The organism is Agrobacterium sp. CNPSo 2736 (assembly GCF_004005385.1).
GTDB classification, from domain to species: domain Bacteria; phylum Pseudomonadota; class Alphaproteobacteria; order Rhizobiales; family Rhizobiaceae; genus Agrobacterium; species Agrobacterium leguminum.
The window spans coordinates 56,921-113,919 of the sequence record NZ_RZTX01000005.1 but is presented as its reverse complement, the minus strand read 5'-3'; the positions used below and the strand labels follow the sequence as shown (position 1 = coordinate 113,919).

Sequence of the window (56,999 nt, the reverse complement as noted above, 5' to 3'; positions counted from 1 at the left end):
ATCTTTCTCGCCATCCTCGCCGCCTCGTTGAATTTCGCCAATGCGGCCAATTCGGGCAAGTTCTTCGAGCGTCTGCCCTACTTTTTCGACTTCATGAAAACCTTCGTGCCCGATAGTCCGCTGGAAATCTTCCGCGCGATGTTCGACCTGCCGTCACCCTACGCGGATGGCTCGCTGAAATACAATTATGTCGCGGACCGCGTTTACATCACCGACGGTTTCTACATACCGCACTTCATCTATCAGCTGATCATCACGCTCAATATTGCGCTGGTCTCGACAATCATCGGCACGGGTTTTGCCTTCGTGCTCTGCTTCTTCGCCTCCACCAACCTTGTCGGCGCCGGCCTCGTGCGCTGGGTGGTGCGCCGGGTGATGGAAGTGCTGCGCGCTTTTCCGGAAATCGTCGTCGCCGGGTTGCTCACCGCCATTCTATCCATCGGTCCGATAGCGGCGATCATCGCGATTTCGGTCCACACGATCGGCGCTCTGGGCAAGCTTTTCTTCGAAGTAGTGGAAAATGCCGACATGAAGCCGGATGAAGGCCTGCGCGCCGCCGGCGCCAACTGGCTGGAGCGGGTGCGTTTCGCCATCGTGCCGCAGGTTCTGCCCAATTTCGTGTCCTATGCGCTGCTGCGCGCCGAAATCAACGTACGCGCCTCCACCATCATCGGTGCCGTGGGCGGCGGCGGCATCGGCGAGGTCTTCCGGCTTTCGATTGGTAACGATCATGCGTCGAAGACCTATGCCATCATCATCCTTCTGCTGATCACCATCATCGCCGTCGACCAGTTTTCCAGCTGGCTGCGCCGCAGGCTGATCGGCCATCAATCCTTCGAATTCGGACGGGGAGCGGCCTGATGTCGTCCAGCTTCATTCTCAACACCGCCGACCGCGAGAGGTTGACGGCCGCGCATCCGCAAGTGTTCAATCGCAGTTTCATGCAACGATATGGTCTGCTGGCCGGCATCCTCATCGTCTTCGCCTATCTCGTCGGCTGCTTTTTCTTCTTCAATGTCGGGCCGGCTTTCATGCAGGGCCGGTGGGATCGTGCCTCGAGCTATATTCAGGACTGGTATTCCTGGCGCGCCCAGCCGCGCCTGCGTTTCGAAGACGGCAAGGTTGAGCCGCAATGGTCCAGCCGCGGGCAATATCCGGTCGATGCAAAGATCGACTGGCTGCAGCCCCTGCCGGATGGCGGCTACAGTGTCGTTTATGCGGGCATGGAAAACCGCCTCGACGTGACCCCGACCCGGGTGGATGTCTATGTCGACGGCAAGAATTATCCCGTCATCATTAATGGAGAACAGGCCCGGGCATCCAACGATGTGCCGCAGGAAATCCAGCAGGACGGCAACAAGGTTCTCGTGCATTTTGGTTTTGCCGGACAGGCGGAAATCCGCACCAGCCAGGTCTATGTACAGCGCCGTTTCCTTGGATGGGCGAATTTCCTGTTCGACACCAAATCGGAATTCTGGGGCAAGGGCTTTGGCGAACTCGCCGCTCTCGCGCTGTGGGGAGAAAGGCTCGATCCCGAGCGCTCCAATATCGGCCATATGGTGGATGATTTCCTCGACAACAGCGTTTGGCAACATGCCGATATTCTTTCCAAGCTGATGCAGACGCTGGTCATGGCCTTTGTAGGCACGCTGTTCGGCACGCTCGTCGCCCTGCCGCTCGCCTTCATCGCCGCGCGCAACATCACCGCCAACAGGGCCGCAAATTGGGGCATGAAGCGGCTGTTCGACTTCCTGCGTTCCATCGACATGCTGATCTGGGCGCTGTTCTTCACCCGCAGCTTCGGCCCCGGACCGATCCCCGGCATTGCCGCGATCTTCTTCACCGATACCGGTGCGCTCGGCAAGGTCTATGCCGAGGCGCTGGAAAATGTCGACGACAAGCAGCGCGAGGGTGTCAAATCGGTCGGCGCTTCCCCGATTGCGGTCAACCGCTTCGGTGTGCTGCCGCAGGTCCTGCCGGTCTTCATTTCGCAGTCGCTCTATTTCTGGGAAAGCAATACCCGCTCCGCTACGATCATCGGCGCGGTGGGCGCGGGCGGCATCGGTCTGAAACTGCTGGAAGCGATGGGTACCAATGCCGACTGGGACAAGGTCGCCTATATGGTCCTGCTTATCCTCTTCGTTGTTTTCCTGTTCGACCACATCTCCAATTCGCTGCGTTCACGCCTGATCGGCAAAACACAACACTAGCTCTGAAGGGATGGAATGACGAACGTTGTAACGACGTTCGCTATCTCTGCCGGATACTCGCGCAGTCCCAATTTATGCCGGCCGTATCCCGTCATCATCTCTGCCTGTGTCTTCAGCACATTCGGAAGTTTGCCGCATTTCCAATGCGCTTTTTTCCTTCGGCATCATCATTCTGTCACGGAAACCAATTACGTCGCACTCCTGACCTTGCGGGAAGCCGGCGAGTCACGCCAAATAGCTTCTCATCCCTGGTCTCCCATGACACTGAAGAGTGCTTGCCGTGCGCTATGCCATCTATTTTTCTCCGGCTAAAGATCACCCGCTAACTGAGGCAGCGTCACGCTGGCTGGGCCGCGACGCATTTTCCGGCACGCTGCATGACGACCACGACGACTATGCCGACATGACGGAGGAGCCACGCCGCTATGGTTTCCACGCGACCCTGAAGGCTCCTTTCGAGCTTGCCGAAAAATATAGCGAAGCGGAGCTGCTCACGGCCTTCGAAGATTTCGCGGCCAGCCAGTCCACCTTCGAAATTCCGCGCGTCGTCGTCGGTGCACTCGGGCCGTTTTTTGCACTGGTCCCGGACCGCACCTATCAACCGCTGCAGGATTTTGCCGCCGAGATCGTCGATCATTTCGACCGGTTTCGCGCCCCCCTGTCCGAGACCGATATTGCCCGTCGGCGGCCACAGATGCTGACGGAGAGCCAGCGGCAAAATCTGTCACTCTGGGGTTATCCGCATGTCATGGATGATTTCCGTTTTCACATGACGCTGACCGGCCGCATCGATGAAACCGAACAACCCGCCATGCACGAGGTGCTTTCGGCGCGGTTTTCCGAATTCACCGATCGACCTCTCAGCATTTCCGGCCTCGCCTTGTTCATTGAAGAAACGCGCGGCGCGCCCTTTACCGTTCATAGCTGGCACCCCCTTGGCCAGCAACCAAAGAAAGATGCGAACCCATGACCGAGCACGCCCTTTCCAATGCCCGTATCGTTCTGGAAGACGATATTATTCTGGGCTCCGTCCTGATCCGTGACGGCAAGATCGCCGATATCAGCGAAGGTGCTTCCAAAACCGGCGAAGACCTGGAAGGTGATTATTTGATCCCGGGTCTGGTGGAACTGCATACCGACCATCTTGAGCAGCATTATTCACCGCGCCCCGGCGTGATCTGGGACAAGATCGCCGCCATTCAGGCCCATGACGCGCAGGTGGCCGCCTCCGGCATCACTACCGTGTTCGACTGCCTGCGGCTCGGTTCGGATGAAGACGGCGGCTTCAAGAAGGGTGAAATGCGCGAAATGGCTGACGCCATCGAGGCCGCGGCGGATCAGAACCGCCTTCGTTCGGATCATCTGCTGCATCTGCGCTGTGAAGTCGCCTCCTCGGATGTGCTTGAAAATTTCGAAGACTTCGAAACCGATCCGCGCGTGCGGCTGATTTCGCTGATGGACCACTCCCCGGGGCAGCGCCAGTTCCAGTCGATGGATCAATATATCTTCTATTACCAGAAAAAGCGTGGGCTGAGCGACGAGGCTTTCGCCGAGTTCGTGCGGCGTCGGCAGGCGGCGTCGGCGGAATATTCCGCCAGGCACCGCGATTATCTGGCCGCCCGCTGCGCCGAACGCGGCATTACCGTCGCAAGCCATGACGACGCCACCGAAGCGCATGTCGGCGAGGCTATCGGCCACGGTGTGAAACTGGCGGAATTCCCCACCAGCGTCGAGGCTGCAAAAGCCTCGCACAGCGCCGGCATGAGCGTGCTGATGGGCGCGCCGAACATCGTTCGCGGCAAGTCCCATTCCGGCAACATCGCCGCCCGCGATCTTGCCGAGATCGGCGTGCTGGATGTTCTTTCTTCCGACTATGTGCCCTTCAGCCTGCTCTTCGCGCCATTCCTGCTCGCCGACCAGGTAGAAGCCATCAGCCTGCCGGAAGCGCTGCGCATGGTCACCGCCACGCCGGCGCGCACCGTCGGCCTTCTTGATCGCGGTCGTATCGCGACGGGATTGCGGGCCGATCTGGTCCGGGTTCACCGCGAAGATGGTGTGCCGGTCGCCCGCTCCGTCTGGCGTCAGGGCAAGCGCGTGGCATGACCCACGATGGGCAGGATAGCCGGCGCGCGGCATCGCCCGGCACGATGATCGTGATTGTCGGCCCGAGCGGGGCCGGCAAGGACACGCTGATGGACTATGCCGCAGCGCGACTGTGCGGACGGCCGGGCTTTCACTTCACCCGCCGCGTCATTACCCGCAGCGGCGATGCGGGGGGTGAAAACCACGATGCCGTTTCGATGCACGAGTTCAACCGGCTGGAAGATGAGGGCGCCTTCGCGGTGTCCTGGCAGGCGCATGGACTGAAATACGGCATCCCTGCCGCTGTCTATCATCATCTCAATGCGGGAGACGTGGTCATCGCCAACGGTTCGCGTTCCGCCCTGCCGCATTTCGGCACCGCCTTTTCCCGTCTTAAGGTCTTGAACATCGTTGCGCGGCCGGAGGTTTTGGCAATGCGCCTGGAGCAGCGTGGGCGAGAGAGCCGGGACGATATTCTTCGGCGGCTGGAACGCAGTTCGCTGACGGTCGCTGGAAATTTCGACGTCACGACCGTCGATAATAGCGGCGCTATCGAAGATGCCGGCCAAGCCATCATGCAGGTGCTGGAGCAAAGCGCAGATACCGACCGCACTTAAAATCCCGGAGCCGGGCTGCTCGACAAACGCTCTTTCAAGGCTTACCATCAGGCGACAATTTCCAAACATGGTACGCCAAGGCGAGGGATGCCCGAGAAGAGGGTCAGCGACGAGATAAGTGTGGTGGCCGGTCTGGCTGCCGGCGTCAGCAATTATGCCCGGTCACGGGGCATCGATATCGCGCCGATCTGCAAGGCTCTGGACATTGATCCGGCCACATTCAGCAGCCTGACGGAACGCATCAGCCTCGATAGATTTTCCCGTCTGCTCGAAACCTGCGCACTGATTTCCGGCGACGACGCCTTCGGTTTGCAATGCGCCTCTACCTTTCCAGCGGGTGCATCCGGCGCGTTCGGATATGGGCTGATCAGCGCACCGACGGTACGGGCGTTCCTGCGTTTTCTTCAGGACCATGTTTATTACGCGACCAATAACAGCAATTTCACCATGGTAACGGATGCCACGCAGGTAACCCTGTCATGGTCCTTCGCGCCGGTTATCGCCAAACGCGATCAATATGTGGATTTGTCGCTCGCCGTCCTGGTACAGCGTCTCCGTGATATTCTCGGAGATCGCATCAACCAGATCGAGATCGGTCTGGAGCGGCCGAAACCGAATAATATTCAGCTATTTAAAGAAAGAATGACCAGGCGCGTCAGTTTTTCCCAGCCCATCCATACCATGCGTCTTCCGGTATCGCTTCTCGATGTGGTTAATCCGAATGCGGATGAGCGGCTGTTCGAGCTGATGAACCTGCAGTGCCGCATGTTGCGACCGGAAACATCGGCGGACGCGACCCATTTCATTGACCAGGTGAAGCGGTACATGCAGATGCGGCTTTCGGATGCCGAGCTTTCGCTCGGCGAGATCGCTCCCTATTTCAACCTGTCGGAGCGGAGTTTTCAACGGCGGCTCGCAGAGCTCGGCACCAATCTCAACGAGATAAAGGATGCCATTCGCAAAAATGCCGGTTTCAAACTCCTCGTGGAAAGCGATCTTCCGGTATCAGACATCAGTTACAGGCTTGGCTATTCGACACCCGGTGCGTTTTCGCGTTCCGTTTCCCGCTGGTTCGGGGCAACACCGACCGACATTCGCAAGAAACACGCGCATCATTCCGCCGGATGATACATGTTGAAGGCATCAATATTTCGGAATGACGCATTAAATTTGAGAAATATGTCGGCGCTCATCGCAATATGTGCCGAAACATAACAATAAAACGAAAAACTTGGCGCGAGATGTTATTCTATCGGTGAGGCACATCGCCTATTAGAGCGCCGCATATCCTTCGGGTGTGACGAAAACATTCCAGAGCTTTGAAGCTGCATTTCGCGCCAGACCGATTGTGGTCTCTGGCGATATTGGTGTCGCAGTTCGTCTCAATGCCCAGAATAGAGCGTCCGGGTCGGGATGGGCTTGCTGCGAAAGCGGCCCTTTATTGCATAATTACTGATGCCCGATGAAACCTATTGGCGAAATTAGCGTTTCTGTTCGCGTATAGACAGAGCGGTAAACGAGCTGGTTTCGGGGAATGAATCATTGACTGATCGCGCCCCGGGAAGGCCAATCTCTTTTAAGGCTGAAAGAAAATGTCTTCAAATATGCCGCATGAACATCGCCAGACGCGTGAAATCATCCTTTCGGAGCGTGAGCGGCACTATTTGGGGCTGGTCGCGCGGGGCAAGCATCCGTCCCACATCGCCTTGATAACCGGCGCGGACGAAGCGGACGTGAAGGACACTCTTGAAAGGGTGCGCCACAGGCTGGGTGCGGCCAATCTGCTGAATGCCGTCAGCATCGCCTTGCTGCGCGGCCTGATCGAGCAGCACGCATAATCGCCCACCTGATCATCCAAGCTTACGCGAAACGTCCCCTCCCGTAAGCTGAAAACCGAATGAGCGGCTTTCTGCGTCAAAATCCTTCCATATCAATGGAGGGATGGCGGACCAAAGCGGGCTGGACATGATGTCCGGCCCTATCGACGCAAATGCAAAGCATGCCATTTACGGTTTGCCCGGCGGGTCATAGTCGACCCGCCGGGTTTTAATTGTCGCATCAGAGCGATTTAATTTCGGCCAGAATATCGCTTTCGATCACGATGCCGCTTACCAGCGCCTGCTTGCGAATCCCCTGGCTGCGGCGGCCGGGCAGACGCACATTTTCCTGCTTTTCTATCTCGCCGGCTATGAGCCCCAGCCGCTCGGTAAAGGCCGCGCCGCCTGACGATACCGGGTCTATGGCGATGATCGTGTGGCCGAGAGATGGTGGTGCTCCCTTGTCGTCGAGAAGGGAAGATGCCTCGAATGCGAAGTTTCCGCCGGTAATCGCAGCGGCCATGATCTCCACCATCAATGCCAGCGCAGCGCCCTTGGCCTCGCCTGCGGGCACCATGGTTCCCTCTATGGCCTCTTTGGGATCGGTCGTCGGCCGGCCGTTTCGGTCGAGCGCCCAGTCGCCGGGAATGGTTTCACCCTTCTGGCGGGCCGCCATGATCTTTCCGCGCGCGACCTTGGAGAGTGCGAGATCGATGACCAGCGGATCGGCGCCGCTGACGGGGGTAGCGAAGGCGATTGGATTGGTTCCATAAAGCGGTTTGCTGCCGCCCCAGGGGGCCATGGATGCCGGGGCGTTGGCAAACATGAGCGCGACAAAACCCATTTCGGCGAGGCGCTCGACGGTTAGCGCCATGACACCCGCATGATGGGAGCGATGGATCGCAGCAAGCGCAATGCCCTGCTGCCGGACCATGTCCGGCAATTCCTCAAGGGCGCAATCGATCGCCGGATAGGCATAGCCGTGATTGGCGTCGACCGAGAGCACGCCCGGCCTCACGCGTGTCGCCACCGGACGCGCCTTGCCATCGACCTTTCCAACCCGCGCCTGCCGGACGTAAACGGGGATGCGGCGAAAACCGTGACCACCTTGGCCGGCCGCCTCGGAGGCGACGAGCGCCTTTGCCACCGAACGGGCGTTTTGCGGCAGAACGCCGTTGCGCTCAAAGATAGAGGATACGAGATCCTCCGCCTCTGCGATTGAGAATTTCATGATTTTCGTGATTCCTGTTGGCTTGCATGCGATGGGACGGACTGGTCCTACTTTGCGGTATACGGTCGCTGCAAATCAACATGGAAAATAAATCGGGCATCCCATCCTCTCCAGAGTGGGGATGCCCTTATGCGGTCGGGCTGCTTCACCCTACTTGAAAAGAATCGGCAGTGTAAAACTCGTATTTGCGCCTGGCGGCGGCGGCGAGACGGACGCTCTTTGTATGACGGCCAGAAGCTTCTGATCCATCGCCGAGTCACCGGTGGATGAAATAATCCTCGCACCGCCGACGGAACCACCGCTGTCTATCTTGAATGAAACCGTAATGGTCATTCCCGATTTTCCAGCCGAACGCACAAGTCGCCGCTGCATCGCCGAGCGCACTTTCGCACCCCAATCGGCATTTGACATGGACGAGGACGAGAAGGAGCCGGCATTGCTGCGCGATGCCGCCGTCCGGTCGGACTGCTGGGCTTCGGCCTTCGCCGTTTCGCGCAGTTCCGATGCCTGCTGCGGTTTGGGACGCTGGCGCTCGACCTTCTTCTTCTCTTCCGGCTCTTTCTTTTCCACCTTCTTTTCGACGGGCGGCGGAGGAGGACGCATGACGGGCAGAGGGACCTCGACATTTTCGAGTTCCGCCATCATCTGCTCCTGAACGGGATCGACCGGCTCCACGGGTTCGGGAATTTCCTGCGGTTCGACGATCTCCTCGACCGGCGGTTCGGGCGGCTGCACCGGCTCTGGCGGCGGCGGCGGCGTTTCCGCAACCGGTTCCGGTGGCGGCGGCTCTTCCGGGGCGGCTTCCTCCACCGGTTCGCTGCTGTCGCTCTTCACCTCTTCGGCGTCTTCGACATCCTGCGCCGGGGTCGTTTCTTCGGTCTTGACGGCTTCCGGTATTGCCGCCATTTCGATCATGATAGCGGCAGGCGGCGGCCCGCCGGCATCCAGCTCCTCGGGCTCCTGCATGAGATAATAGGCAAAACCGGCGTGAACGCCCAGCATGAGCAGCGCCGCGGCGGACCACAGCGTCACTTCCCCGATACGGGAATGCCGGGCCTGCGGGTAGCCGTTTTCAGTCATGGCGCGGTTCCCGGCGCTGCGGGTTGGCCAGCGGCAGCGGGCTGCGATGCGGCAGCCGCGTTTTCCAGCCCGACAAGGGCGATCTTCAGATAACCGGCATCTCTCAGCAGGTTCATGATTTCCATGAAGTGGCCGTAATCGACCGCCTTGTCGGCCCGCAGGAAGATGCGCGTATCCTTCTTGCCGCCCGTCTGCCGGTCGATGGCGGCCGCCAATGCTTCGCGGGCAACCGCATCATTACCGAGATTGAGCGAGAGATCGTCCTTGACCGTCAGATAAAGCGGCTCCTCCGGGCGTTCCGCCGGCTTTGCGGTGGATGCGGGCAGATCGACATTCACGTCGACGGTGGCGAGCGGTGCCGCCACCATGAAGATGATGAGCAGAACCAGCATCACGTCGATGAAGGGCGTAACATTGATCTCGTGGTTTTCGGAGAGATCGTCTCCGCTATTTTCGCGAATACCGCCAGCCATGGCCGATCACCGTCCAACCAGCGATACTGCGGGCTTACTGGTGCTGCCCGGCGGAATACGGCGGAAATCGAGATCGCGGCTGACGAGGCGTTCCACACCGGCTGCGGCATCCGCCAGCAGATGGCGGTAACCGGTGATGGAGCGGGCGAAGACGTTGTAGATCACCACGGCCGGAATGGCGGCGACAAGGCCGATGGCGGTGGCGAGCAGCGCTTCGGCAATGCCCGGCGCGACGACGGCAAGGTTGGTCGTCTGCGATTCCGAAATGCTGATGAAGGAGTTCATGATGCCCCAGACGGTGCCGAACAGACCCACGAAGGGAGCGGTGGAACCGATGGTCGCAAGAACACCGGTCCCGCGCGACATGCGGCGACCCGCATGGGTTTCGATACGCGACAGCGCCGAAGAGACACGCTCCTTGATACCGCCGCCATCCGTGTGTTCGACCACCGCATCGGAAAGCTGCATTTCGTGGGTTGCCATGCGCAGCATCAGTGCTGCCGGCCCGCCCTTCTTTTCGACGGCCTCGGTGGCCTCGGTCAGGGTTTTTGCCCTGCGAATGACCTTGAGCGTCGAGCCGGCGCGCACCCGCGCACCTGCAAGCTCGATAGACTTCGCGACCCAGACCGTCCACGTGACCAGAGATGCGAAGGCAAGGCCGATCATGACACCCTTTACGACCCAGTCGGCCGCCATGAACATGCCCCAGGGAGAAAGGTTGTGCGGGATATCCGCACGATGTTCAGCACTCGCGGGTTCGGTGCTGACAGGCTCTATCGGGGTCGCGGCTTCATTCGGCGCGGTCGTCTGGCCCGTCTGTGCGGGTTGCTCGGCCTGCGTCGGCTGCGGCGCCAGACCTTCGACGCCCGGTGCGGTATTCGTCGCGGGCTGAGCGGGTGCAGGCTGGACCGGTGCGGGCTGAGTTGACTGAGGCTGCGAGGGTGCGGTGGCGGCCGGTTGTTCCGGTACAGTCGCGGAAGGCTGGACGGGCGTGGCCGCCGGAGCGCTCGGCGTCGCAGGAGCGACCGGCTGAACCGCTTCCGTTTGCGGTGCGGGCTGTATCTGGGTTTCCGATGCCGTCTGAGCGAAAACCGCGCCGGCACTCAGGCCAGCACTCAAGCCGGCCAGCAAGGTGACAGTCATGGCAAGGGAGAGATGCCTTGTCGTGTTTGCCTTGTTGAAGGATGCGGAAGAAGTTGAGGTCTCAGCTGACATAATTTTTATCCCGGATTTCCGTCGATGAACTCATCCGCAGATTGACCGGTTCCTGAAAACCGGGGTCATGAACGGATACCGTCGTGAAAGCTTGACGTTCCGATAATAAACCTGAGTTCTTTTGACAACTATTATATTGTCAAAAGACGACCCGTAAACTCTTCTTTACAAAAAATTGACCGATCAAAGGCCTTCAGCTGCTCTGCGAGGGCGAAAACTGCGCAACGAGGGCATGACGGTCACCGGGATAGGTGACACGGACACGGGTGATATAATCCGCCCCATGCCAGGTCCGCCGATCGATGACCAGACAGGCAGCACCGGAAGCAATACCGAGCGCCGCCGCATTTTTACGGTCGGCGGAAACGGCGCTGATGCGATGTTCGGCAGCGCTCCAGGGCACCATTTTCAGCAGCCATGTCCCCGGCCCGATCTGTGAAAAATCCGCGGCCTCCGCCTCCGGAACGGCGGTGACATTGATGATGCGCTCTTCAAGGCAAAAGGGAACGCCGCCGGCGAAGTGCGTGCAGGTGAGTTCCAGCACCGGGGCGTCGGCGGCAAGCGCCATGGCCGCACCGTCTTCTTCCCCCGCAGGGCGCAGCCTTCGTTTGTCGAGACGGTAACCATAGACCAGACCCAGCGCCTGCACTTCCCGCTCGATATCGTGGATTTCCAGAACGGCGGATTGCGCATGGGGCTGGCGAACGAAGGTGCCGAGACGGCGGCGTCTTTCGATAAGTCCGCGCTGCACCAGTTCGCTGAGAGCCTTGTTCACCGTCATGCGCGAACAGGCATATTGCCGGGTCATCTCGTGTTCGAAGGGAATACGATAACCCGGCGGCCATTCGCCCGACATGATGTGGCGCTCGACATCATTGCGGATGCGCTCGTGCAGCGATTTTTCCTGAAGATCGGCGCCTGTGCTCCTCATCCCGATACTTTTATCCTCCCCTTTGCCGGATCAACTATCCATGGGCAGCGGCAGCAATCGCCTCGCTGCGGATTTCCTCCGTAAGCTTGGCGCGCAGTTCGGAAAATTCCGGGCTGGCCTTGACGGTATAGTGACGCGGATGCGGCAGGTCGACCGGCGTGATCGACTTGATGCGACCCGGCCTTGCCGACATGGTCACCACACGCGACGCCATGAAGACCGCCTCTTCGATGTCATGGGTGACGAAAATAACGGTCTTCTGCTCGCGCTCCCAGATACCGAGCAGCAGTTCCTGCATCAACCCGCGCGTCTGGTTATCGAGAGCGCCGAAAGGTTCGTCGAGCAGCAGGATTTTCGGGCCGTTCGCCAGGGCGCGGGCAATGGCCGTTCTCTGCTGCATGCCGCCGGACAATTGTTTCGGCCAATGGTTCTCGAAACCGCGCAGGCCGACCTTGTCGATATAGCTGTCGACGATCTCCCATTTTTCCTTCTCGGCCACCCCGCGTTCGCGCAGGCCGAAGGCGACGTTTTCGCGGATCGTCAGCCAGGGAAACAGGGTATAGGACTGGAACACCATGCCGCGATCCGCCCCCGGGCCCGTTACCGCCTTGCCGGATAACAGCACCTCGCCCGTCGTCGGACGGTCGAGACCGGCGATGATGCGCAGCAAGGTCGATTTTCCGCATCCCGACGGGCCGAGGATGGTGACGAAATCATTGCGGGGAATTTCCAGATCTGTGCGCTGGAGGGCCAGTGTCGGTTGCCCGCCCTGTACGCCAGGAAAGGTGCGGCTGACGCCCTTGATAACGAGTTCGCTCATCAGGCAAGCCTCCAGGCGAAAAGCTTCCGGTTCAGCGACTTGAACGCGAAGTCCGAAATAAGACCGATAATGCCGATGACGATGATGCCGAAGATGATCTGCCCGGTCGCCATCAGCGCCTGGCTGTTGATGATCATATAGCCGATGCCCGAGGAGGCGCCGATCAGTTCCGCGACGATGACATAGGTCCAGGCCCAACCGAGAACGAGACGGAGGATTTCCGCAATATCGGGCGCATTGGCGGGAATGAGAACCCGGCGCACGACGCCCCGGTCCTTCGCACCAAGCGTATAGGCGGCCTCCACCAGATCCCGTCTTGTGCCGGCGACAGCCACGGCCACCATCAGGATGATCTGGAACACCGCGCCGATGAAGATAACCAGCAGCTTCTGCATCTCGCCGATTCCGGCCCACAGAATGAGGAGCGGCACGAAGGCGGAAGCCGGCAGATAGCGCGCGAAGGAGACGAAGGGCTCCAGCAGCGCCTCAATGGGCTTATAGGCCCCCATGGCGATGCCGACCGGCACGGCAACGAGCGATGCCAGTACGAAACCGCCGACCACGCGCCAGATCGTCATGCCGATATCGCTGGCAAAACCCTGATCGGTCAGCAGATAGATGCCGTCCTTCAGCATGGTGATGGGGTCGGCCAGAAAGGTCGGCGATACGAAACCGCCCAGCGTGGCAATGCCCCAGGCAGAAAAAAACAGCACGAAGAACAGGATGCCGAGAGCAATTCTCGTGCTGTTCCTTATGGGTTGAAGAGGTTGCATCTGTCGCCTGTCCGGAAAACCGGCGCGGCACCTTCGCCGCGCCATCAGAACGCCGTGCGCGTTTCGTGACGCACAATCGACGCACTCACCTGTTTTGGCTGCAATATTCCCTGCAGGGAATGCGGCCGCCTTTTCTGTTACTTGATGAAGGACGTATCCGCGAGGGTCGAAAGATCGGGTTTCGACTTTATCACGCCGATTTCCAGCAGCAGGTCCGCCGATTTTTCCGAGAATGTCTTGAACTCACCCTCGAAAAACTTCTGGTTGGCGGCCTTGTCCTGCCATTCGAGGAACTTTGCCGAAGCGGCAAAGGCCTCCCCGGTCTGCTTCACATCCGCCCCCATCGTCGCATAGGACTTTTCGGGATCGGCCTTGATGAGCTCGAGGGCCTGGAAATAGCTGTCCGCCAGGGCTTTCGCCGCCTGCGGATTGGCCTTCAGGAAATCCGGGGTGCAACCGAACGTATCCATGACGGCGGGATAATCCAGCGTCGTGGCGAGGATCTTGCCCTTGTCGGGGGCGGCGCGGACAGTGGACAGATAGGGCTCATAGGTCATGGCCGCATCATTTTGACCGGCAACGAATGCCTGAGCAGCCGGTCCCGGCTCGAGGTTGACGACCTTGACGTCTTTAAGAGTCAGGCCGTTTTCCTTGAGAATCCAGGCAAGGAAGAAATAAGGAGAGGTGCCCGGCGCGGAAGCGGCAACCGTCTTGCCTTTCAGGTCCGCGACCTTGGCGACATCACTGCGCACCGCAATGCCATCGGCACCATGCGACTTGTCCATCTGGAAAATCTGGGTGGATTTCACGCCATTGGCATTCCACGCGATCCATGTTTCGACCGTGGTGGCGGCGCACTGGATGTCACCGGAAGCAAGGGCCAGATGGCGGCTCGCCTGCGGTATTTTCTTGATATCGACCTTCAGGCCGTTCTTTTCGAAAATGCCAGCCTGTTTGGCGAGCGTCAGCGGCGCAAAACCGGTCCAGCCGGACATGCCAATCGTCACCGACGTCTCGGCATAGGCGGAAGCGGATGAAAAGAGCGCGGCGACTGTGGCGAGAACCCATGTTTTCTTCATGATCTGAACCCCTTTTGATTTATTTTTGTGCGATGTTGTTTATCGCTTTATTTGAGGCATGGTAGGCAGGGAATTTATATTTGTCTAGACAAAATAGAAGCTTCCAAAGGCCTCCAGAAAGATTGCAAATACACCGCCCGGCATTCTAGACATAGGATAACACGGCCCCGCGCACAGGCCCGTCGTTTTTCCATATCGAGCTTTTCCATGACCAGACAAAGACGCCGCAGTATCATCAGGGCAAGGCGAACCGGAACCGGAATTGCGCTGGTTGCCGCCATTTCCTTCATCGCGGGCATGACGGATGCGGTGGGCCTGCATATTTCAGGCGACTTCGTGTCCTTCATGACCGGCAACACCACGCGCGCCGCAGTCTCGATGGAGGCTGGCCTCTATTCCCACGCCGCGAAACTGCTTTTCGCAATCGTTGCTTTCGTGGCGGGCAATGCAGGCGGCATCGTGGTGGCGCATAAGTTCGACCGGCGCATCTTCGCCGTTCTGATGGCGGTGGGATTGCTGGTAACTATTGCCGCGCTGCTCGGCGGCGAGACTTCCGCTCTTGCGCAATTTTATCTCGTCGTTTTCGCCATGGGCATGGTCAACGCCGCCGTTGAGCACATAGAGGGACTGCCAATCGGGCTTACCTATGTGACCGGCGCGCTTTCCCGCTTCGGCCGCGGCATCGGTCGTTTTCTTCTCGGCGAACGAAGCCTCGACTGGGGCATTCAGATCGTGCCCTGGCTGGGCATGATATGCGGCGCGATCTGCGGCGCCGTTCTCGCCGCCACGCTGCAATCGAATGCCCTCTGGGTGGTTGCGGCCACGGTTTTCGCCGTCGCCATCGCCACCTTCATCATTCCGCGCTCGCTTCGCCAGCGCTATAATCAAAGGGTCAAAATCCGGCGGATTACGCCCTGAAAATCGTCGCCGTCACTTTCGCGAGATGGTGACGAATTTCGTGCCGCGCACCCGCACCGTCATCAGGCAGGGTTCCTTGTCGGTACGCTCGCAATAACGCGGATGCATCTTCAGCACGAAGACCATGTTGCCGAAGCGCTTGATGAAATCATAGTCGTAAATCCGGGCTGTCGCGATCATCAGATAACCGCCCTCTTTCACCTGAACATAGAAATTATAGGGGCATCCCTCGTCGTCGCAGCTGCGGCCCTTTTCGCCATCACAATCGAGAACACCGTGATTGACGACGGCGTCCATCAGCCCGTCATTGTTGATATCCAGCCGCGTGACGAAATCGTCGCCGAAGGCCGCCACCTTGCACTCATTGCGGAAATGGTCCTTCTCGTAGATCTCGGGGTCGTTCACCAGCTGCTGCTGCGCCGAGAGCGCCACCGGAAACATCAAGAGAACCAGCGCCTGAAGAGCGGCAACGAGAGCGATTCGCACGGCATTTTCCTTTGCATCCGTTTCGGTTATGGATGTTGCGATCATCCGGGCGGCCAGCCTAGAGTTTAGTGCTTGCGCGACACTGACGTGTTCGCAGCCCGTGTTTCCGGGGGGAACCTTTTCATGACGCTTCTGGGTTTTCTCGATTATGCCGGGGTCGCCATCTTTGCCGCAACCGGGGCGCTCGCCGCCTCGCGCAAGCAGCTCGACCTGATCGGCTTCCTGTTTTTCGCCGCCGCAACCGGCATTGGCGGCGGCACGGTGCGCGATCTGGTGCTTGGCAGGACGCCGGTATTCTGGGTGGTGAACCCGACCTATATCCTCGTCTGCGTCTCCGTCGCGGTGCTGCTGTTCTTTACCGCGCATCTGTTCGAATCCCGTTACCGCGTACTGATCTGGCTCGATGCACTCGGCCTCTCCGCTTATTGCGTCATGGGAGCAGCCAAGGGGCTTGCCGCAAGCGGCTCCGCAACCGTCGCCATCGTCACCGGCGTTTTGACGGCTACATTCGGTGGCGTGCTGCGCGATATTCTCGCCGGCGAACCTTCCGTGCTGCTGCGACCGGAAATCTACATCACCTGCGCGCTTTTGGGCTCCTCTACCTTCATTGTCGTCTATTTCCTCGGCGCACCGCTTTATGCCGCATCAGCCGCAGGCGTCCTGACGGCCTTCGCCGTCCGATCCGGTGCTCTGGTCTTCGGCTGGACTTTTCCGCCCTACAAGGCAAAGCCCGGCAGACGGCCCGAAGATGTCATGAAGTGACATAAAGAAATGACCGCCGAAAACAGAAATGGCGCCCGTGGGCGCCATTTTCATGTCTGTTGTCGGACTGAAGCCTCATCCGCGCTTGCGGCGAAGGCGGATGACCACGTCCACATGGGCGATTTCCATGCCCTCGGGCGCTTCCGGCAAATTGTCGATCTGGAGGTTGTTGACGGGAATATCCAGAACCTCGTTCTCGCCCTCCACGAAGAAGTGGTGGTGGTCCGAGACGTTGGTGTCGAAATAGGTGCGGGCGCCTTCCACGGCGAGAACGCGGATGAGGCCGGCTTCGGTGAACTGGTGCAGCGTATTGTAGACCGTGGCGAGAGAAACGGGCACGCCAGCGGTGACCGCCTCATCGTGCAGTTCCTCGACCGTCAGATGGCGATCGCCCTTTGCGAAAAGCAGATCGCCCAAAGCCACACGCTGTCGCGTGGGGCGCAGCCCCGAGCGCCGCAACCTCGTCCCGATATCCAATGTGGCGTCAAATGCCATGCAATCCCATTCCAAACAGAGGTATGAAACTTACCAATTGCATTAGCATATATCTTTTGCGGCGAGTGCTTTCAATAGTTTCGGCGTGGCTTAGGCGTGGCAAATGGCGGCAAACCGGCCATTCCTGCAAATTTCCTCTGGTTCCAGCCGTACGGTTCCTGTATGCGGACGGCATATTGAGGTAATGACTTCTGGGAAGAAGGTTCGAAGACAAAGAATGGGGGCGGAGCGGCTTCTGCCCTTGCAGCGCTTCATTTTGAACCTAACTTGCTCTAGTGAAGTCGATCAACACCAGTAACTGGGGAAGTGAAAGCGGTATGGCAACGAGGCAATCAAGTTACAATTACGAGGAGATCCTGTCCTGCGGTCGCGGCGAATTGTTCGGCCCGGGAAATGCACAGCTCCCATTGCCCCCCATGCTCATGGTTCACCGCATCACCGAAATTTCCGAAACCGGCGGCGCCTTCGACAAGGGTTTCATCCGCGCCGAATACGATGTCAGCCCCGACGACTGGTATTTCCCCTGCCACTTCCAGGGCAACCCGATCATGCCGGGGTGCCTCGGCCTTGACGGCATGTGGCAGCTGACGGGGTTCTTCCTCGGCTGGCTGGGCGAAGAAGGTCGCGGCATGGCGCTTTCCACCGGCGAAGTGAAGTTCAAGGGCATGGTGCGCCCTCACACGAAGCTCCTTCAATATGGTATTGATTTCAAGCGCGTGATGCGCGGCCGTCTGGTGCTCGGAACCGCCGACGGCTGGCTGAAAGCGGACGGCGAAACCATTTATCAGGCGACGGACCTGCGCGTAGGCCTGTCGAAGGAAAAGGCTGCCTGAGGCAGACGGAATAGTCCTGACAAACGCCGGGCGACTTCGGTCGTCCAGCCGAAATCTTAAGAAAAGGTCCCTTTCATGAGACGAGTTGTTGTCACCGGCCTCGGTATTGTTTCTTCCATCGGCGGTGATGCCGCTGAAGTCACCGCATCGCTGCGCAATGCCAAATCCGGCATTTCATTTTCGCCGGATTTTGCCGAACACGGTTTCAAATGCCAGGTCTGGGGCAAGCCGTCTCTCGACCCGACCGATCTGGTCGACCGCCGCGCCATGCGCTTCCTGTCGCAGGGCGGCGCGTGGAACCATGTCGCCATGAAACAGGCAATCGCCGATTCCGGTCTCGAAGAGAGCGACATCAGCGGCAATGAGCGCACCGGCATCATCATGGGTTCGGGCGGTCCTTCCACCCGCACCATCGTCGAGGCAGCCGATATTACGCTGAAGAACAACAGCCCGAAGCGCATCGGCCCCTTTGCCGTGCCGAAGGCCATGTCCTCCACCGCCTCCGCGACGCTTGCCACCTGGTTCAAGATCCATGGCGTCAACTATTCCATCTCGTCGGCCTGCTCCACCTCGGCGCATTGTATCGGCAACGCCGCCGAAATGATCCAGTGGGGCAAGCAGGACGTGATGTTCGCGGGCGGCCATGAGGATCTCGACTGGTCCATGTCCAACCTCTTCGACGCCATGGGCGCCATGTCGTCCAAATATAACGAGACGCCGAGCGTCGCCTCGCGCGCCTATGACGTCAACCGCGACGGTTTCGTGATTGCCGGTGGTGCGGGCGTGCTGGTTCTCGAAGAGCTGGAACATGCCAAGGCGCGCGGCGCCAAGATTTACGCCGAGATCGTCGGTTACGGCGCGACCTCCGACGGTTACGACATGGTGGCGCCTTCAGGCGAAGGCGCGATCCGCTGCATGCGGCAGGCGCTTTCCACCGTGAAGGGCGATATCGACTACATCAATACCCACGGCACCTCGACGCCGGTTGGCGACAGCAAGGAAATCGGCGCGATCCGGGAAGTCTTCGGCGACAAGATCCCGCATATCCAGTCGACCAAGTCGCTCACCGGCCATTCTCTGGGTGCGGCCGGCGTGCAGGAATCGATCTACGGCCTGTTGATGATGCAGGAACGCTTCATCGGCGAAAGCGCGCATATTTCCGAGCTCGATCCCGAATTTGCGGGCGTTCCGATCGTTCGCAGCCGCATCGACAACGCCAGGATCGACACCATCCTTTCCAACTCCTTCGGCTTCGGCGGCACCAACGCCACGCTCGTCTTCCAGCGTCATAACGGATAATTGCCCATGAACGGCATCATGCAGGGTAAACGCGGCCTCATCATGGGCGTCGCAAACAATCATTCCATCGCCTGGGGTATCTCCAAGGCGCTTGCGGCACAGGGCGCGGAACTGGCCTTCACCTATCAGGGTGAAGCGCTCGGCAAGCGTGTGAAACCGCTCGCCGCCGAACTCGGATCCGATTTCATCGTACCATGCGATGTCGAGGATATCGCCTCGGTCGACGCCCTGTTCGCTACGATCCGCGAAAAATGGGGCTCGCTGGATTTCATCGTCCACGCCATCGGCTTTTCCGACAAGAACGAGCTGAAAGGTCTCTACGCGGATACGACGCGCGAGAATTTCAGCCGCACCATGGTCATTTCCTGTTTCTCCTTCACGGAAATCGCCAAGCGCGCCGCCGAACTGATGACCAATGGCGGCTCCATGCTGACGCTGACCTATAATGGTTCGCAGCGCGTCATTCCGAACTACAACGTCATGGGCGTCGCCAAGGCGGCTCTTGAAGCGTCCGTCCGCTATCTCGCGGCCGACTACGGCCCGCGCGATATTCGCGTCAACGCCATCTCGGCCGGTCCGGTCCGCACGCTGGCGGGCGCCGGCATCTCGGATGCGCGGGCGATCTACGCATGGAACCAGAAAAACGCACCGCTTCGGCGGACCGCGGACATCGACGATATCGGCGGATCCGCGCTTTACCTGCTGTCCAATCTGTCGCGCGGCGTGACCGGCGAATGCCATTATGTGGACTGCGGTTATAACATCACCTCCACGCCCACGCTGGAGGTCCTCGCCAGGGCCGATGCTGATTAAGCCTCCGCCTCATCCGCTTTCAAGAAAGCCCGGCCCTGAGCCGGGCTTTTTTATTTTGGCACGTACCAAATTCGGAAATCACTAAAGTATAATTTATCGAAGTAATAGAATCTAAACATCGGGGTGGTTATGGTCCGCAACAAATTCAACGGTTGCGCTTGCCGCATATTCTTAGAGATAGACACCACCTCATGCGACTGGCCAGACTGAAGCCATTGCTGGAAAAATTCGGAGTCTCGCGCGACGGGACAGCAGCTATCGAATTCGCGATACTCGCGATCCCCTATTTCCTCGTGGTCTTTGCGATCATCGAGACCTTCATCGCCCTGATGGCGGAACAGGTCGTCGCCAATGCCACCGAGAACATGGCGCGGCGTCTGCGCACCGGCCAGATCAGCAGCTCGATTTCGAAAGAGGATTTCCGCAAGAGCTTCTGCAATGAAGTTTCGGTGATGATCACCTGCTCAGCGGATGAAATCCAAAAAGAACAGAAGCTCTATATCGACCTTCGTTCCTTTACCGCCTTCAAGGATATTCCGACCACGATTCCGCTGAAGGCCTATGGCGAATATTACGATCTCGATACGGCTCAATTCGGCTTCAAACCGGGCGGGCCGGAAACCATCAACATGTTGCGCGTCTATTATCGCTGGCGTGTGGTTGCCGATATCATCCGGCCATACCTGACCAAAATACGTCCGGCCGATGGATCGATGCCCTCACATTTCCTCATCGTCGCGACAAATGCGTTCATGAACGAGAAATACATCACAGGCGGGGGCTCATGATGGCAGGGCTGGTGTCCGTTGCGGCAAATGGCAAACGACGCCTGATGGCGCTCGTTTCACGCTTTGCCAAAGATCGCCGTGGCGTGGGCGCGGTGGAGTTCGCGATCCTCTTTCCGATATTGCTTGCGCTTTATCTGACCTCTTTCGAATTGACGATCGGATACAACACCTACAAGCGGGCAAGCACCGCCGCAGCCTCCATCAATGATCTTATATCGAAAACAGGTTCCGTCGATAAAACCTATCTCGCCGGCATGCAGGATGTCGCAGCCGCCGTGTTTGCGCCCTACAGCACCAAGGGTCTGCAGCTGAAGATCAGCGGCATCAAGATCGATGCGCAAAAACAGGCGAAAATCACCTGGTCCTGGGATGAGAAAAATCTGAGACCTTATGCGGTGGGGGCACCGGTCGCCGTTCCGACGCGCCTGCTCGTGGAAAACAGCTTTCTCATCCACGTCGAACTTTCCATCCCGCATGAATTGCTGATGTTCATGCCCGACATTGCCTCGTCCGGGGTGAAGTCGATCACGATCGGCCGGGAGTATTTCTTCAAGCAACGCGACGCCGAGACCGCCTGCACCAATTGCTGAACAATCGGTACAACGGCGGCGGTCCCTTTATCGGTTGCGTTTAATAGACGTCACGCAGATAACGTTTTTCTCGCTTCAGCCGGTTCACGTACTCGCTCGCCGCTTCGGCGGAGATGCCGGCCTCATCGCTGACGATACCGTGCAGGGCATCATCGACATCCTTCGCCATGCGGGTCGCGTCGCCGCAGACGTAGAAATATCCGCCCTCTTCAAGCCATTGATAGAGCGCCTTGCCGTTCTGTCGCATGCGGGTCTGGACATAGATCTTCTCCGCCTGATCCCGCGAGAAAGCGAGGTCGAGGCGAGTCAACACGCCGTCGCGGCTCATGTCGCCAAGCTCGTTTTCATAGATGAAATCCGACTGCCGGTGCTGGTCGCCGAAAAACAGCCAGTTTTTGCCCTTTGCGCCTCGGGCTTGCCGTTCCTGCAAAAATGCCCGGAAGGGCGCGATGCCAGTGCCCGGTCCCACCATGATAACAGGCGCATCATTGTCCTGCGGCACACGAAACGCCTTGTTCGGCGAGACGAAAATTCCGGCATTCTGCCCTGCCTTCACCCGGTCGGCGAGATAGGTGGAGCATACGCCGCCACGCTCACGGCCCTCGGCGCGATAACGCACGCTGGCGATGGTCAGATGCACGCTGTTTTTCGCGACCAGCGGGCTGGAGGAAATGGAATAGGCGCGATGTTGCAGCGGCTTCAGGAATGTCACGAATTCAGCAATATCGAATAGCGGCTTTCCGCCGAGATTGATGAGGTCGAGAATATCCTTGCTCCAGAGAAAGGCGGCCAGCTGCTCCCTGTCTCCGTTTGCGAGAATGTGGCTGAGTTCGTCATGCCCCGCCCGCTTGCCAATTTCGGCGACGAGTTCGCGCGAAGGCGTCGATATCTCGAACATGTTGTGAAGCACATCGCCGACCGGCCGGTCCAGCCCGACGATTTGGCTGTCCGCAGCCGCTCCGAAGTGTTCCAGCAGCGCGCCGACCAGTTTCGGATCGTTCAGGGGCACGACGCCAAGAGCGTCACCCGCCTCATAGTCCAGGCTACTTTCGCCGAGATCGAATTCATAGTGACGAATTTCCTTGGACGAGCCTGGACCGGAAAGGCGACGATTGACGCTTACCTCAGCCGAATAGGGATTTTTGCGGCTCCAGCCCTGCTTTGCCCGCACGGGCGGCTCGGCAATGTCGGACATGGTGACAGATGCCGCGCTGCCGCCATCGACAGCAAGCGCGAGCGGCAGGGCCTCGCCGATCCATGCGGCGGCGGCGTCCTCAAAGTCGATATCGCAGTCGATACGCGTCTTCATGCGCTTGCCGCCGAGTTGTTCGAACCGCGTATCGATAAGCTTGCCCGCCTGGCAGAAACCGTCATAACCGGTATCGCCGAGCGCGAGCACGGCAAAATTCGTCTCGTCGAGACGCGGCGCGCTGTCCGCGGCGAGCGCTTCCCAGAAAAGCTGGGCATTATCAGGCATTTCACCTTCGCCATAGGTCGAGGTGACGACGATGACCCGCTTCATGGCGCCGAGACTGTCCATCGAGACATCATCGAGTGCCGTCACCACCGGCTGCATGCCCTGCGCGCGGGTGGCGGCGGCAATATCCATCGCCAGCGCCTCGGCATTGCCGGTCTGGGTGCCGAAAAGAATATTCAGCAGACTGGCCGCCGCCCTGGGAGCAGCAGCGGCAACCGATGTCTCCAGGCCGATGGCGGCGCGGGAATGGAGCCCCGCCAGAAAACCGGAAAGCCATGCGCGCTGATCACCGTTGAAGGGCGCGTCTTCGGGAATATAAGGTATCTTCATCATGCTGCCCTGTGGCTGGATGCGGTGGCGAGGTCGGGAATGGCGCGGGCCGCGAAAAGCTCCTCGAAGCCCGGCAGGCGGCCGATCTTCTCGATGTTTTTCCGGTTCTGCTGGATGATCCAGCCATAGGTGCCGGGGCTGTCCACCGACCAGATGTTCCTGCGCGCCAGCGCCTGCTTGTAATCGTCGAGACGCTTGGCGGCGATCATCACCGCAAGCTGTTCATCGCCATGGTCTGAAAGCGCCTCGCGGGCATATTTCAGCAGCCGCTGCATCAGCGCATAGTCTTCCGTGAGGATGAGATTGCGCACGGCTTTTTCAATGGCCGGGTCGGAAGGACCTGACGCCATCGGTACCCGCTGCATGGCGATGGCCTGCGCCATGCTCAACACGGTATAATTGTTGAGCAGCGCATACATTTCCTCCGTATCCGTCTCGCCATAACCCGGCACCGTTCCGTTCAGGACGGCCTTGCGGTCACGATAAGCGAGCTTGAACTTGCGCAGCTGGTGGGCGGCAAGCGCGGATGCCAGTTCCTCCAGCAGTTCCTTGCGGGGCTTCGCCTTCAGAATCTCATCGCTATCCTGATAAAGCAGCAGGGCGCGTGGCATGCCGTAAACGAAGTTGTGCTGTTCACTTTCCCAGTTTTCCAGAAGCCATGCCGCCTTGGCCGAGCCGGTCTCCGCAACATGCCAGGTCAGAAGCTGGTGGATGGCCTGATTATGAATTGCGGCCTGTTCATCCTCACCCGTGATCGAACCGAGCAGGATGGAATCATGGCTGACTTTCTTCGGCAGATCGCCATAGGGGTCGTACTGATAAACGAAACCGCCGCTCATGCCGTTGCCGAAGCCCTTGCCGAAGCTGCCGAGGTTCAGCACCGCGCCGTTGGTCATATATTCGCACGCGAAATCCCCCACGCCTTCGACCACGGCGGTGGCGCCGGAGTTACGCACCGCGAAACGGTCACCCGCCTGCCCTTCCACGAAGGTGCGGCCGCCGGTGGCGCCGAACAGCGCGAAATTGCCGACCAGCACATTGCCGCCCGCCTCTTCCGAGCCGCCACCGGGAGAGCGCACAACGATGGTGCCGCCGCAGGCGCTTTTGCCGACACCGTCATTGCAGGTGCCGGTATGGATCATGACCATACCGTCATTGCAGAAAGCGCCGAAGGACTGCCCGGCGGAACCGGAGGTATCGATGCGCACCGAACCCGCCTCCAGGAATCGGCGGCCACGGCTGTCCCGCTTCACCGCCGGCAGCGCATCCGCCTCTTCATCGGAAAGTTCATGGTTCAGCATGCGTTCGATATCGACGGCGAGCTGGCCGCCGACGCTCTTGTTGCAATTGTTGAGGAAACGATTGCCGCCAAGCTCGATGTTTTCCCGCTTGCTGTCGATCAAAGCAGAGCGCACGAGTTCGATGAAGGCGTCGTCCAGCGCAAAATCCTTTTCCATATAGACGGGGCTATCGACCTTCACCTCTTCGACCACGGCAAGCATTGCCCGGAGGTCAAGCTGTCCGACGCTTGCCGGATGATCGAGGAGGTGAAGAAGATCGGAACGGCCGCGTGCTTCCCGCAGCGAGCGCAGCCCGAGTGCGGCCAGAATCTCGCGCGTTTCATGGGCGATGTTCATGAGATATTGCGCCAGCGCGCGGGGATCGCCGTTAAAGGCTTCCTGATTGGTGGTTAGCCCGGCAGGGCACTTGATGTTGCAGTTCTTGGCCATGACGCATTTCAGCATCATGAGCGCCGTCGTGCCGAATTCGAAACTGTCGCCGCCGAGCAGCGCGGATTTCACCACGTCGCTCGCCGTCTGGTGCGCGCCGGAGCAGCGCAGCAACACCTTGGCGCGCAGGCCGGTGGCGCAGAGCGCCTGATGCACTTCTGCGATACCGATTTCCGCCGCGCGGCCGGTATATTTGAGGCTGGTGACGGCCGCCGCCCCTGTGCCGCCGGTATTGCCGGCAACATTGATGACATCCGCCCCCGCCTTGGCGACGCCGACCGCGATCGTGCCGATGCCTTCCGACGAGACCAGCTTGACGATAACGCGCACGCGCGCCGCCTTGGCGTCATGGATGAGCTGGGCCAGATCCTCAATGGAATAGGTATCGTGATGCGGCGGCGGCGAGACGAGTTCGACGCCCGGCGTGCCTCCGCGTGCCGCCGCGATTTCCACCGTCACCTTGGGAGACGGCAACTGCCCGCCCTCTCCCGGCTTTGCACCCTGGCCGATCTTGATCTCGATTTCCTCCAGCATCGGATCGGCAAGATAACCGGCCCAGACGCCGAAGCGGCCGGAGGCGAACTGCTTGATGCGCGAGGCGCGGATGGTGCCATAACGGGAAATATGCTCGCCGCCTTCACCCGAATTCGACATGCCGCCGACCATGTTGGTGCCATGCGCCACCGCCTCATGGGCAGCGGCAACCAGTGCGCCATGGCTCATGGCACCCGATGCGAGGGTTTTGGTGATCTCGCTCGCCTTCTGCACGGCATCGAGCGCAATGCTTTCCGGTGCGGTGCGGATAAGCGAGAGATAGGCGGAGGCTTCGCCCTTCGCCTGAACCATGAGCGCGCCGCCTTCCAGCCAATGGCCGGGAATATCCGCGCCGAAACGGTCGAGCAGTGACTGGCCGAGTGCGGCAAGCCGGGCAAGCTCATGACCGTGCGGGCCGGTCAATTGCAGCCGGAAAGCGCCGTCTCTCGCCTCTTCGCAACGCAATCCGCGCACCATGAAGCTATTATTGCCCTGCCGGGAAAAACGGCCCATTTCCCGGCGGAATTCTTCCGCGGAACCGGCGAAGGTCACATCGGCGGGCAATTCCAGAACGTCGCGCAGAGCGGCGGGGCGGCGCGCCCTTTCCTCGGCCATCATGCGGGCGAAGGCGCGGTAACCGGGCGTTACCTCGAATTTGTCGATTGCGTCAGGCGTCAGCCGGTCGAAGCTGTTGTGATAATAGGCCGCATCGTTGAGACCGAAGGCATCCTCCAGCCGGTTAAGCGGCAGCAGGCGTAGCGCCTCCTCGTTTTCGGTTCCCTTGTCGAAACCGATCTTTTCCTCCGTCATATCCACGAAACCGCGTACCGCCGTCGTGCCATAGGAATGGCCGGCGCCTTCCGCACGCTCCTTGAAGAGACCGAGCAGCGGAATGTCGTTTTCGCCCTTCACAGACAGCGCCTTGCGGTGCCAGTCCGCCACGGCCTGCGCGATGACGGCGAAGTTGACGCCGCCGACCGGGGTCTTCACGTTGGGGAAATAGCGCTTCAGCACCGCATCGTCTGTATCGAGGAAATTCGGTTCGAAGAACTCGCCGCCGATGTAGCTTTCCGCCGTACACAGGCCGACCTTGCCCATGGTCTTCATCAGCGACTTTTCAGCCGCCTTGGCGAAACGCTTGAAGGCCTTGTCGGCATCGGCACCGAATTTCTCCTCGGCGCGAAACTGCACGCCGAGCGGATAGGCGGCCGAAGCGCCGAAGCCGAGGCTTGCTGCTATGTGATGCGAAGAGGAGAATTGCCCGCTTTCAACGATCAGCGACACGCGCAGCCGCAAACCTTCCTCGATCAGCCGCTGATTGATGGCGGAGACGACCATGATCATCGGCAAGGCCGCACGGTTTGCCGAGACGTGCCGGTCGGTGATGATGGCGATGCCGCCTTCCTCAGCCGCAAAAGCCACAACTTCATCGCAGAGACCATCGATTGCCTGCCGCAGCGCGGCTTCGTTGGCCTCCGCAACATCGAAGACCGGCGAATAAAGCATTTCGAAACGGCGAAGGGGAGTCTCCGACTGCTCGCGGATGCGCAACATATCGAGATGGGTCAGGATCGGAGAGCGCACGACGATCTGGCGGGCCTTCTTCGCGCCGCTGTTTGGCTTCGCACCGAGGGCGACACGCAACGTCATGCCGTCGGCCTCACGAATACTGTCGAGCGGCGGATTGGTGACCTGCGCGAAGCGCTGTGAGAAATACTTCGCAACCCCGCCTTCCTGGTCGGAAAGCGCGTTGATGGCATTGCCGTAGCCCATCGCCGAAATCTTTTCCGCGCCGGAGGCCAGCATGGGGTCCATCAGGAACTTGAAGCTTTCCTGATTATGCGAATAGGCGACGTAACGCTGGTGCCGTTCCAGATCGCCATTGTAACGCAGCGGCGAGCCCTGCTTTTCCGCCGGCACTTCCGGCAGATCCTCCAGCATGACACGGGCTTCGCGCAGCAGGGATGAATAATCGCGGCGTGAGGCGAGAAGCTCCAGCGCCTCGACGGTGGAAAAGGCGCGGCGTTCTGAATGGTCGTAATAAAGCATGCCGCCCGCCTCGATGCGGCCGCGACGGATGACGCTCTCCGCCGGAAAGGCGATCTGCCCGGCTTCCGACATGACGCAGAGATAATCTTCCGTCTCGACGGTGCGCAACGGGCGCAGGCCGAGGCGATCGAGCCGCGCGCCGATGATGGTGCCGTCGCCGAAAATCAGCGCGGCCGGGCCGTCATTCTTCTCTTCATAGAGCGAGAAATATTCCAGCATCGCCTTGACGTCGGATGACAGGGTATCGTCGTTTTCCCAAGCCGGCGGCATCATCGAGACCACGGCGGTGACGAGGTCGAGACCGTCTTCCATTACCCGCGCCTGCAGCGTCTGGTCCAGACGGCAGCTATCCGACTGGCCCTTCGGGCGGATGATGCTGGCATTCTTCGCCAGCGCCACGGCCGCTTCCGACAGCCGGTTTTTCTTGTCGGTATTGAGCTCGCCATTATGCGCCATCAGGCGGAAGGGCTGCGCCATGGAAGGGTGCGGATCGGTATTGGTGGAGAACCGCGTGTGGAAATACATCGTATGCACTTCATGGCGCGGATCGGTGAGGTCGCAGAAATAGGGCATGACCTCATGGGAGTTTAAACGCCCTTTCAGAACCTGCGTGCGGGCGCTGAGCGACAGCGGATAAAAGCCGGCGAGTTCCGGCACCGTATAGGCAAGCGCCTCGATGGCGAGCAGCGCCTTGTGGATGCGCCAGTCAAATTCGGCGAGGGTTGCGCATTCGGCCGGAGCCGAAAAGACCGATTGGCGGATCGGCAACTGGTAAGGGACGGCGGCGGGACGAATGGCCGCGTCATTCACCGGCACATCGCGCACGAGCAGGATTGCAAAGCCCTGCTCTTTGAGAGAGTCTGCGATGATACCGACCGCCTCGCCGTGGAAAGCCGGATTTTGCGGCAGGAAAAAATTGCCGACGCCGAACCGACCGGCCGGCAAGCCGTCCTCACCGGTCAATTCCCGAAAGAAGGAGAGCGACAAATCCAGCGACACGCCGGCACCGTCACCGACACCTTCCGCCGACATGCCGCCGCGATGCGGCACGGCACAGAGAGCCTCGTGGCCGCGCTTCAACACATCATGCGTCTGCACGCCGTCCTTGCGGGTGATGAAACCGACGCCACAGCTGCTTTTTTCAAAAGCCGCATCGTAAAGGCCGAATTTTTGTTCCGTCACGCTCAAGGCACTCTCCTCTCGTTGCGCATTTCGCGCGGCATCGCCCTCTTTCCCGAAACCCGGCGCGTCAGCCGGCACTCTGCGGGCGGAGCCGCAGGCGACCTGGCTGCTCCTCTTCATTTTGCTTATCGGCGTTTAATGGCGCGAACGGTCGTTTTGCGGCCGTCGAACGGCTTGGCGGCGATGGCCGCTTTTTCGCAAATAATGATCGTCGTCGTTCGCATCGCGTTCCCTGAAGGCCGGCTTTCCGGCGGTGAGACACACTGAATTACGTCAGTATTACTTACATAATATTTCATGATCTACCGAGTCAAGATTAAAATCGACCCAGCGCAATAAAAAAACAAAAACGCCGCGAAATCCGACAGGATTCCGCGGCGCGATGGCTGCAGGGATTTTTAAATTGCCCGGATCACTCCGAAGGCATGTCCAGCGTCCGGCTGAACCAGAGGGCAATCAGCGTGCAGAGCGCACCCGACATCAGGTAAATGCCGACCGCGAAAAGGCCGAATTTGGACGAAAATCCGAGCGCGACGAGCGGCGCGAAGCCAGCACCGATCAGCCAGGAAATATCCGAGGTGAGCGATGCGCCGGTATAGCGGTATTCGCGGCTGAAGCGGGAGGCGAGCGCACCGCCGGCCTGACCGAACGACAGACCCAGCAGCGAGAAGCCGATCAGCACGAACAGATAGCGGCCGATATCGCCCGAACTCAGGAGAACCGGCGCTACGAGGCTGAAGAGGCCGATCAACACCGCAGCGACAGCCAGAAGCTTCCGCCGGCCGATCCTGTCGGCCAGAATGCCTGAAACCACGATCATGCCGCCAGCGATGATGGCGCTCACGAATTGCACGAACAGGAAGTCCGAGACGCGCTGGCTGGTGTTGAGGGACACCCAGCTCAGCGGAAAGACCGTGACGAGATGGAAGAGAGCGAAGCTCGCAAGCGGCACGAAGGCACCGGTCACGACGACGGGAAACTGCGACCGCAGCATCTTGAACATGGGACGCGGTTCCAGCTCGTGCTGTTCGAGCATGGCCTGGAATTCCGGCGTCACGATCATGCGCAGGCGGGCGAAGAGCGCGAGAACATTCAGCGCCAGCGCCACGAAGAACGGGAAACGCCAGCCCCAGGCGAGGAATTCCGCATTGGAAAGCTGCGTCACGAAGACGATGAAAAAGGCGCTGGCGAGACCGAAGCCCATGGCCGCACCGATCTGCGGCATCATGGCGTACCAGCCGCGCTGTTTCTGCGGTGCATTCATGGCGAGCAGCGAAACCAGACCGTCCCATGCGCCGCCAAGCCCAAGGCCCTGGCCGATGCGGAATACCGCCAGAAGACAGGGGGCAAGCATGCCCGCTTCCGCATAGGACGGAAGAAAGCTGATCGCCATTGTGGAACCACAGAGGGTGAAGAGGGCGGCCATCAGCTTCACGGCGCGCCCGAATTTGCGGTCGATCTGGAGGAAGATCAGCGAGCCGATCGGCCTTGCGATAAAGGCCAGCGAGAAAACCGCGAAAGAATAAAGCGTCGCCGTCAGCGGATCGACGAAAGAAAAGAAGACGTGGGGGAAAACGAGCGCGGAGGCGATGGCATAGATGAAAAAGTCAAAGAATTCCGTCATTCTCGCAAGAATGACCGCAATCGTGATGCGATCCGGATCGACCTTGACGGGACCGGCCCCATTTCCGTTCGCCTCCGGCGCCTGCCCAAAGGATGGAGCAGCATTCGTATAACTCATAATATCCCTCCTGCGTCATGGACGAACCATTCCTGTAACGCGCCGGCTCCTCTTCCGTTGCGTTACGATGCGGCGGATTGTCACACGCACCCTACGTAACGTCAATTGAAGTTTGACAATAAAGGGTTGCCCAGTCGGTCGACCATGCGATAATGCACGCGCTCCGCCTTCAAACGCAGCTCCGCCCGGCACATGGTGCATCGCGAAGGTTTCGCTGCACCGCGACAATATACCTCATTTGAAAAATGATGTTCGGCAATTAATCGCGGCATAATCCAAACTGTACAAGTTCAGAGAACGTGCGCATGATCAAAAAAATCCCATCCGCCCTTCTGGCTATTCCGGTACTGCTGCTGCTCAGCGGCTGTAACCTCGTGGTCATGAATCCCTCGGGCGACGTCGCCATCCAGCAGCGCGATCTCATCATCACGTCCACGGTTCTGATGCTGCTGATCATCGTTCCGGTCATCGTCCTCACGCTTTTCTTCGCATGGAAATATCGTGAATCGGCCAAAGCGGAGGATTACGATCCCGAGTGGCACCACTCCACGCGCCTTGAAATGGTGATCTGGTCGGCTCCGGTCGCCATCATCCTGATGCTCGGCACGGTGACCTGGATTTCCACCCACCGTCTCGACCCCTATCGCCCGCTGGAGCGTATCGACGAGAGCCGCCAAGTCACCGCCGATATCAAGCCGCTCACGGTCGAAGTGGTGGCCATGGACTGGAAGTGGCTGTTCTTCTATCCCGAACTCGGCATTGGCAGCGTCAATGAATTCGCCGCTCCGGTCGATGTGCCGATCAATTTCAAGATCACCGGCACAACGGCGATGAATTCCTTCTTCGTTCCCGCGCTCGCCGGCCAGATTTACGCCATGGGCGGCATGCAGACCAAGCTGCACGCCGTCATCAACAAGGAAGGCGTTTATGACGGCTTCTCGGCCAACTTCTCCGGCCCCGGCTTCTCCCACATGCGCTTCAAGTTCCATGGCCTCAGCCAGCAGGGCTTCGACCAGTGGGTGGCGAAGGCGAAGGAAGGCGGCAAGGGTTTTGGCCGCCAGGAATATCTGGAATTCGCCAAGCCCTCCGAGCGCGAACCGGTACAATATTTCGCCTCGATCGATCCCGAACTCTACAGCGCCATCCTCAACCGCTGCGTCGAGCCCAACAAGCTCTGCATGCGTGACATGATGCATATCGACGCCAATGGCGGCGGCGGCAAGGAAGGCATCGATATCGCCAAGGCGCTGAATTCCGTCGTCTGCACGCCGCTTGCGCCCTTTGGCGTCGCCAGCGGTCCCCAATCCACTCCGGCTGCGCTCGAAGGACAGACTTTCGAGCCTGCGGCGCTGCCGGAAACGAAACAAGTCGCTGGCTGACGGATACGTCCCGGCATTATGCGGCGCGGCCAATGGCTGCGCCGATCTTATGTCTTAGAATCGCAAGAGGCTAAAAATGATCGTCAATTCCGATCAAACGTCGTTCCTGTTCGGGAAGCTGACATGGGAGTCCATCCCGCTTCACGAGCCAATCCTTGTCGCGACCTTCGCGGCGGTGGCTCTGGGCGGTATCGCCGTCGTCGGCGCCCTCACCTATTTCCGCCTCTGGGGCTATCTCTGGAATGAATGGTTCACGAGCATCGATCACAAGAAGATCGGTATCATGTACATCATCCTGGCGCTGGTCATGCTTTTGCGCGGTTTCGCCGACGCCATCATGATGCGCGTCCAGCAGGCGATCGCGTCGGGCGGATCGGAAGGTTACCTCCCTCCGCACCATTACGACCAGATCTTCACGGCCCACGGCGTCATCATGATCTTCTTCATGGCCATGCCGATGATCACGGGTCTGATGAACTTCGTCGTGCCGCTGCAGATCGGCGCCCGCGACGTTTCGTTCCCCTTCCTCAACAACTTCTCCTTCTGGATGACCACGGCCGGCGCCGTCATCACCATGATCTCGCTGTTCGTGGGTGAATATGCGCAGACCGGCTGGCTCGCCTATCCGCCGCTTTCCGGCATCGACGGCAGCCCGGGCGTCGGGGTGGATTATTATATCTGGGGTCTGCAGATCGCCGGCGTGGGAACGACACTCTCAGGCATCAACCTGATCGTGACCATCATCAAGATGCGCGCGCCTGGCATGACCATGATGCGCCTGCCGATCTTCGTCTGGACATCGCTGTGTTCGAACATCCTGATCGTGGCTTCGTTCCCGATCCTGACCGGCACGCTCGCGCTTCTCACCCTCGACCGTTACGTTGGCACCAATTTCTTCACCAACGATCTCGGCGGCAACCCGATGATGTACGTCAACCTCATCTGGATCTGGGGCCATCCCGAAGTTTACATTCTGGTGCTGCCGGCATTCGGCGTCTTCTCGGAAATCGTTGCGACGTTCTCCCGCAAGCGTCTCTTCGGTTATGCCTCGATGGTTTATGCAACGGGTGTCATCACCATCCTTGCCTACATCGTTTGGCTGCACCACTTCTTCACCATGGGTTCCGGTGCAAGCGTGAATGCCTTCTTCGGCATCACCACGATGATTATCTCGATCCCGACGGGCGCGAAAATCTTCAACTGGCTCTTCACCATGTATAAGGGCCGCATCAATTTCGACGTTCCGATGCTGTGGACGATCGGTTTCATGATCACCTTCGTCATCGGCGGCATGACCGGCGTTCTTCTCGCCGTTCCGCCGGCGGATTTCGTGCTGCACAACTCGCTGTTCCTCATCGCCCACTTCCACAACACCATCATCGGTGGCGTCGTGTTCGGTGTGCTTGCGGGTATCGTCTACTGGTTCCCGAAGGCATTCGGTTACCGTCTCGATCCGTTCTGGGGCAAGCTGTCGTTCTGGTTCTGGTTCATCGGCTTTTATTTCGCCTTCATGCCGCTTTATATTCTCGGCCTGATGGGCATTACCCGCCGTATCAGCCAGTTCGAGGACAATTCCCTGCAGATCTGGTTCCTGATCGCCGCCTTCGGCGCCTTCCTGATCGCGCTCGGCATCGCCTCCTTCGTCATCCAGCTCATTGTCAGCTTCCTGAAGCGCGACCAGCTGCGTGACGTGACCGGCGACCCCTATAACGGCCGTACGCTGGAATGGTCGACGTCTTCGCCGCCGCCCGCCTACAACTTCGCCTTCACGCCCGTCATCCATGATGTCGACGCCTGGGCGGATATGAAGAAGCGCGGTTACAACCGTCCCAAGGAAGGCTTCATTCCGATCCATATGCCGAAGAACACCGGCGCCGGCGTGATCATCAGCGCCATCAGCGTGGTTCTCGGCTTCGCCCTGGTATGGCACATCTGGTGGCTTGCGGCTCTGTCGATGCTCGCCATCATCGCGGTCTCCATCGCCCATACCTTCAACTACAATCGCGATTATTACATTCCGGCTTCCGACGTTTCGACGGTCGAGGCGGAACGTACGAAGCTGCTCGCGGAACAGGCGTAACGAATATGGCTCATACACCTGCACAAAGCGTCGACGGCGCTGAACCGGTCTTCTACCTGAAGGAAGACCACCACTCGGAGAACGGCACCTCGCTGGGCTTCTGGCTCTACCTGATGAGCGACTGCCTCATCTTCGCGACCCTGTTTGCCACCTATGCCGTTGTCGGCCGCAACTATGCGGCCGGCCCTTCGGGTGCGGACCTGTTCGACCTGAAGCTGGTGGCAATCAATACCGGCTTCCTGCTTTTCTCTTCCATCACCTATGGCTTCGCCATGCTGGAAATGGAAAAGCAGAAGGTAAAGGCCACGCTGGTCTGGCTGGGTGTGACCGGCCTCTTCGGCCTCGCCTTCCTCGCCGTCGAACTCTACGAGTTCCATCACCTGATCGCGGAAGGCGCGGGGCCGCAGCGTTCGGCGTTCCTGTCGGCCTTCTTCGCGCTGGTCGGCACGCACGGTCTGCACGTCACCTTCGGCATCATCTGGCTCGTCACGCTGATGTTCCAGGTCGCCAAGCACGGCCTTATCGCGGCCAACAAGCGCCGCCTGATGTGCCTGTCGATGTTCTGGCACTTCCTTGACGTCATCTGGATCGGCGTCTTCTCCTTCGTTTATCTCATGGGAGTTCTTTGATGAGTTCCGAAGCACACGCACACCACGACGCGCATGGCGACGACCATCACCATGATGGCGCGAGCCACGGCACCTTCAAGAGCTACATGATCGGCTTCGTCCTGTCGGTTATCCTGACGGCGATCCCCTTCTGGCTGGTCATGGGCGACGTACTGGAAAACAAGACGCTGCTGGTCATCGCCATCATGGGTCTCGGCGTCATCCAGATCTTCGTGCACATGATCTACTTCCTGCACATGGACACCAAGTCCGAGGGCGGCTGGACCTTCATGGCGCTGATCTTCACCGTCGTGGTGCTCCTGATCACGCTCTCCGGCTCGCTCTGGGTCATGTACAACATGAACAAGAACATGATGCCGCTGCACATCGAGGATGTGAAAAACCTGCCCTGAGCAGCAGAGACCTACGGCCTGCCGGGTTTCCGGCGGGCCGCCTTCGCGCCAACACATAACCCCATGAATCGTGGTGCGATTTATGGGGTTATTTGCTGGAAGAAGCGCATGCGGGCGCTAGAGTTTTTTCGCTTTTCTTCGAATCGCGAAAACACCCTAACTCTTTGTTTTGGCGCATTCCGGACGGAAAACCGGGTTCCACTTTTCCTGGAAATGCTCTAGGAAACCCGCCAAAGCAGACCGGTTTCTGCCAGGCGCGCTTCGCAAGGACCGTGACATGAGCGAAACCACACCCCATAACCGGCGCATCCGCCCTGCGGCCATCGTCGTCCTGTTCCTGACCGTTGTTCTGACGGGTCTGCTGCTTGCGCTCGGTACATGGCAGGTCAAGCGCCTTTCCTGGAAGCTCGATCTTATCGAGCGGGTCGAAGCCCGCGCCCATGCCGATCCCGTCGACGCCCCTGCCGCCAAAGAATGGCCGGCGCTCGGCGATCCGGCGGAATACGAATATCGCCGTGTGAAACTGTCCGGCACCTTCCTCAATGACAGGGAGGTTCAGGTCTATACGGTCACGGATCTCGGCCCCGGCTACTGGGTGATGACGCCGCTCAAGCGCGATGACGGCTCCAGCATCATCGTCAATCGCGGCTTCGTGCCGTCCGACAGGCGCGACCCATCCTCCCGCCAGGAAAGCGAACCGGCCGGAAACGTCGAGATCGTCGGACTGATGCGCGCGCCCGAAACCGGCGGGCTTTTCCTGCGCACCAACGATCCGGCAAATGGCCGCTGGTATTCCCGCAACATTCCGCAAATCTCGCAGGCATCCGGCCTTTCCGATGTCGCGCCGTTTTATGTCGATGCCGATGCGACACCCAATCCGGGCGGCCTGCCGGTGGGCGGGAAAACCATGCTTACCTTCCCCAATAACCACCTGTCCTATGCCATAACGTGGTATATTCTGGCGGCCATGGTGGTTGCGGCCGGCTGGTACGTCCTGCGCAACCTCAACGCCCCCAAACCGAAACGGGACAAGGACTAAGCAGCCGGTTTTACCGGATGGTTCATAAAAGCACTTCCTTCTTCACGTTTTGCTGATCTATAACGACAGTTCGGCCTGACATTGCCCGTCGGCGCATTTTGTTTCGGTGAGTTATGGCAAGAGCATTTCTTCTCGTTCTGGATTCCTTCGGCGTCGGCGGCGCACCCGATGCGGAGCGCTATGGCGATCTTGGCGCAAACACGCTCGGCCATATCGCGGAATTCTGTGCAGCAGGCGCTGCCGACAAAGCGGGGCTTCGCTCCGGTCCGCTGAAACTGCCGAACATGTGTTCGCTCGGCCTGCTGGAGATCGCGCGGCAGGCAAGCGGCGACATTCCCGCCGGCATGGAACCGCCGGAGCGCATTTTCGGCCTGCACGGTTCCGCGAGCGAAATCTCCAAGGGCAAGGACACACCTTCCGGTCACTGGGAGATCGCCGGTACGCCTGTCACCTTCGACTGGGGATATTTCCCGACGGAAGGCGATGCCTTTTCGCCGGAACTGGTGGAAGCGATCTGCAGGCAAGCCGATATTCCGGGCATTCTCGGCAATCGCCATGCTTCCGGCACCGAGATCATCGCTGAACTCGGCGAAGAACATATCAGGACCGGTAAACCGATCTGCTACACCTCATCCGATTCCGTTTTTCAGATCGCCGCGCATGAAACGCATTTCGGTCTGGAGCGGCTCATCTCGCTCTGCGAGACGGTGCGCAAGCTGCTCGATCCGCTGAATATCGGCCGCGTCATCGCCCGCCCCTTCACCGGCGAAACGGTCGCGACCTTCGAACGCACCGGCAACCGCCGCGATTTCTCCGTTCTGCCGCCGGAGCCGACCCTGCTCGACAGACTTGTGGAGGCCGGCCGAAAAGTGCACGCCATCGGCAAGATCGGCGATATCTACGCTCATCAGGGTGTGACGCGCGTCATCAAGGCAAATGGCAACAGCGCCTTGATGGATGCGACGTTGCAGGCCATCGACGAGGCTGAAAACGGCGATCTCGTCTTCACCAATTTCGTCGATTTCGACATGCTTTATGGCCATCGCCGCGACGTTGCCGGTTACGCCGCCGCCCTTGAGGCCTTCGATGCGCGAATCCCCGAAATCCATCGCAAGATGGCGCCGGGTGACATCGCCCTTCTGACCGCCGATCACGGTTGCGACCCCACCTGGCGGGGCACGGACCATACACGGGAAAGGGTGCCGATCATGGCATTCGGGCCGGGTATTCGCTCGCGCGATGTCGGCATCCGTTCAAGCTACGCCGATATCGGCGAAAGCATCGCCCACCATCTTGGCATCGAGGCCGGTTCTCACGGCAGGAGCTTCATTTGACATCGCATTTGCTGAAAGCGGAAATTCACTGCCACATCGAAGGTGCGGCACCCCCTGCCCTCGTCGCGAAACAGGCCGAGAAATACGGCATCGACACCAGCGGTTTTCTGCGGGACGGCCAATATGTCTGGTCGGATTTCGCCGAATTCATCCGTTGTTACGATGCGGTGGCGCAGGTGTTCAAGACGGATGAGGATTATGCCGTCCTGACCGAAACCTATCTGACCGAACTTGCGCAAGCCAATACCATCTATAGCGAACTGATCATTTCGCCCGATCACGGCGACCGCATCGGGCTTGGCGCCGACGCCTATCTGGCTGGCATTGCCGAAGGCATCCGTATCGCAAGGGAAAAGACAGGGATCGAAACCCGCATCATCGTCACCGGTGAGCGCCACTTCGGCCCGGAACGGGTGATCGCCGCAGCCGAATATGCGGCACGCGCTCAACATCCGCTGGTAACGGGCTTCAACATGGCCGGCGAGGAGCGTATGGGCCGCGTCGCCGATTATGCGCGCGCCTTCGACATCGCCCGCGATGCCGGCCTTGGACTGACCATTCATGCCGGCGAGGTTTGCGGACCGGAAAGCGTTGCCGATGCGCTCGACCTCGTCAAACCGTCCCGCATTGGGCATGGCGTGCGCGCCATCGAAGATGCCGGTCTTATCGCCCGGCTAGCCGAGACGGGAACGGTTCTGGAGGTCTGCCCCGGTTCGAATATCGCGCTCAACGTCTATCCCGATTTTGCCAGCCACCCGCTGAAAGCTCTGAGCGATGCCGGAGTGCGTGTCTGCATCAGTTCCGACGACCCGCCATTCTTCTTTACCTCGCTTGCACGGGAATATGCGCTGGCTGCGGACGAGTTCGGCTTCAGCGATGCCGAGATCGACCGTATGACGCGGACCGCACTGGAATGCGCCTTCGTGGACGAGGCAACACGCGCACGACTGCTTGCGAAACTCGACGGCGCCTGACGCTGCGGTTCGCGGGGTAAAACCGCGAAGAAGGCTTGCGAAAAACGCACTTTCGGTGAATTACAAGGCATAAGATAAAAAGGAAGGCCAGTTTCATGGACGGCGTCACAGTCATCGAACATCCGCTGGTGCGGCACAAACTTACCATCATGCGCAAGAAGGAAACTTCCACGGCCGGCTTCCGCCGCCTGCTCAGGGAAATTTCGACGCTGCTCTGCTACGAAGTGACGCGCGACCTTGAAATGACGATGGAAACCATCGATACGCCGCTCGAAACCATCGAGGCCCCCGTGCTCGAAGGTAAGAAGCTGGTTTTCGCCTCCATCCTGCGCGCCGGCAACGGCCTCCTGGAAGGCATGCTCGAGCTCGTGCCTTCGGCGCGTGTTTCCCATATCGGCGTTTATCGCGATCATGACACGCTGGAAGCTGTCGAATATTACTTCAAGGCTCCGGAAAGCCTCGATGCGCGCCTTATCATCGTTGTCGATCCGATGCTGGCAACCGGCAATTCCTCCATCGCCGCCGTTGAGAAGCTGAAGGAGCGCGGTGCGAAGAACATCCGCTTCCTGTGTCTGCTGGCGGCGCCCGAAGGCATCAAGAACTTCCGTGAAGCGCATCCCGATGTGCATATCTACACCGCCGCCATCGACAGCCATCTGAACGAGAAGGGCTATATCGTTCCCGGTCTCGGCGATGCCGGCGACCGCATGTATGGCACCAAATAACGCCGTTCATCATCGCTTAACCGTTTGAGCCATTCGCCGCCCGATAAGCGGCGGATGGCTTTTTCTTTTAAGATTTCAGCATGTTTTGCGTCTATTCTCGGCAAGAATAACCCTGCCCTTTAAGGAGCAACGACTTGCTGGCGTGCGCGATTTTTCTGCTTGTTGGCCTTTCCCTCGGCGCAACGCAAATTCCGGCGCTGGTGGAAAAATTTCAGCCGCGCCCGGAAACAAGCATCGAGAAAACGGAAGCCAGACCCGAAGCAGCCAAACCGGAGGCCGTCTCCCTTGGCGGCGTCAATCTGAAAGCGGATGCCCGCGGCCACCTCAATGCCACCTTCCGCATCAATGGCAAATCCTTCGACGGCCTTGTCGATACCGGTGCTTCCATGGTCGCCATCAACGAGACGATTGCGCGCCGGCTCGGTTACGGCGTCAACAGCCTCGATTTTAAGTATGCGATTTCAACGGCCAATGGCCAGACCATGGCCGCCTATGTGAAACTCGACCGCGTGGAGATCGGCGCTATCCGGGTTCAGAATGTCGACGCCATGGTGCTGAAAGACAATGCGCTCGGCAACATGCTGATCGGCATGAGCTTCCTGAAGCAATTGTCGTCTTTCAAAGTATCGGGCGGCGAGATGCGGCTGGTCAGGTGATCCGCTCGAGAACGGGCATACCGATCTCCGGCGCGCTGTCAGCAATTCCATAACAGGCCGCTATCCTTTTCACGGCACGTTCCGCTTCGTCACTGGAAGCGGCGTGGACAATGGCGATTGGCTCGCCTTTTTCCACTTTCGTACCGAGCGGCAGGATATCCGAAATACCGACGGAAGGATCAATCGTGTCTAATGGCTTTCTTCTGCCGCCGCCGAGTTCGACGACAACCATGCCAAGATCGCGCGTGGCGCAGGAGGCGAGAAAACCGCTGCGCTCCGCCAGAACCGGAAGAGTGACCGGCGCGGATTGCAGATAATGGGACGGATGATCAACGAAATCCGATGGACCGCCGAGTGCCGAAACCATCCGTGCAAAGATTTCCAGCGCCCGGCCGGAGGAGAGCGCAGCCGACGCCAGCGCATGTCCCTCCTCCAGTGTGGCCGCCTTTTGCGCCTGCACCAGCATTTCCGCCGCAAAGGACAGGACCACCTTTTCAAGACGGGTACCAGCCTTGCGACCGGCCAGAAAATCCAGACAATTGACGATTTCGACCGCATTGCCGGCAGCATCGCCAAGCGGCTGGTTCATGTCGGTTATCAACGCCGTTGTCGGCAGGCCTGCACCATTCGCCACATCGACCAGCGCGCGGGCCAGATTGCGGGCATCCTCGACGCTCTGCATGAAAGCACCGTTGCCGACCTTCACATCCAGAACCAGCGTCTGCAACCCGGCCGCAAGCTTTTTCGACAGGATGGAGGCCGTGATCAGCGGTATGGAATCCACCGTCGCGGTCACATCGCGAATGGCATAGAGGCGTTTATCGGCGGGGGCGAGATCGCCCGTCGGGCCGATGATGGCGCAGCCGACCGTCTTTACCGTCCGGCGAAACAACGCCTCGTCCGGCATGACGTTGTAACCGGGGATCGCTTCCAGCTTGTCCAGCGTGCCGCCGGTATGGCCAAGGCCCCTGCCGGAAATCATCGGCACGGCGAGACCGCAGGCGGCAACAATGGGGGCGAGCATCAGGGAGACATTGTCGCCGACGCCGCCGGTGGAATGCTTGTCCGCCACAGGCCTACCGAGATCGCTCCAGGACAGGACCTCACCGCTGTCGCGCATCGCCAGCGTCAGCGCCACCATTTCATCCCGGTTCATGCCGCGAAAGAACACCGCCATGGCAAAGGCAGCCGCCTGCCCTTCCGAGATGCCGTCTTTCGAAAGCGCCTCTATGAAAGCGGCAATCTCCCGAGGCTCAAGTGTCAGGCCATCGCGTTTGCGGCGGATGATTTCCTGCGGGATCAAGCTCAATACCCGCTGGCGGCCTTGGCGGGCTCGCCGCCGGCCAGCACGTTCAGCACATCGTCGAGAACACCCGAAGCGCCGAAACGGAAGGTGGACGGCATGGCCCAGTTGGGCGCCATGATGGTTTCCGCAAGCCTGAGATAAAGCGTGGCGTCCTCCACCGTGCCGATACCGCCGGCGGGCTTGAAACCCACCTTCTGCCGGCTGTCGCGGATCGCCTGCAACATGATGTCGGCTGCTTCCAGCGTGGCGTTGACGGCAACCTTGCCGGTCGAGGTCTTGATGAAATCGGCCCCTTCGGCAATGGCAAGTTCGGATGCGCGACGGATCAGCGCCTTGTCCTTCAACTCGCCGGTTTCAAGAATGACCTTGAGAAGCACGGGTGCGACGCAGGCCTTGCGAACGGCCGCCACCATGGTGGACACCGCCGTTTCATCGCCGGCTATGAATTTGCGATAGGGAATGACGAGATCGATTTCGTCAGCGCCGTCGCGGATCGCCGCCTCGGTTTCGGCAACCACGGTCGCGATGTCGAGATCGCCCGAAGGAAAATTGACGACCGTGGCGATGCGGATAGCATGGTCTTTTCCGAAAGCGGCACGGGCCTGCGCCACGAAGCGCGGCCAGATGCAGATTGCGGCCGTATTGCCATATTCCGTATGCGCCCGCTGGCACAGAGCGGCGATCTGCTCGGGCGTGCAGTCTTCCTTGAGATTGGTCAGGTCCAGCAAGGACAGGGTGAGGGCAGCCGCTTCGCGCGGACGCTGGAGTTCCATGGTCACGCTCCTCCTGCGATCATTTCCTTCAGAATGGCGGCAAGCCTCTTGCCACCCACGGGAGCCATATCCTTGGTTTCTTCATGGCTCAGTTCCGCGCCGGTCATGCCGGCACCGTAATTGGTAATAACCGATGCGGCGGCAACGCGCATCCCGAAAAAGCGCGCAAGGATGACTTCCGGCACGGTGGACATGCCAACGGCATCCGCCCCCAGCAGCCGCGCCATGCGGATTTCCGCCGGCGTTTCGAAGCTCGGGCCGGAAAACCACATATAGACGCCGCCGAACAAAGGCACTGTGGCGCGGATGGCGGCGTTGCGCATGGCAAGCATCAGATCGGGATCGTAAGCGGTGGTCATGCCGACGAAGCGGCGGTCGCTTTCCTCGCCGATCAGCGGGTTCATGCCGGAATAGTTGATGTGATCGGTGATCTGCATGACCGAGCCGGGCGGCATATCCTGCCTGACCGAACCTGCCGAATTGGTGAGGATGAGCGACTGCACGCCGAGACCGGCCAGCGCCCCGATGATCGCGCGCATGGCGGACGGATCGCCCTTTTCGTAATAATGTACCCGGCCGGAGAGCATCATGACCGGCTCACCACCAAGATAGCCCGCCACCAGCTCACCCGCATGGCCGGAAACGCCGCTTGCGGGAAAACCGGGAAGTTCGGCATAGGGCACCCGGATCGGGTCGCTGACGTCTTCCACCAGCGAACCGAGACCCGAACCTAGGACGATGGCGACGCGCGGCATCAGACCGTTCAGGCGCTCCACCAGAATATCGATCAGCGTATCCGGCATCAGGGCAGCTCTGTCTTGAAGCTGAAGGGCAAAAGCTCTTCCATGGTCATGACCTTCTGCACGCCGGTTTCGTCGCAGAGATAGACTTTCGTCTCCGGCGTGGCGAATTCGGCGATCTTCTGCCGGCAGCCGCCGCAGGGTGGGCAAAGAGCAAGCTTTTCGGCGATAACGGCGATTTCGTTGATCTTCTTCGCCCCACCCATGATCATGGCGCTGATGGCGGAAGGTTCAGCGCACCAACCCTGCGGGAAGGAGAGGTTCTCGATATTGGCGCCCTTGTAAATCTTGCCGTCTTCGGCGCGGATCGCCGCACCGACCGGAAATTTCGAATAGGGCGCATGGGCAAAGGCCATGGCCTCCACCGCTGCCTCGAACAGGGCATGGGACATCGGGTCTCGGGACATGGATTTAACGCTCCTTCGCATAGGCAACGCCACCCGCCTTGGGGGGCTTCGCGACGCCGATGAAACCGGCAAGCAGGATGCAGGTCAGAATATAGGGCATGGCCTGGAAAATCTGCACCGGCACCTCGCCGATACCCGGCACGGATTTACCCTGCATGAAGTTGGCGAAGGCATCCAGAAAACCGAAGAGCAGGCAGGCGAACATGACCGGCACCGGCTTCCATTTCGCGAAAATCAGCGCCGCAAGCGCGATATAGCCCTTGCCGGCCGACATGTTGGCGATGAAGGCCGCCGACTGCGCAACGGCGAGATAGGCGCCCGAAAAACCGCAGAGGAAACCGGCGACGATGACGGCGCGGAAGCGCATCCATGTCACCGAAATGCCGGCCGTATCCACCGCACCCGGGTTTTCACCGACGGCGCGCAGACGCAGGCCGAAGCGGGTGCGATAAAGCACCCACCAGGACAGCGGCACCGCCAGAAAGGCAAGATAGGTGAGGATATTGTTGCCGGAAATGACATTGGCATAGAGCGGGCCGATGAAGGGCACCTCACGCATCGCATCCGCACCCGGCAGGATGATCGGCGCAAAACGGCCCTCTGCCGGCAATTGCGGCGTGCGGCCGCCCTGCCCGAACCAGGCCTGCCCCAGAACAACCGTCAGGCCGGCGGCGATGAAGTTCAGCGCCACCCCGGACACGATCTGGTTGCCACGGTTGGTGATGACGGCAAAACCATGGGTGAGTGAGAAGAGGATCGAGACAGCAATGCCCGCAAGCAGACCGGCCCATGGATTGGCCGTGATATAGGCCACACAGGCGGAGGCGAAGGCCGCCGCCAGCATCTTGCCTTCAAGCCCGATATCGAACACACCGGCGCGTTCGGAAAAAAGTCCGGCAAGTGCGGTAAAGAGAAGCGGGATGGTGAGGCGGACGGTCGAGCCGAGGATGCTGACCAGCATATCGAAGAAATCCATATCAGCTCACCCCTTTGCCAAACGCTGGTAGATGCGGACGACCGCCGGCCGGTACATATATTCCAGCGCACCGGCGAAGAGGATCACCAGACCCTGAATGACCACAATCATCTCGCGAGTGATGTTCGGCATCTCAAAGGAAAGATCCGCACCGCCCTGATAAAGAATGCCGAACAGCAATGCCGCGAAGATGATGCCGAGCGGATGGCTTCGCCCCATCAGCGACACGGCAATGCCGACGAAACCCGCACCGCCGACGAATTCCACCTGCAGGCGGGCGGAAGCGCCCATGACCGGGTTCAGCGCCATCATGCCCGCCAGACCGCCGGAAATGAGCATGGCGATGATGACCGTTCTCGCATAGGGAATGCCGGCATAGATGGCGGCCGACGGGCTGATGCCGAGCGTGCGCATCTCATAACCCAGCTTGGTGCGCCAGATGAGCACCCAGACGAGGAAACACATGACCAGCGCGATGATGAAGGAGACGTTGAACGGCGCCGGCCCGAGCTTGAGGCCGAACAGCGCCATCAACCAGTCGAGCTTCGGCAATTGCCCGCCCGGCAGAAAGGTGCGCGTTTCCGGCGCCATCTTGCCCGGCACGATCAGCACATTCACCAGCAGATAGACCATCAGCGCAGCCGCGATGAAGTTGAACATGATGGTGGTGATGACGACGTGACTGCCGCGTTTTGCCTGCAGCCATGCCGGAATGAAAGCCCAGGCCGCGCCGAACACCGCAGCGCCGATGACGGCGAAGGGCATCGTCACATACCACGGCACGTAGCGATCAAGCGCCAGCGCCACCAGCGCAGCACCCAGACCGCCAATATAGGCCTGACCTTCGGAGCCGATATTGAAGAGGCCGGCATGGAAGGCGACCGCGACGGAGAGGCCGGTGAAGATGAAGCTCGTCGTGTAGAACAGCGTGAAGCCTATGGCGTCGCCACGGCCGAGCGCACCTTCGATGAGTAGGCGGAGCGCCGCCAGCGGGCTTTCACCGATCGACCAGACAACGAGGCCGGAAATCAGAAAGGCGGTAACGACGTTCAACAACGGCAGCAGGCCGTAAGTGATCCAGTTTGGCAGGGGTACGGAAGCGGTGCTCATTCATGCCTCATGCGGCGATGCCGGCCATCATCAGGCCCAGCGTCTGTTCTTCGGCTTCCGCCGTTTTTTCTCCAACGACACGGCCGGCGAACATGACCATGATCCGGTCCGAAAGGGAACGGATTTCATCGAGTTCGACCGAAACCAGCAAAATCGCCTTTCCGGCATCGCGCATTTCGATGATGCGGCGATGGATGAATTCGATGGCGCCGATATCCACGCCGCGGGTCGGCTGGCCGATGATCAGCATCTTCGGGTCACGTTCGATTTCGCGCGCAACGACGATCTTCTGCTGATTGCCGCCGGAAAAATTGGCGGTCTTCAGCTGCGGGTTCGGCGGGCGGATATCGTATTTCTCGATCTTTTCGACCGCATCCCTGCGGATGGCCTCGGGGTTGAGGAAAGGTCCTTTGCCATATCGCTCATCATGGTGATAACCGAGGATGGAGTTTTCATATTCCTCGAATTTCAGCACCAGCCCCATGTGGTGGCGGTCTTCCGGAATATGCGCGAGGCCGAGCCTGCGCAGAATGGCCGGATCGGGGCGGTCCACCTTCTGGCCATCCACCCATATCTCGCCCGAATAGGGCTTGCGGATGCCAGCGATGGCTTCGAGCAGCTCCGACTGGCCATTGCCCGCAACTCCGGCAATGCCGACGATTTCACCGGCACGGACATCGAGCGAGACATCATCCACCATGGTGACGCCGCGACTGTCCTTGACGGTCAGATTGCGGATGGAGAGCAGAACATCGCCCGGTGTCGTCTCGCCCTTTTCCACCCTCAGCAGCACGCGGCGGCCAACCATCAGTTCGGCCAGTTCCTCGACGCTGGTTTCGGAGGTCCTGCGGGTCGCGACCATTTCACCGCGGCGCATGACGGAGACGGAATCCGTGATCGCCATGATTTCGCGCAGCTTGTGAGTGATGAGGATGACGGTCTTGCCCTGCTCGCGCAGGACACCGAGAATCTTGAAAAGGTGATCGGCCTCGGCCGGCGTCAGAACGCCGGTCGGCTCATCGAGGATCAGGATTTCGGCGCCACGATACATGGCTTTGAGGATTTCGACGCGCTGCTGCAGACCGACCGGCAGTTCCTCGATCACCGCATCGGGATCGACTTCCAGACCGTAATCGTCCTCGAGGCGCTGCAATTCCTTGCGGGCCGCCGCCCGGCCCTTGGCGAGCGATGCGCCGCCTTCCGCGCCGAGCATGACGTTTTCCAGCACGGTGAAATTTTCCACCAGCATGAAGTGCTGATGCACCATACCGATGCCGGCGTTGATGGCCGTCTGGCTGTCGCGGATCGCGACGGGCGTGCCATTCACCCGGATTTCACCGGCGTCCGCCTGGTAAAAGCCGTAGAGGATCGACATCAGGGTCGATTTCCCGGCACCGTTTTCCCCGATGATGCCGTGGATCGTGCCCCTGGCGACAGTCAGATTGATATTCTTGTTGGCGTGAACGGCACCGAATTTCTTGTCGATGCCCACCAGTTCGATTGCAGGGTCCATACTCAAACCGAAACCTCTCCGAAGGCTGGATATGAAAAGGGCGCAAGATGAAAAACATCATGCGCCCCCGTTACATATCATATCATTTCGGGCAGGAATTATCCGCCATGTAGTCATGAACCTTGACGGCGCCGGAGATGATATCGGCCTTCGCCTTGTCCACGGCGGCGGTCATTTCCGGCGTGATCAGGGCCTTGTTGTTGTCGTCGACCGCGTAGGCGACGCCATCTTCCTTGACGCCGAGCGCAACGATGCCGGGGGTGAACTTGTCGTCCTTGGCATCCTTGTAGGCATTATAGACGGCCAGATCGACGCGCTTGACCATGGAGGTCAGAACCGAACCCGGATGCAGGTGGTTCTGGTTGGAATCGACGCCGATCGAGAACTTCTTGTTGTCGGCGGCAGTCTGCAGCACGCCGATACCGGTCGCACCGGCTGCCGCGTAAATCACGTCCGCACCCTGGTCGATCTGGTTCTTGGTGAGTTCGCCGCCGCGCACCGGATCGTTCCAGGCCGCACCCGTGGTGCCGGTCATGTTCTGGAAGACTTCGATCTTGTCGTTGGCAGCCTTTGCGCCCTGCGCATAACCACAGGCGAACTTACGGATCAGCGGAATATCCATGCCGCCGATGAAGCCGACCTTGCCGGTCTTGGAGGCCATGCCGGCCAGCAGACCGACGAGATAGGAGCCTTCGTGCTCCTTGTAGACGACGGAGCGGACATTCGGCAGTTCGACGACGGAATCGACGATGACGAACTTGGTGTCGGGGAATTCGGCTGCGACCTTTTCCATGGCCGAGGTCCAGGCGAAGGAAACGGCAACGACCGGGTTGAAGCCCTTGCTCGCAAAGTTGCGGATGGCCTGTTCGCCCTGCGTGTCGCTGGTCGGCTCGAAATCGCGGAACTCGATGCCCGTTTCTGCCTTGAACTTTTCAGCGCCGGCCGCAGCGGCTTCGTTGAACGATTTGTCGAACTTGCCGCCCGTGCCATAGACCAGCGCCGGCTTGATATCGGCGGCGAGCGCGGAAGCCGACATTGCGGCGAGCGCAAAAAGCGTCAGAAGGGATTTTTTCATTGTGCAGCCCTGTTGTTGCAATTGATATTATAAGGGTCCTCCCGCAATCCCGTTGACCGGGAATGTCTGCGGAACCGCCAGCCGTTTTCCCGGCTGTGCTTGCCTCATATCCTTGCATGGCTCAATGAAAAATTCATCCGGTTTTTTTGACCCGGTGGAAAAACTTTATTCTGGCGCTTTTTTGGTCTTTCCACCGGGGCGACCTGCAAAAAATCTAGTCGATATTGCAGCTTACGCCGGTTCCCCTCAGGCCGCAGTAGCCGCCCGGGTTCTTGGCAAGATATTGCTGATGGTAGTCTTCAGCGTAATAAAACTTTTCAAGCGGCCCGATCTCGGTGGTGATGGCGCTGCCATGGCCAGCCTCGTCCAAAGCCTGTTGAAAAGCATCGCTCGCCTTCTGCGCCTGCTGCAACTGTCCTTCCGTCGTCGCGTAAATTGCGGAACGGTAGGTCGTGCCGACATCGTTGCCCTGCCGCATCCCTTGAGTCGGATCGTGCTCCTCGAAGAATATCTTCAGCAGACCCGGGAGCGAGATAACCGCCGGATCGTAGACAACCTTGACCACTTCGGCGTGGCCCGTCTGGCCCGTCGTCGTCTCCTGGTAAGTGGGGTTGCGGGTGAAGCCGCCGGCATAACCCACCGCCGTCACCCAGACGCCCGGCGTTTTCCAGAACAAGCGTTCCGCGCCCCAGAAGCAGCCCATGCCGAGATAGATGGTTTCAAGTCCGTCAGGATAAGGCCCCTTCAAGGGCCGGCCATTGACGAAATGGGCTTCCGGTACCGCAAGCGCCTCTTCACGGCCGGGCAAGGCGGTTTCTTCGGTCGGCATCGTCGTTTTTTTTGAAAGCGTATCGAACAGGAACATTCGGTCCTCCATGCGGCCAGTTCCGCCGCTTCTCATGGTTCACATCTGCGGGCGCCCAATTCGACAGACACGAGGTCAGGCCGATAAACGCCTCATCGCCTTGTATTTCCTGTAACCCGCCATCCAGCAGAGCAGGGAAAGCGCAAGGGAAACGGCAAATGCGGGCACCGCCGACAGGGCATTTTCAATGAAGCGCCACGCTTCAGGGTGAATATAGTGAGCCATGGCCGCTTCCACCATGGTACGGGAAGCAGGAAGAAGATAGTTCCAGACGGACAGGATGCCGGTGATGTTGACCGAGGATGTGGAAACCGAGCGGATCGAATCGAGCACACCCAGAAAAACCGCCGCAACGAGGAAAAGAAAGCTCAAAAACCGCAAAAAAGCTTTCATCGGGGACACCTCGCTTACGATCTGCCGGTCAGACAGCCATATTTTGAAATCTATAATGCATCGATAAAGGCGGGAAAACCGGTTTGCAATCGCATCGGAACACAGGAAATTGCCGACATTTCAAAAAACTGTCAGATTCGTGTTGATCCCTGCGAATTCATCGGTATATATCGCGCCGTTCCAGTGATTTGCATTCTTCAAAACATGCAGATTTGAAAAAGGACAGGTGGCCGAGTGGTTTAAGGCGCACGCCTGGAACGCGTGTGTGCGTGAAAGCGTACCGTGGGTTCGAATCCCACCCTGTCCGCCATTTCACCCCAACCCGATGCCGTTAAAAGCAAGCCTCACCGGTTCGCCCGCCGCGATGCCGAACGGCGGCGCCGTGCAGCACACAAGCCGCGTTTTCCCGCTTCCGCAAGCCGTGATGGCTATGCTTCTGCACAGACAGGGGTTTCTTGCGCTTTTTTGCTGCGCTTCCCCCTCTCTTGCGCCTTGCAGCAGGAAAAATCGCTCCTTATATACGCCGCAGAACTGCAGCAAATACTGCAAATCCAAGTCAAGGAGCTGCCACAAGAATGCCTCACGGGGTTCCGACAGCTCGCTTCAAGGAGAGAAGAGCATGGCAAAAGTAATCGGTATCGACCTTGGCACGACCAATTCCTGCGTTGCAGTGATGGACGGCAAGGACACGAAAGTAATTGAAAATGCGGAAGGCGCGCGCACCACGCCGTCCATGGTGGCATTTTCCGACGATGGCGAACGCCTTGTCGGCCAGCCGGCCAAGCGCCAGGCGGTCACCAACCCGACCAACACCCTGTTTGCGGTCAAGCGTCTTATCGGCCGCCGTTATGAAGACCCGACCGTCGAAAAGGACAAGGCTCTGGTCCCCTTTGAAATCGTCAAGGGTGACAATGGCGACGCATGGGTGAAGGCGCAGGACAAGAACTATTCCCCTTCGCAGATTTCCGCGATGATCCTTCAGAAGATGAAGGAAACGGCTGAATCCTATCTCGGCGAAAAGGTCGAGAAGGCCGTTATCACCGTTCCGGCCTATTTTAACGACGCCCAGCGTCAGGCAACCAAGGATGCCGGCCGCATCGCCGGTCTGGACGTCCTGCGCATCATCAACGAGCCGACTGCGGCAGCGCTCGCCTATGGCCTCGACAAGAAGGACGGCAAGACCATCGCCGTTTACGACCTTGGCGGCGGTACTTTCGATATTTCCGTTCTGGAAATCGGCGACGGCGTCTTCGAAGTGAAGTCCACCAACGGCGACACCTTCCTTGGTGGTGAAGACTTCGACATGCGTCTGGTCGAATATCTCGCCGGTGAGTTCAAGAAGGATCAGGGCATCGACCTGAAGAACGACAAGCTCGCCCTGCAGCGCCTCAAGGAAGCTGCCGAAAAGGCGAAGATCGAACTTTCGTCCTCGCAGCAGACCGAAATCAACCTGCCGTTCATCACGGCCGATGCCTCCGGTCCGAAGCACCTGACGCTGAAGCTGACCCGCGCCAAGTTCGAAAGCCTGGTCGACGACCTCGTCCAGCGCACCGTCGCACCTTGCAAGGCAGCGCTGAAGGATGCCGGCGTTTCCGCTTCCGAGATCGATGAAGTCGTTCTGGTCGGTGGCATGAGCCGCATGCCGAAGGTGCAGGAAGTCGTCAAGCAGCTGTTCGGCAAGGAGCCGCACAAGGGCGTGAACCCGGATGAAGTGGTTGCCATGGGCGCCGCCATCCAGGCCGGCGTTCTGCAGGGCGACGTCAAGGACGTTCTGCTGCTCGACGTGACCCCGCTGTCGCTCGGCATCGAAACGCTGGGTGGCGTCTTCACCCGTCTGATCGATCGCAACACGACGATCCCGACCAAGAAGAGCCAGACCTTCTCGACCGCCGAAGACAACCAGTCGGCCGTGACCATCCGCGTCTCGCAGGGTGAGCGCGAAATGGCGCAGGACAACAAGCTGCTCGGCCAGTTCGACCTCGTCGGCCTGCCGCCGGCACCGCGTGGCGTTCCGCAGATCGAAGTGACCTTCGATATCGACGCCAACGGCATCGTGCAGGTTTCGGCGAAAGACAAAGGCACCGGCAAGGAACAGCAGATCCGAATCCAGGCTTCCGGCGGTCTCTCCGACGCCGACATCGAGAAGATGGTGAAGGACGCCGAAGCCAATGCCGAGGCCGACAAGAAGCGTCGTGCGGGTGTGGAAGCCAAGAACCAGGCCGAAAGCCTCATCCACTCCACCGAGAAGTCGGTGAAGGAATATGGCGACAAGGTTTCCGAGACCGACCGCAAGGCTATCGAAGACGCCATTGCCAGCCTGAAGACCGCCGTCGAAGCCGCTGAGCCGGATGCAGACGACATTCAGGCCAAGACCCAGACCCTCATGGAAGTTTCCATGAAGCTCGGTCAGGCCATCTACGAAGCGCAGCAGGCCGAGGCCGGCGATGCTTCCGCAGAAGGCAAGGACGACGTCGTCGACGCCGACTATGAGGAAATCAAGGACGACAAGAAGTCCGCCTAATCGCGTGACTTCCCGTCTCCTGAAAACATATGCAAGACATCCGGCTGCCGACGTGCAGCCGGAAATCCATTTGCGGGGCTTGTTAACTTAATGGCGAAAGCAGACTTTTACGAAACACTTGGCGTCAGCAAGACCGCGGACGAAAAAGAGCTGAAAAGCGCCTTCCGCAAACTCGCGATGAAATACCATCCGGACAAGAACCCGGACGATGCCGATTCCGAACGGAAGTTCAAGGAAATCAACGAAGCCTATGAAACGCTGAAGGACCCGCAGAAGCGCGCGGCCTATGACCGTTTCGGCCATGCCGCATTTGAAAATGGCGGCATGGGCGGCGGTGGCGGCTTTGGCGGCGGCGGTTTCGCCAATGGCGGCTTCTCGGATATTTTCGAAGACATCTTCGGCGAGATGATGGGCGGCGGCCGTGCGCGCCGTTCTTCGGGCGGACGCGAGCGCGGCGCCGACCTTCGCTACAACATGGAAATCACACTGGAAGAGGCCTTCACCGGCAAGACAGCGCAGATCAGAGTTCCCACCTCGATCACCTGCGACGTCTGTTCCGGCTCGGGCGCAAAGCCCGGCACGCAGCCGAAGACCTGCGCCACCTGTCAGGGTTCCGGCCGCGTGCGCGCGGCACAGGGCTTCTTCTCGGTGGAACGCACCTGCCCCACCTGCCATGGTCGCGGGCAAACGATCTCCGACCCCTGCGGCAAGTGCCACGGTCAGGGCCGTGTAACCGAAGAGCGTTCGCTTTCCGTCAACATTCCCTCGGGCATCGAGGACGGCACCCGCATTCGCCTGCAGGGCGAAGGCGAAGCTGGCATGCGTGGCGGTCCGGCGGGCGATCTCTACATCTTCCTGTCCGTGCGTCCGCATGAATTCTTCCAGCGCGACGGCGCCGACCTTTATTGCACCGTGCCGATCTCCATGACGACGGCGGCACTTGGCGGCACTTTCGATGTTACCACGCTCGACGGCACCAAATCGCGCGTTACGGTTCCGGAAGGCACCCAACCGGGCAAGCAGTTCCGTCTGAAGGGTAAGGGCATGCCGGTTCTGCGTTCGGCGCAGACGGGCGACCTCTATATCCAGATCCAGATCGAAACGCCGCAGAAACTCAGCAAGCGTCAGCGCGAGCTGTTGCAGGAGTTCGAGCAACTCTCCTCCAAGGAGAACAATCCGGAATCAACGGGCTTCTTCGCCCGGATGAAGGAATTTTTCGACGGCTGATTTGTCGCCGCTCCCATGCTTTTAGAACGCCGCCACCCTTCGGGACTGGCGGCGTTTTCGTTTCCGGCTCAGCCGGAAAAACCGCCTTCATCCAGATATTGCCGTTCCGCCGGCGTCGTTTCCCGCAGCAATATGTGGTTGCGATGCGGAAAGCGGCCGAAACGCTCGACGATATCGCGATGTTCTTCGGCATGGTGAAGATAAAGCCCGCCAAGCGGCTGGTTCAGGACGCAGGCACGCTGCTGGGCCTTGATATCCTCCGCATGGGAAAAGGGCAGATAGAAGAAAACGCGCAAATCCTCGCCCACCGCCTGATCGTGGCCACGGCGGATGGCCTCGTCGGCAAAAAGCCGCGCCAATGGATCGGTTGCATACATGTGCGCGGTGCCACGAAAGCAGTTGCGCGGAAACTGATCCAGCAGAAGCATCAGCGCGAGACTGCTTTCCGCGCCCTCCAGCCACTTGTCCAATTCGCGTCTTGCGGCTGCAAAATGGGCATCGCGGAAACGGTCGTGAAAGTGGTTGTCGAAGGCGGCATCCTTGTCGAACCATTTGTCCGGTCCGGCCTTCTTCCAGAAATCGACGATATCGGCGGCCAGCGCGGCGGTGTCGTTTTTCATTGGCTCTTCCCTGTCAATAATGCGGCGGTCGAGTAATCGCGGGCGCGTCCAGCGATTGCTCCTCCAGGCTCAGGAACCTCTCCGTCAGGCGGTCGAGCTTGGCGCGGGTCTGCTCCACCACCTTCCACTGTTCCGCCAGCTGATCGGACAGCTCCTCTATCACCTTGGCCTGATGCGCGGCCGTCTCCTCGAGCGCGATGATCCGTTTTTCGGTTTCCGACGTCATATCGACCTCTCTTTCCAGCCCTTCCTTGGGCCTAAAAGCTCCCGAGTCAACCATATGTCGCTTTGGTGAAGCGAATTCGTCATGGCGATCCAGAAACGGAAAAAGCCGGCGATGTTTCCATCGCCGGCATCCGAGTCTTTGGCATTCCTCAGTCTTCTTCTACGAAAACCTCTTCACGCTTCTTCTTCACGCTGGGCAGGAAGACGACAATCAGCACGGCCAGAGCAATGAAAAGCAGGGTGGCGCTGATCGGCCGGGTGACGAAAGTGGTCGGATCGCCGCGCGACAGGATCATGGCGCGGCGCAGGTTCTCCTCCAGCAGCGGCCCAAGCACAAAGCCCAGGAGCAGCGGCGCCGGCTCGCAGCGCAGTTTCACCAGCACGTAACCGATGAAGCCGAAGAAGGCGACGGCATAGAGATCGAAGACGTTGGAATTGACGCTGTAGACCCCGATGGCGCAGAAGGCCATGATGATGGGGAACAGCACATAATAGGGCACCGTCAGCAGCTTCACCCACAGACCGATCAGCGGCAGGTTCAGGATGACGAGCATCAGGTTGCCGATCCACATGGAGGCGATGATGCCCCAGAACAGCGCCGGCTGTTCGGTCGCGACGTTCGGACCCGGCACGATACCCTGAATGATCATCGCGCCGATCATCAGCGCCATCACCGGATTCGCGGGAATGCCGAGCGTGAGCAGCGGGATGAAGGAGGTCTGGGCGCCTGCATTGTTGGCGGATTCCGGACCGGCCACGCCGGCAACCGCGCCATGCCCGAATTCTTCCGGGTTCTTGGAGACGCGTTTTTCCACCGTGTAGGAAGCGAAGGCCGCAAGGATCGCGCCGCCGCCCGGAAGAATGCCGAGAGCGGAACCAATGACCGTGCCGCGCAGCACCGGCGCGATCATTTTCCTGAAATCCTCCCGTGTCGGCATCAGCCCGCTGACCTTGGCGATCAGCACCGAACGGGTGCGCTCGTTTTCGAGGTTGCGCAGAATTTCGGCGATACCGAAGACGCCGACGGCCACGGCCACGAAGTTCAGACCATCGGCATATTCGCGTATGCCGAGGGTAAAACGTGGCGTACCGCTATAGATATCGGTGCCGACCAAACCCAGCAGCAGGCCCAGCACGACCATGGCCAGCGCCTTGACGATGGAACCATGGGCAAGTGCGATCGACGAAACGAGGCCGACGACCATCAGCGAGAAATATTCCGCCGCGCCGAATTCCAGCGCAATTGCGGTCAGAGGCGGAGCGAAGATTGCCACGAGGAACGTGGAAACCGTGCCGGCAAAGAACGAACCGATGGCGGCGATGGCGAGTGCGGCGCCCGCCTTGCCTTTGCGCGCCATCTGGTAACCATCGATAGCCGTGACGGCAGAGGACGATTCGCCGGGCATATTGATCAGGATGGCGGTGGTCGAACCGCCATATTGCGCGCCGTAATAAATGCCGGCGAGCATGATCAGCGACGAGACGGGCTCGAGCTGGAAGGTAATCGGCAGCAGCATGGCGATGGTCGCCGTCGCGCCGATGCCGGGCAGCACACCGATCAGGGTGCCGAGCAGCACGCCGATCAGGCAGAAGAACAGGTTTGCCAGCGAAGATGCCGTGACGAAACCGAGAGCGAGATTATCGAGCAAATCCATCACGGCACCTCAAAATTTAAGCCAGGGGCCGAAGCGCTGGAACGGCAGGCCGAGACCGTAGTTGAAAACAGCGACGGAAAAGACCGTGATGGCCGCAGAAAGAATGACTGCCATGAACGGGTTCATCTTGTGCGAGGCAAAGGCTGCGATGAGGGCGCTGAAAAAAAGCGCCGGCACGAAACCGAGGCCCCGAACAGTTAGGCCGAAGAAGATCGGCGCGGGCAGAATGAAAAATATCCCCCGCCAGGCAATGGCCCCGACAGCCTCACCCTGTACGCGCGTGGACCGCAGGAATATCACCCCACCGAGCAGAACCAGAATGATCGCCAAAACGAGCGGGAAATAGCCCGGCCCCATCCGAAAGGCGGTCCCGATCTCCAGCCCAAAGGACTGCAGCGCAAAAAACGCGCCAAGCCCGATAAAAATTGCCCCGCAGACTGCTTCGGCAGGATCAATGAAAAACGACTTCATGAAAGATGCCCCTCCACTGCGGCCGGCAACATGCCGCTCCGCATTCAGAGCGCCGTGCATTCTTCCGAACGCACCAAGGACGCTCTAGCCTCCTAAGACCGCGCATCGTGCCTGCAAAAATCGGGATCGAGTTTTGCGCCGATGCAGTAAATCCATGGCAAAAAGCCGGCGACAGAGTGCCGCCGGCAATTGTTTTGACCATCAGTCGGCATATTGGCCGGCAGCCTCGATCACCGGCTTCCAGCGCGCGATTTCGCTTTCAAGCTTGGCCTTCAGCGCCGCAGGCGTGGCATCGCTTTCCGACGAGGGCGTGGTGCCGAGTTCGGCAAAACGAGCCGCGACATTCTTGTCCTTCAGCGCGACCTGCAGCGACTTGGAGAGCTTTTCGTTGATTTCCGCAGGCGTGCCCTTCGGCGTATAGATGCCGTGCCAGATACCCACTTCGAGCTTCGGCAGGCCCGCTTCGACAACCGTCGGCACATCCGGCAGCACGTCCAGCCGCTTGGCCGTGGTCACGGCATAGGCTTTCACGGTGCCGCCCTGGATCTGTTTGGTGGTGTTGGTGGTCTGGTCGCACATGATGTCAACCTGGCCGCCGAGCAGATCGGTCATGGCCGGACCGGTGCCCTTATAGGGAACGGTGACGAGCGGGGTTTCGATGGCGCTCATGAACAGCATGCCGCAAAGATGCGAGGCAGCGCCGATGCCGGCATTGGCGACGGTGACCTTGTCCTTGTTCGCCTTGGCGTATTCGATCAGACCTTTCAGATCCGTCGTCTCGAGGTTCTTGCGCGACAGGATGGTCATCGGCACTTCGGTGACCAGGCCGACATATTCGAAGGCGTTCAGCGTGTCATAGGCAAGCTTGCGGTAAAGCGTGGCGCTGGTGGCCATGCCGATATGGTGGAGAAGAACGGTGTAGCCGTCCGGATCGGACGATGCCACACGACCAGCACCCAGCGTGCCGCCTGCGCCGCCGACATTTTCGACGATGATCTGCTGGCCAAGGTCCTTCGACATGGATTCAGCGACAAGGCGCGCAACCGTATCCGTCGGGCCGCCAGCGGCAAAGGGCACGACCATGGTGATGTTGCGCTCGGGATAGTTCTGAGCGGATGCGGACAACGCAAAAAGGGAAACGGCAGCGGCGGCAGCAAGGCCGGTGACTGTCTTCAGTATTTTCATCGATTCCTCCCGGATGAAAATGTTCGCCACTTCAGCCGCGCATGCTCCTCCATGGCGACCGGGGTGAGATATTTGCGATCCGGGATCGCCGTTCAGCAATGGCGGTCTTGTTGTGAGGTGCGCTTTTATTGCTATCCTGAACAGCAATGGGTGGATTTCTACCCATAGGGGCTCATCCATGGGTGGAAATCCACCCATCAGACCTCGGTCATGTGCCGGTGCAGCCCGTATTTCTGCATTTTTTCGTAGAGCGTTTTGCGCGAAATGCCGAGATTCTCATAGACGGATTTCAGATTTCCGCCGTGTGCGGCGAT

General features: G+C 59.6%; 54 protein-coding genes and 1 tRNA gene (2 of these 55 running past the window's edge). 26 read left to right on the top strand and 29 right to left on the bottom strand.

Going from position 1 to position 56,999, the window contains the following annotated elements; genetic code table 11:
* From phnE (EM858_RS10680) to EM858_RS10645, 7 genes are all read left to right on the top strand, one after another.
* Positions 1-861, top strand: the 3' portion of a protein-coding gene (phnE, locus tag EM858_RS10680; protein ID WP_127756680.1) for a phosphonate ABC transporter, permease protein PhnE. It extends 126 nt beyond the left edge of the window; only the last 861 of its 987 coding nucleotides appear in the window; its start codon lies off the left edge, out of view; the stop codon is at positions 859-861.
* The gene (phnE, locus tag EM858_RS10675) at positions 861-2,210 is read left to right on the top strand and encodes a phosphonate ABC transporter, permease protein PhnE (RefSeq protein WP_127756679.1); all 1,350 of its coding nucleotides are present in this window, start codon (positions 861-863) and stop codon (positions 2,208-2,210) included. Before phnE (EM858_RS10680) ends, phnE (EM858_RS10675) begins: the two co-directional genes overlap by 1 nt.
* Before the next feature lie 271 nt (positions 2,211-2,481).
* On the top strand, positions 2,482-3,180 hold the full coding sequence (locus EM858_RS10670; RefSeq protein ID WP_164865398.1) for a DUF1045 domain-containing protein: 699 nt from the start codon (positions 2,482-2,484) through the stop codon (positions 3,178-3,180).
* Positions 3,177-4,313, top strand: coding sequence for an alpha-D-ribose 1-methylphosphonate 5-triphosphate diphosphatase (locus EM858_RS10665; protein ID WP_127756677.1), 1,137 nt, complete (start codon positions 3,177-3,179; stop codon positions 4,311-4,313). The genes EM858_RS10670 and EM858_RS10665 overlap by 4 nt, the downstream gene beginning before the upstream one ends.
* A complete protein-coding gene (gene phnN, locus EM858_RS10660; RefSeq protein ID WP_164865397.1) occupies positions 4,310-4,909 on the top strand; it encodes a phosphonate metabolism protein/1,5-bisphosphokinase (PRPP-forming) PhnN in 600 nt (199 codons plus the stop codon). The genes EM858_RS10665 and phnN overlap by 4 nt, the downstream gene beginning before the upstream one ends.
* A gap of 87 nt (positions 4,910-4,996) precedes the next feature.
* The gene (locus EM858_RS10655; protein ID WP_003524402.1) at positions 4,997-6,037 is read left to right on the top strand and encodes an AraC family transcriptional regulator; all 1,041 of its coding nucleotides are present in this window, start codon (positions 4,997-4,999) and stop codon (positions 6,035-6,037) included.
* Between the two features lie 464 nt (positions 6,038-6,501).
* The gene (locus EM858_RS10645; protein ID WP_127756676.1) at positions 6,502-6,747 is read left to right on the top strand and encodes a LuxR C-terminal-related transcriptional regulator; all 246 of its coding nucleotides are present in this window, start codon (positions 6,502-6,504) and stop codon (positions 6,745-6,747) included.
* Positions 6,748-6,967: 220 nt separating this feature from the next.
* On the opposite strand, the gene EM858_RS10640 is transcribed toward EM858_RS10645, so the two are convergent.
* The 8 genes from EM858_RS10640 to EM858_RS10605 form a co-directional block, all read right to left on the bottom strand.
* The gene (locus tag EM858_RS10640; RefSeq protein WP_127756675.1) at positions 6,968-7,957 is read right to left on the bottom strand and encodes an Ldh family oxidoreductase; all 990 of its coding nucleotides are present in this window, start codon (positions 7,955-7,957) and stop codon (positions 6,968-6,970) included.
* A gap of 150 nt (positions 7,958-8,107) precedes the next feature.
* On the bottom strand, positions 8,108-9,037 hold the full coding sequence (locus EM858_RS10635; RefSeq protein WP_127756674.1) for a TonB family protein: 930 nt from the start codon (positions 9,035-9,037) through the stop codon (positions 8,108-8,110).
* A complete protein-coding gene (gene exbD, locus EM858_RS10630; protein WP_080818355.1) occupies positions 9,034-9,510 on the bottom strand; it encodes a TonB system transport protein ExbD in 477 nt (158 codons plus the stop codon). Before exbD ends, EM858_RS10635 begins: the two co-directional genes overlap by 4 nt.
* A gap of 6 nt (positions 9,511-9,516) precedes the next feature.
* Entirely contained in the window at positions 9,517-10,725 is a 1,209-nt protein-coding gene (gene exbB / locus EM858_RS10625) for a tonB-system energizer ExbB (protein WP_164865396.1), read from the bottom strand.
* A 193-nt stretch (positions 10,726-10,918) separates the two neighbouring features.
* The gene (gene hutC / locus EM858_RS10620; protein ID WP_127756673.1) at positions 10,919-11,656 is read right to left on the bottom strand and encodes a histidine utilization repressor; all 738 of its coding nucleotides are present in this window, start codon (positions 11,654-11,656) and stop codon (positions 10,919-10,921) included.
* Between the two features lie 34 nt (positions 11,657-11,690).
* On the bottom strand, positions 11,691-12,476 hold the full coding sequence (locus tag EM858_RS10615; protein ID WP_127756672.1) for an ABC transporter ATP-binding protein: 786 nt from the start codon (positions 12,474-12,476) through the stop codon (positions 11,691-11,693).
* On the bottom strand, positions 12,476-13,249 hold the full coding sequence (locus EM858_RS10610; RefSeq protein ID WP_127756671.1) for an ABC transporter permease: 774 nt from the start codon (positions 13,247-13,249) through the stop codon (positions 12,476-12,478). Before EM858_RS10610 ends, EM858_RS10615 begins: the two co-directional genes overlap by 1 nt.
* Positions 13,250-13,386: 137 nt before the next feature.
* A complete protein-coding gene (locus EM858_RS10605; protein WP_065654746.1) occupies positions 13,387-14,328 on the bottom strand; it encodes an ABC transporter substrate-binding protein in 942 nt (313 codons plus the stop codon).
* 207 nt (positions 14,329-14,535) lie between these two features.
* Here EM858_RS10605 and EM858_RS10600 point away from each other — a divergent pair, with 207 nt between their 5' ends.
* The gene (locus tag EM858_RS10600) at positions 14,536-15,246 is read left to right on the top strand and encodes a YoaK family protein (protein ID WP_003524382.1); all 711 of its coding nucleotides are present in this window, start codon (positions 14,536-14,538) and stop codon (positions 15,244-15,246) included.
* Between the two features lie 12 nt (positions 15,247-15,258).
* Here the strand turns inward: EM858_RS10600 and EM858_RS10595 are convergent, their stop codons facing one another.
* A complete protein-coding gene (locus tag EM858_RS10595) occupies positions 15,259-15,777 on the bottom strand; it encodes a hypothetical protein (RefSeq protein ID WP_003524381.1) in 519 nt (172 codons plus the stop codon).
* Positions 15,778-15,855: 78 nt separating this feature from the next.
* Here EM858_RS10595 and EM858_RS10590 point away from each other — a divergent pair, with 78 nt between their 5' ends.
* Positions 15,856-16,494: a trimeric intracellular cation channel family protein gene (locus EM858_RS10590; protein WP_080818366.1), complete on the top strand. Its 639-nt coding sequence runs from the start codon at positions 15,856-15,858 to the stop codon at positions 16,492-16,494.
* Positions 16,495-16,569: 75 nt separating this feature from the next.
* On the opposite strand, the gene irrA is transcribed toward EM858_RS10590, so the two are convergent.
* Positions 16,570-16,989 (bottom strand): iron response transcriptional regulator IrrA, encoded by a 420-nt coding sequence (gene irrA, locus EM858_RS10585; protein ID WP_003507276.1) that lies wholly within the window; start codon positions 16,987-16,989, stop codon positions 16,570-16,572.
* A gap of 317 nt (positions 16,990-17,306) precedes the next feature.
* On the opposite strand from irrA, the gene fabA reads away from it, so the two are divergent.
* The 5 genes from fabA to EM858_RS10555 all read left to right on the top strand — a co-directional run bounded on the left by fabA (position 17,307) and on the right by EM858_RS10555 (position 21,312).
* A complete protein-coding gene (gene fabA, locus EM858_RS10575; protein ID WP_003507274.1) occupies positions 17,307-17,822 on the top strand; it encodes a 3-hydroxyacyl-[acyl-carrier-protein] dehydratase FabA in 516 nt (171 codons plus the stop codon).
* 75 nt (positions 17,823-17,897) lie between these two features.
* Positions 17,898-19,121 carry a beta-ketoacyl-ACP synthase I gene (gene fabB, locus EM858_RS10570; protein WP_080818368.1) on the top strand — a complete coding sequence of 408 codons (1,224 nt, stop codon included), beginning with the start codon at positions 17,898-17,900 and terminating at the stop codon, positions 19,119-19,121.
* Positions 19,122-19,127: 6 nt separating this feature from the next.
* Positions 19,128-19,934, top strand: a complete 807-nt coding sequence (gene fabI / locus EM858_RS10565; RefSeq protein ID WP_003524375.1) for an enoyl-ACP reductase FabI — start codon at positions 19,128-19,130, stop codon at positions 19,932-19,934.
* Positions 19,935-20,125: 191 nt separating this feature from the next.
* Complete coding sequence (locus EM858_RS10560) at positions 20,126-20,722, top strand: TadE/TadG family type IV pilus assembly protein (RefSeq protein WP_003524373.1); 597 nt, start codon at positions 20,126-20,128, stop codon at positions 20,720-20,722.
* The gene (locus EM858_RS10555; RefSeq protein ID WP_127756670.1) at positions 20,719-21,312 is read left to right on the top strand and encodes a TadE/TadG family type IV pilus assembly protein; all 594 of its coding nucleotides are present in this window, start codon (positions 20,719-20,721) and stop codon (positions 21,310-21,312) included. The genes EM858_RS10560 and EM858_RS10555 overlap by 4 nt, the downstream gene beginning before the upstream one ends.
* Positions 21,313-21,352: 40 nt before the next feature.
* Here EM858_RS10555 and EM858_RS10550 read toward each other — a convergent pair whose 3' ends face one another.
* From EM858_RS10550 to EM858_RS10540, 3 genes are all read right to left on the bottom strand, one after another.
* Positions 21,353-23,122: a sulfite reductase subunit alpha gene (locus EM858_RS10550; protein ID WP_127756669.1), complete on the bottom strand. Its 1,770-nt coding sequence runs from the start codon at positions 23,120-23,122 to the stop codon at positions 21,353-21,355.
* Complete coding sequence (locus EM858_RS10545) at positions 23,119-28,620, bottom strand: glutamate synthase-related protein (protein WP_127756668.1); 5,502 nt, start codon at positions 28,618-28,620, stop codon at positions 23,119-23,121. Before EM858_RS10545 ends, EM858_RS10550 begins: the two co-directional genes overlap by 4 nt.
* 406 nt (positions 28,621-29,026) lie before the next feature.
* A complete protein-coding gene (locus EM858_RS10540) occupies positions 29,027-30,355 on the bottom strand; it encodes an MFS transporter (protein ID WP_080818377.1) in 1,329 nt (442 codons plus the stop codon).
* A 305-nt stretch (positions 30,356-30,660) separates the two neighbouring features.
* Here EM858_RS10540 and cyoA point away from each other — a divergent pair, with 305 nt between their 5' ends.
* The 9 genes from cyoA (at position 30,661) to EM858_RS10495 (ending at position 39,563) form a co-directional block, all read left to right on the top strand.
* A complete protein-coding gene (gene cyoA, locus EM858_RS10535; RefSeq protein ID WP_127756667.1) occupies positions 30,661-31,734 on the top strand; it encodes a ubiquinol oxidase subunit II in 1,074 nt (357 codons plus the stop codon).
* A gap of 76 nt (positions 31,735-31,810) precedes the next feature.
* Positions 31,811-33,814, top strand: coding sequence for a cytochrome o ubiquinol oxidase subunit I (gene cyoB, locus EM858_RS10530; RefSeq protein WP_127756666.1), 2,004 nt, complete (start codon positions 31,811-31,813; stop codon positions 33,812-33,814).
* A 5-nt stretch (positions 33,815-33,819) separates the two neighbouring features.
* On the top strand, positions 33,820-34,443 hold the full coding sequence (gene cyoC / locus EM858_RS10525) for a cytochrome o ubiquinol oxidase subunit III (protein ID WP_127756665.1): 624 nt from the start codon (positions 33,820-33,822) through the stop codon (positions 34,441-34,443).
* Entirely contained in the window at positions 34,443-34,835 is a 393-nt protein-coding gene (gene cyoD, locus EM858_RS10520; protein WP_035219607.1) for a cytochrome o ubiquinol oxidase subunit IV, read from the top strand. Before cyoC ends, cyoD begins: the two co-directional genes overlap by 1 nt.
* Before the next feature lie 277 nt (positions 34,836-35,112).
* Complete coding sequence (locus EM858_RS10515) at positions 35,113-35,874, top strand: SURF1 family protein (protein ID WP_164865395.1); 762 nt, start codon at positions 35,113-35,115, stop codon at positions 35,872-35,874.
* A gap of 113 nt (positions 35,875-35,987) precedes the next feature.
* Entirely contained in the window at positions 35,988-37,208 is a 1,221-nt protein-coding gene (locus tag EM858_RS10510) for a phosphopentomutase (protein ID WP_127756664.1), read from the top strand.
* Positions 37,205-38,182 (top strand): adenosine deaminase, encoded by a 978-nt coding sequence (locus EM858_RS10505; protein ID WP_127756663.1) that lies wholly within the window; start codon positions 37,205-37,207, stop codon positions 38,180-38,182. The genes EM858_RS10510 and EM858_RS10505 overlap by 4 nt, the downstream gene beginning before the upstream one ends.
* Before the next feature lie 95 nt (positions 38,183-38,277).
* On the top strand, positions 38,278-38,907 hold the full coding sequence (gene upp, locus EM858_RS10500; RefSeq protein WP_003524359.1) for a uracil phosphoribosyltransferase: 630 nt from the start codon (positions 38,278-38,280) through the stop codon (positions 38,905-38,907).
* Between the two features lie 134 nt (positions 38,908-39,041).
* Positions 39,042-39,563, top strand: coding sequence for a TIGR02281 family clan AA aspartic protease (locus tag EM858_RS10495; RefSeq protein WP_127756662.1), 522 nt, complete (start codon positions 39,042-39,044; stop codon positions 39,561-39,563).
* On the opposite strand, the gene deoA is transcribed toward EM858_RS10495, so the two are convergent.
* The 10 genes from deoA to EM858_RS10445 form a co-directional block, all read right to left on the bottom strand.
* Positions 39,556-40,872, bottom strand: a complete 1,317-nt coding sequence (deoA, locus tag EM858_RS10490) for a thymidine phosphorylase (protein ID WP_127756661.1) — start codon at positions 40,870-40,872, stop codon at positions 39,556-39,558. The genes EM858_RS10495 and deoA overlap by 8 nt on opposite strands.
* Positions 40,869-41,642, bottom strand: coding sequence for a deoxyribose-phosphate aldolase (gene deoC / locus EM858_RS10485; protein WP_127756660.1), 774 nt, complete (start codon positions 41,640-41,642; stop codon positions 40,869-40,871). The genes deoA and deoC overlap by 4 nt, the downstream gene beginning before the upstream one ends.
* A gap of 2 nt (positions 41,643-41,644) precedes the next feature.
* Positions 41,645-42,445, bottom strand: coding sequence for a purine-nucleoside phosphorylase (locus EM858_RS10480; RefSeq protein ID WP_127756659.1), 801 nt, complete (start codon positions 42,443-42,445; stop codon positions 41,645-41,647).
* Positions 42,445-42,834, bottom strand: coding sequence for a cytidine deaminase (locus EM858_RS10475; RefSeq protein ID WP_164865412.1), 390 nt, complete (start codon positions 42,832-42,834; stop codon positions 42,445-42,447). Before EM858_RS10475 ends, EM858_RS10480 begins: the two co-directional genes overlap by 1 nt.
* Before the next feature lie 19 nt (positions 42,835-42,853).
* Entirely contained in the window at positions 42,854-43,825 is a 972-nt protein-coding gene (locus EM858_RS10470) for an ABC transporter permease (protein ID WP_080818395.1), read from the bottom strand.
* A 6-nt stretch (positions 43,826-43,831) separates the two neighbouring features.
* Positions 43,832-44,935 carry an ABC transporter permease gene (locus tag EM858_RS10465; RefSeq protein WP_127756657.1) on the bottom strand — a complete coding sequence of 368 codons (1,104 nt, stop codon included), beginning with the start codon at positions 44,933-44,935 and terminating at the stop codon, positions 43,832-43,834.
* 7 nt (positions 44,936-44,942) lie between these two features.
* Positions 44,943-46,448, bottom strand: a complete 1,506-nt coding sequence (locus EM858_RS10460; protein WP_127756814.1) for an ABC transporter ATP-binding protein — start codon at positions 46,446-46,448, stop codon at positions 44,943-44,945.
* An 82-nt stretch (positions 46,449-46,530) separates the two neighbouring features.
* On the bottom strand, positions 46,531-47,523 hold the full coding sequence (locus tag EM858_RS10455) for a BMP family ABC transporter substrate-binding protein (RefSeq protein WP_003524348.1): 993 nt from the start codon (positions 47,521-47,523) through the stop codon (positions 46,531-46,533).
* Positions 47,524-47,737: 214 nt separating this feature from the next.
* Entirely contained in the window at positions 47,738-48,388 is a 651-nt protein-coding gene (gene msrA, locus EM858_RS10450; protein WP_065654769.1) for a peptide-methionine (S)-S-oxide reductase MsrA, read from the bottom strand.
* 75 nt (positions 48,389-48,463) lie between these two features.
* On the bottom strand, positions 48,464-48,781 hold the full coding sequence (locus EM858_RS10445) for a hypothetical protein (protein ID WP_127756656.1): 318 nt from the start codon (positions 48,779-48,781) through the stop codon (positions 48,464-48,466).
* A gap of 220 nt (positions 48,782-49,001) precedes the next feature.
* Between EM858_RS10445 and EM858_RS10440 the strand changes: the two genes are divergently transcribed.
* The 3 genes from EM858_RS10440 to dnaJ all read left to right on the top strand — a co-directional run bounded on the left by EM858_RS10440 (position 49,002) and on the right by dnaJ (position 52,529).
* Positions 49,002-49,091, top strand: a tRNA-Ser gene (locus tag EM858_RS10440).
* Between the two features lie 309 nt (positions 49,092-49,400).
* The gene (gene dnaK / locus EM858_RS10435; RefSeq protein WP_080818405.1) at positions 49,401-51,302 is read left to right on the top strand and encodes a molecular chaperone DnaK; all 1,902 of its coding nucleotides are present in this window, start codon (positions 49,401-49,403) and stop codon (positions 51,300-51,302) included.
* Positions 51,303-51,392: 90 nt separating this feature from the next.
* The gene (gene dnaJ / locus EM858_RS10430) at positions 51,393-52,529 is read left to right on the top strand and encodes a molecular chaperone DnaJ (protein WP_004439156.1); all 1,137 of its coding nucleotides are present in this window, start codon (positions 51,393-51,395) and stop codon (positions 52,527-52,529) included.
* 68 nt (positions 52,530-52,597) lie between these two features.
* Here the strand turns inward: dnaJ and EM858_RS10425 are convergent, their stop codons facing one another.
* From EM858_RS10425 to EM858_RS10395, 6 genes are all read right to left on the bottom strand, one after another.
* Positions 52,598-53,149: a DUF924 family protein gene (locus EM858_RS10425; RefSeq protein ID WP_127756655.1), complete on the bottom strand. Its 552-nt coding sequence runs from the start codon at positions 53,147-53,149 to the stop codon at positions 52,598-52,600.
* A 13-nt stretch (positions 53,150-53,162) separates the two neighbouring features.
* Positions 53,163-53,375, bottom strand: coding sequence for a SlyX family protein (locus EM858_RS10420; protein ID WP_059759493.1), 213 nt, complete (start codon positions 53,373-53,375; stop codon positions 53,163-53,165).
* Between the two features lie 148 nt (positions 53,376-53,523).
* Complete coding sequence (locus EM858_RS10415) at positions 53,524-55,029, bottom strand: tripartite tricarboxylate transporter permease (RefSeq protein ID WP_059758961.1); 1,506 nt, start codon at positions 55,027-55,029, stop codon at positions 53,524-53,526.
* A gap of 9 nt (positions 55,030-55,038) precedes the next feature.
* Positions 55,039-55,500 (bottom strand): tripartite tricarboxylate transporter TctB family protein, encoded by a 462-nt coding sequence (locus EM858_RS10410; RefSeq protein ID WP_127756654.1) that lies wholly within the window; start codon positions 55,498-55,500, stop codon positions 55,039-55,041.
* 201 nt (positions 55,501-55,701) lie between these two features.
* Positions 55,702-56,685: a tripartite tricarboxylate transporter substrate-binding protein gene (locus EM858_RS10405; protein ID WP_003524332.1), complete on the bottom strand. Its 984-nt coding sequence runs from the start codon at positions 56,683-56,685 to the stop codon at positions 55,702-55,704.
* Positions 56,686-56,882: 197 nt separating this feature from the next.
* Positions 56,883-56,999: the end of a sigma-54 dependent transcriptional regulator gene (locus tag EM858_RS10395; protein WP_127756653.1), read on the bottom strand. 1,230 nt of this gene lie beyond the right edge of the window; 117 of the gene's 1,347 nt are visible here — the last part of the coding sequence; its start codon lies beyond the right edge, outside the window; the stop codon is at positions 56,883-56,885.

What these genes read in the sequence shown, in the direction of transcription:
- cyoA (WP_127756667.1), top strand. Translation starts at nt 30,661, where the DNA reads ATGATCAAAAAAATCCCATCCGCCCTTCTGGCTATTCCGGTACTGCTG.
- deoC (WP_127756660.1), bottom strand. Translation starts at nt 41,642, where the DNA reads ATGGAACTCCAGCGTCCGCGCGAAGCGGCTGCCCTCACCCTGTCCTTG.
- cyoC (WP_127756665.1), top strand. Translation starts at nt 33,820, where the DNA reads ATGGCTCATACACCTGCACAAAGCGTCGACGGCGCTGAACCGGTCTTC.
- irrA (WP_003507276.1), bottom strand. Translation starts at nt 16,989, where the DNA reads ATGGCATTTGACGCCACATTGGATATCGGGACGAGGTTGCGGCGCTCG.
- fabI (WP_003524375.1), top strand. Translation starts at nt 19,128, where the DNA reads ATGAACGGCATCATGCAGGGTAAACGCGGCCTCATCATGGGCGTCGCA.
- EM858_RS10605 (WP_065654746.1), bottom strand. Translation starts at nt 14,328, where the DNA reads ATGAAGAAAACATGGGTTCTCGCCACAGTCGCCGCGCTCTTTTCATCC.
- dnaK (WP_080818405.1), top strand. Translation starts at nt 49,401, where the DNA reads ATGGCAAAAGTAATCGGTATCGACCTTGGCACGACCAATTCCTGCGTT.
- EM858_RS10405 (WP_003524332.1), bottom strand. Translation starts at nt 56,685, where the DNA reads ATGAAAATACTGAAGACAGTCACCGGCCTTGCTGCCGCCGCTGCCGTT.
- EM858_RS10465 (WP_127756657.1), bottom strand. Translation starts at nt 44,935, where the DNA reads ATGAGCACCGCTTCCGTACCCCTGCCAAACTGGATCACTTACGGCCTG.
- phnE (WP_127756679.1), top strand. Translation starts at nt 861, where the DNA reads ATGTCGTCCAGCTTCATTCTCAACACCGCCGACCGCGAGAGGTTGACG.
- hutC (WP_127756673.1), bottom strand. Translation starts at nt 11,656, where the DNA reads ATGAGGAGCACAGGCGCCGATCTTCAGGAAAAATCGCTGCACGAGCGC.
- EM858_RS10655 (WP_003524402.1), top strand. Translation starts at nt 4,997, where the DNA reads ATGCCCGAGAAGAGGGTCAGCGACGAGATAAGTGTGGTGGCCGGTCTG.
- EM858_RS10555 (WP_127756670.1), top strand. Translation starts at nt 20,719, where the DNA reads ATGATGGCAGGGCTGGTGTCCGTTGCGGCAAATGGCAAACGACGCCTG.
- dnaJ (WP_004439156.1), top strand. Translation starts at nt 51,393, where the DNA reads ATGGCGAAAGCAGACTTTTACGAAACACTTGGCGTCAGCAAGACCGCG.
- EM858_RS10665 (WP_127756677.1), top strand. Translation starts at nt 3,177, where the DNA reads ATGACCGAGCACGCCCTTTCCAATGCCCGTATCGTTCTGGAAGACGAT.
- EM858_RS10595 (WP_003524381.1), bottom strand. Translation starts at nt 15,777, where the DNA reads ATGATCGCAACATCCATAACCGAAACGGATGCAAAGGAAAATGCCGTG.
- EM858_RS10515 (WP_164865395.1), top strand. Translation starts at nt 35,113, where the DNA reads ATGAGCGAAACCACACCCCATAACCGGCGCATCCGCCCTGCGGCCATC.
- cyoD (WP_035219607.1), top strand. Translation starts at nt 34,443, where the DNA reads ATGAGTTCCGAAGCACACGCACACCACGACGCGCATGGCGACGACCAT.
- EM858_RS10615 (WP_127756672.1), bottom strand. Translation starts at nt 12,476, where the DNA reads ATGAGCGAACTCGTTATCAAGGGCGTCAGCCGCACCTTTCCTGGCGTA.
- cyoB (WP_127756666.1), top strand. Translation starts at nt 31,811, where the DNA reads ATGATCGTCAATTCCGATCAAACGTCGTTCCTGTTCGGGAAGCTGACA.
- EM858_RS10460 (WP_127756814.1), bottom strand. Translation starts at nt 46,448, where the DNA reads ATGGACCCTGCAATCGAACTGGTGGGCATCGACAAGAAATTCGGTGCC.
- EM858_RS10610 (WP_127756671.1), bottom strand. Translation starts at nt 13,249, where the DNA reads ATGCAACCTCTTCAACCCATAAGGAACAGCACGAGAATTGCTCTCGGC.
- EM858_RS10540 (WP_080818377.1), bottom strand. Translation starts at nt 30,355, where the DNA reads ATGAGTTATACGAATGCTGCTCCATCCTTTGGGCAGGCGCCGGAGGCG.
- fabA (WP_003507274.1), top strand. Translation starts at nt 17,307, where the DNA reads ATGGCAACGAGGCAATCAAGTTACAATTACGAGGAGATCCTGTCCTGC.
- EM858_RS10640 (WP_127756675.1), bottom strand. Translation starts at nt 7,957, where the DNA reads ATGAAATTCTCAATCGCAGAGGCGGAGGATCTCGTATCCTCTATCTTT.
- EM858_RS10600 (WP_003524382.1), top strand. Translation starts at nt 14,536, where the DNA reads ATGACCAGACAAAGACGCCGCAGTATCATCAGGGCAAGGCGAACCGGA.
- EM858_RS10420 (WP_059759493.1), bottom strand. Translation starts at nt 53,375, where the DNA reads ATGACGTCGGAAACCGAAAAACGGATCATCGCGCTCGAGGAGACGGCC.
- EM858_RS10645 (WP_127756676.1), top strand. Translation starts at nt 6,502, where the DNA reads ATGTCTTCAAATATGCCGCATGAACATCGCCAGACGCGTGAAATCATC.
- EM858_RS10470 (WP_080818395.1), bottom strand. Translation starts at nt 43,825, where the DNA reads ATGGATTTCTTCGATATGCTGGTCAGCATCCTCGGCTCGACCGTCCGC.
- exbD (WP_080818355.1), bottom strand. Translation starts at nt 9,510, where the DNA reads ATGGCTGGCGGTATTCGCGAAAATAGCGGAGACGATCTCTCCGAAAAC.
- EM858_RS10410 (WP_127756654.1), bottom strand. Translation starts at nt 55,500, where the DNA reads ATGAAGTCGTTTTTCATTGATCCTGCCGAAGCAGTCTGCGGGGCAATT.
- fabB (WP_080818368.1), top strand. Translation starts at nt 17,898, where the DNA reads ATGAGACGAGTTGTTGTCACCGGCCTCGGTATTGTTTCTTCCATCGGC.
- EM858_RS10560 (WP_003524373.1), top strand. Translation starts at nt 20,126, where the DNA reads ATGCGACTGGCCAGACTGAAGCCATTGCTGGAAAAATTCGGAGTCTCG.
- EM858_RS10445 (WP_127756656.1), bottom strand. Translation starts at nt 48,781, where the DNA reads ATGAAAGCTTTTTTGCGGTTTTTGAGCTTTCTTTTCCTCGTTGCGGCG.
- exbB (WP_164865396.1), bottom strand. Translation starts at nt 10,725, where the DNA reads ATGTCAGCTGAGACCTCAACTTCTTCCGCATCCTTCAACAAGGCAAAC.
- msrA (WP_065654769.1), bottom strand. Translation starts at nt 48,388, where the DNA reads ATGTTCCTGTTCGATACGCTTTCAAAAAAAACGACGATGCCGACCGAA.
- EM858_RS10480 (WP_127756659.1), bottom strand. Translation starts at nt 42,445, where the DNA reads ATGCCGGATACGCTGATCGATATTCTGGTGGAGCGCCTGAACGGTCTG.
- EM858_RS10475 (WP_164865412.1), bottom strand. Translation starts at nt 42,834, where the DNA reads ATGTCCCATGCCCTGTTCGAGGCAGCGGTGGAGGCCATGGCCTTTGCC.
- EM858_RS10510 (WP_127756664.1), top strand. Translation starts at nt 35,988, where the DNA reads ATGGCAAGAGCATTTCTTCTCGTTCTGGATTCCTTCGGCGTCGGCGGC.
- EM858_RS10550 (WP_127756669.1), bottom strand. Translation starts at nt 23,122, where the DNA reads ATGATGAAGATACCTTATATTCCCGAAGACGCGCCCTTCAACGGTGAT.
- upp (WP_003524359.1), top strand. Translation starts at nt 38,278, where the DNA reads ATGGACGGCGTCACAGTCATCGAACATCCGCTGGTGCGGCACAAACTT.
- phnN (WP_164865397.1), top strand. Translation starts at nt 4,310, where the DNA reads ATGACCCACGATGGGCAGGATAGCCGGCGCGCGGCATCGCCCGGCACG.
- EM858_RS10415 (WP_059758961.1), bottom strand. Translation starts at nt 55,029, where the DNA reads ATGGATTTGCTCGATAATCTCGCTCTCGGTTTCGTCACGGCATCTTCG.
- EM858_RS10425 (WP_127756655.1), bottom strand. Translation starts at nt 53,149, where the DNA reads ATGAAAAACGACACCGCCGCGCTGGCCGCCGATATCGTCGATTTCTGG.
- EM858_RS10590 (WP_080818366.1), top strand. Translation starts at nt 15,856, where the DNA reads ATGACGCTTCTGGGTTTTCTCGATTATGCCGGGGTCGCCATCTTTGCC.
- EM858_RS10635 (WP_127756674.1), bottom strand. Translation starts at nt 9,037, where the DNA reads ATGACTGAAAACGGCTACCCGCAGGCCCGGCATTCCCGTATCGGGGAA.
- EM858_RS10455 (WP_003524348.1), bottom strand. Translation starts at nt 47,523, where the DNA reads ATGAAAAAATCCCTTCTGACGCTTTTTGCGCTCGCCGCAATGTCGGCT.